The organism is Aromatoleum evansii (genome assembly GCF_045689615.1).
Taxonomy (GTDB): domain Bacteria; phylum Pseudomonadota; class Gammaproteobacteria; order Burkholderiales; family Rhodocyclaceae; genus Aromatoleum; species Aromatoleum evansii.
The window spans coordinates 1,197,057-1,252,759 of sequence record NZ_CP141259.1 but is presented as its reverse complement, the minus strand read 5'-3'; the positions used below and the strand labels follow the sequence as shown (position 1 = coordinate 1,252,759).

Sequence of the window (55,703 nt, the reverse complement as noted above, 5' to 3'; positions counted from 1 at the left end):
GCGTCGAATAGCCCTGGAAATTCCGGTGCAGGCGCCCCTGGCGCTGCGCGATCGTCAGCTCGTCGTCCGGCTTCGCGAAGTGATCCATGCCGATATAGACATAGCCCGCCTCGGTCAGGCGGCGGATCGCCAGCTGCAGGATCTGCAGCTTGGTGTCGGACGTCGGCATGTCGTTGATCGCGATGCGCCGCTGCGGCTTGAACAGACCCGGCAGGTGGGCGTAGCTGTACAGCGAGATGCGATCGGGCGACAGCTCCAGCACCTGCTCGAGCGTGCGGTTGAAGCTGATGATGTTCTGGCGCGGCAGGCCGTAGATCAGGTCCATGCTGATCGACTTGAAGCCGGTGGCACGGGCGGCATCGATCACGAGCTTGGTTTCGTCGTAGCTCTGGATGCGGTTGACCGCCTCCTGCACGTCCTCGTTGAAGTCCTGCACACCGACGCTCATGCGGTTGAAGCCAAGGTCGGCGAGCAGTTTGACCGTGTCGAAATCGACCTTGCGCGGATCGACTTCGATCGAGTATTCGCCGTTCGGCACCAGCGTGAAGCGCTTGCGCACCGAGTCCATGAGCTGGCGCAGCTCGTCGTGCGACAGGAAGGTCGGCGTGCCGCCGCCCAGGTGCAGCTGCGTGACCTGATGGCTTCCGCCCAGCGCGGCTGCCTGCATCTCGATTTCCTTATCGAGATATTTCAGGTACTTGGCCGAGCGCGCATGATCCTTGGTGATGATCTTGTTGCAGGCGCAGTAATAGCAGATCGTGTTACAGAAGGGGATGTGGAAGTATAATGAGAGCGGTTTACTCACGCCGCCCACACCGCGTTGCGCCAGCCAGTCCCGCAATGCACGGGCATCGAACGCTTCGACGAAGCGATCGGCCGTCGGGTAGGACGTGTAACGCGGCCCGTTGATGTCGAACCGACGAATCAACTGCTGGTCGAAAACAAGATCTTTCTGACTGGTCATGGTTGTATCGCTTGAGTGCATTCCGTACGATCTCAAAAAGCCGCAGTTTCGTGGTTGACGTGGATCAACGGTACATTCCGACAGGCGCCTGCCACTTCTCGGTCGATGTAGAAGGAACAATATTATCGTGCAAATGAAGGCGACGGTGCCGATTACAGTTGCGAGTCTGAAGGTCGCATGCTCCCAGTGCAATCTGGTCGAGCTGTGCCTGCCGTTCGGGATGTCGGAATCGGAAATCGACCGTCTCGACGAACTCGTCGGCGCACGTCGCAAGATCAAGCGCCAGCAGCACCTGTATCGCGCGGGCGATCCCTTCGAGGCAATCTACGCGATCCGCGCCGGCTCATTCAAGACCGACGTGCTGCTTGAGGACGGGCGCGAACAGGTCACCGGCTTCCAGATGACCGGGGAGATGCTCGGACTCGACGGCATCAGCACCGAAGCCCATTCCTGCAACGCGATCGCGCTGGAAGACAGCGAGGTGTGCGTCATCGCATACAGCAAGCTCGAGGAGCTTTCGCGCGTGGTCGAGGGGCTGCAGCTGCAGTTCCACAAGGTGATGAGCCGCGAAATCGTGCGCGACCATGGCGTGATGACCCTCCTCGGCTCGATGCGTGCGGAAGAGCGCCTGGCGGCCTTCCTGCTCAACATGTCCCAGCGTTTCACGGCGCGCGGCTTTTCTCCGGCGGAGTTCCACCTGCGCATGACCCGCGAGGAGATCGGCTCCTATCTCGGCCTAAAGCTGGAGACTGTGTCGCGCGCCTTTTCGAAGTTCCAGGACGAAGGGCTGATCGCAGTTCAGCAGAAACACATCCGCATTCTGGACATCGTCGGCCTGAAGCGGCTGATCCAGCACCCCACGCCGCGCCCCTGAAGGGGCTTTCCCTCTTCATACGCCCGTCGCCCTCGGCCGTTATTGACGCCGTCGCGCAGTCATCGTGCCGGACAGGGCGGCGATGTCTTCTTCGGACAGCAGATTGCGCGCAATTGGCAACAGCTCGCCCTCCTCGCGCTGAATGTGGCGGCGATAGGCATCCGCGAACGCGTCGACGTCCGCCGGTGTGAGATCGGTCGCTTCCCCGGCGGCAATGCGCTCAAGACGCGTGCGCATCCGCGCCCAGCCGGCAAAGAGCTTCTGGTGATCCGCCAGGATCCAGTCGATGAGCGTGCCGAGTTCGGCACGCCGGGCCTCATCGGCACGCGCGCGCAGGACGGGGAAAAGGTCGTCCTCCTCGTCCTGATGATGCTTGACGGCAGCGACGTCGAAGTAACGCATCACGTTGGCGGCAGCCTGCTGCGCCTGCTTGTCCGGACCATGCTCCGGCAGCCATGCGGCGAGCCGTGCCAGGGTCGCAAGCTGCGCCTGCAGGCGCTCATGGCAGGCCTCGAGCATCTCGAGAGGCGTCTCGAAACCGGGCGAGGAAGGGATCAGCGAATCGGTCATTGGAACACTCCGGCATACGCGAGGAATCCTGCCGGGTGCTTGCTCAGTGCCACCGACACGATCCATGAAAAAACAAGCAGGGCCGCCAGCAGCGCCATTACCCGGACGCGCATGGTGCGTCCCCAGCGCAGCGCGGTCGCGCCAAGAAGAATATAGACGACAAGCGCGACGACCTTGGCGGTGACCCACGGCGCGACGAAGGGGTAATGGCCGCTCATCGTCGCCAGCGTGATCGCGCTGCCGAGAAACACCGTGTCGATCACATGCGGCAGAGTGCGCGTGACGCGGTGATCCACCAGGGGGCTGCGCAGCAGCATCCACATGCCCTGCAGCAGGAAGCCGCTGATGCTCAGGATCGCACACAGGATGTGCAGGTGCTTGATCGCCGGGTACATGCGCTCAACCCGGACGCCCGTCGCTGCGCGGGCGCCAGTAGATCGGCAGATAGCGCGTTGCCCAGGCGCCGAACACGCCCAGCCAACCGAGCACAGCCAGCAGCATGACGAGCGCCGACCAGCCTGCGGGGACGAGCTCAGCCGTGATCCGCACGACGACGACGAGTTCGAGACCGAGGAAAAGTCCCCAAGTCAGGCGATCTGCTGCGAGCTTGCGACCCGAATGCCCGAGGGTGACCCGCGACACCATCGCCATCAGGACGGACCCGAAGAATCCGACACCCAGCGCATGCAGCGGGGCCATGCCCAGCATGTTGTACCCGAGCAGCGAGGCCGCGCTCTGGATCGCGAAGAGGGTCAGCGCGATTCCCAGCCACAGAAAGCCGATGTGGAGCATCCCCAGCAGGGGCACCTTCATCGCCGGCACCGGCCGCCACTGCCGCGACAGCCACAGGGCCGCGACCGCGGCGGGTGCATCCGCGATCCAGCGCAGCGACAACCATCCCGCGACGTCGAACACGGCATGCATGACGCTGCCCCCGACGACCAGCACCAGAACCCACAGCGGACGCACCATGACGTAGGACGGGATCACGCCGCTGGAAAAGAAGGGCACCATGCGATGGCACACACTGAAGAACACCGGCAACAGCGAGCAGAACACCGCAAGCTCGATCGCAATACGCGCCCAGACCGGATCGCCGCTCAGCGCAAAACCGAGCCAGGCAAGTACGGCAACCATTCCGGCGATCATCGCGTAGCACACCACGCGAGCATGCAGGGCCTCCAGATCGCCATGATGCGCGACCTGCCACAGGATGCGCTGCATCCCGCCCCATCCGGCAAGCACGAGCACCAAGCCCGCCATGGCAACGCCCGGCGCGATCATCCCCACCGTAACGAGGGCCCACCCGGCAGCGAGCAGGCGCCACGACCAGAGCCAGCGCCCCGCCGCAATCTCGTCGTATCCCTGCCAGCGTGGCATGGCGGTGAGGAGAAATCCGAACATGAACAGGGGGAAGACGCCGCCCGTCACGAGCAGGGCGTGCATCCACCCCGGGGGGAACACCCAGCCGATCGCAGGCAGCAGCCCCGCGCGGGCGCCGAGCTCGATGGCCCACAGCGCAAAGCTCACGAGAAGCATCACGGCGCCGGAAAGGAACAGTGTCCTGTGCGGCGCGACAAACAGCATCAAGGAGCCCGAAGCCGGCTTTGCTCGAGCCTGCGCCTTGTCCGTTGTCGCGCCCAACGGAGACAGTCGCCGAGGCACAGGATCGCGGCCCGTATTGGGTTGCGGGTTAGAATGCACGAGTTTCCCCACGGAGTCCGAAATGCCCAACCGTCCAGTCGATATCCCCGCCGCTCTGCGCCAGGTTTCTTTCTTCGGCGAACTGACCGCAGAGGAGATCGACCGTGTCGCCCGCTTCACCCGCGAACGCCATCTCGAGAAGGGCGAAATCCTGTTCCAGCGCGGCGATCCCGTGCACGGCTTCTACTACGTCGTTTCGGGTCAGATGAAGCTCGCCGTGTCGTCCGCGCAGGGCAACGAAAAAGTTGTCGAAATCATCAGCCCCATGCACACCTTCGGCGAGGCCGTGATGTTCCTCAACCGCCCGTACCCGGTGTTCGCCGAAGCCCTCACCACGACGCAGCTGCTGCACATCGGCCAGGCGGTGGTATCGGAACTGATCGACCAGGATCCGGGATTCGCACGCAAACTCCTCGCCGGCATGGCGATCCGCCTGCACGGCATGATCCAGGACGTCGAGACCTACTCCCTGCGCTCGAGCATGCAGCGGGTGATCGGCTACCTGCTGCAGCAGGTCGACGGCGAAAGCGACGGCGCCTGCGACATCGCCCTGCCGACAAGCAAGCAGGTCATCGCCTCGCGGCTCAATCTGACGCCCGAAACGCTGTCGCGGATTTTTCACGACCTGTCCGAAGCCGGACTCATCACGGTACACGGTAAACACATCTCCCTGCTGGACCCCGCCCGCCTGGCCCGCCATCAGGGCTGACCGGCACCGTCTGGCGGGGCTTTCGGGGGATTCTCTGTGCGCAGGCCGCGGGGCACCTTGACAGGGGTCAATCGGGGGTAGCGCCCCCGGCTCAGCCGTCGAGCCGGGATCGGATCAGCGCTCGAGCACGTATTGCCCCGGAGCCCGGGCAATCTCGGGAAAGGCCGCGGACGCGGCAGGGCGGGCGTCGACAAGCTCGCCGCAGCGCGGCTTGAGCCAGGCGACCCAGTCGTTCCACCAGCTGCCCTCATGCTCCTCGGCGTGCTTGCGCCAGTCGTCCGCCTTGTCCGTGCGTCGGGCCGCCGCGACCCAGTACTTGCGCCTGGGCGGATTCACCGGCGGGTTGACGATGCCAAGGATGTGGCCCGAGCTCGACAGCACGAAACGCCGCGGCCCGGTGACGATATTATTGACGCGATACGCCTGCGCCCACGGCGCGATGTGGTCGTCCTCGGCTCCCACGGCATACAGCGGCTGGACGATGCGGGACAGATCGATCGGCTGCCCCGAGATCGTCAGGCCATCCACCTCGATAAGGCGATTCTCGAGATAGAGCTCGCGCAGGTACCACGCATGCATTGCATAGGGCATGCGTGTGGCATCCATGTTCCAGTACAGCACATCGAAGGGCGCGGGCGCCTCGCCGTACAGCCAGCCGTGCACGACGTAGTGCCAGATCAGGCTGTTGGAACGGAGCAGGCGGAAGGCGGACGCCATTTCCTTGCCTTCGAGGAAGCCCTTGCGCGCCATGTTCTCGGAAAGGTAGCGGACGCTCGCCTCATCGATGAATACCTCGATATCCCCGGGCCGATGGAAGTCGACCAGCGTCGTGAACAGCGTCCAGTCGGCCACCGGCACCTCGTTCGGGGGGAAGCGGCGATTCGCCCACGCCATGTACATCGCCAGCGCCGTGCCGCCGATACAGTAGCCGACAGCATGCACCTTGGCTGCGCCGGTGAAGCTGCGCGCCGTTTCGACGATCGCCTGGACGCCCTCCTCCAGATAGGCATCGAAGGTGACGTCGCGCATCGACTGATCGGGGTTCTTCCAGCTCGTGATGAACACGTCCAGGCCCTGATCCAGCAGATAGCGGACCATGCTCTTCTTCGGCGTCAGATCGAGAATGTAGAACTTGTTGATCCATGGCGTGACGATCACGACTGGCTCGGCATGCACCTTCGGCTGCGTCGGCGCGTAGTGGATCACCTCCAGCAGCTGATTGCGGAACACGACCGTTCCCGCGGTCGTGCCCAGCGTGACCCCCACCTTGAAATCGCCCGGGCTGCTCAGGCGGATTTCGCCCGCCTCGAGGTCCGCGAGCATGTTGCGTACGCCTTCGGCGAGGCTCTCGCCCTTCGTCTCCATGGCCTTGCGGATGGCGACCGGATTGGTCCAGAAGAAATTGGTCGGCGCAACCGCGTTCAACCACTTCCGCCACCAGAACGCGGCCCGACGGCGCTCCTTGCTCGAGAGCCCCGGCGTGTCGAAGAGCATGTCCTGCATGTGGTGCGTGAACGCGAGGTACCACTCCTTGGTCAGATCCCAAGTTGCGGAATCGGTCCACACCGGATCGGCAAACCGCTCATCGTCAGCATTGGGAACGACAGGATCCTTGCTGGCCAGCCCCATCGCACGGCAGGCGGAATGCCATTGCAGGCGCCACAGGTCGCTCGAGAGCTCGACCATCCGTTCGGCAAGTTCCTGGGGGTGAGCAAGCCAGGCAAGCTGTGCATGCATGATCGGGGCAGCCATCCCGAGCGGATCGAGGGTCCCTTCGACGCTGTCGTGGATATCGCGAAGTGCGCGCCGCACGGCTCGCTGAGGATCTCCCGCACCACGCTTCCTGTTCGCAGTTCCGTTCTTCATGGCCCGACGCTCCCGCACGTCGCGATGACGCTCAAGTCAGACTATAACAGTGCCCCGCGGCCGGAACCGTGACATGCGGCCAGCCGAACCGCTCATCCACTGCATCCGCCAGCGCAGTTGCCGCCTGCAGCTCGCCATGCACGACAAACGTATGGCGTGGCGGCTGGACGAAATTCGCCAGCCATTCCAGCAACGCCGGCTGGTCGGCGTGGGCCGACAGCCCCCCTATGGTATGGACTGCGGCCCGCACCGGGATCCGCTCGCCGAACAGGGTGACCGCGCGGGCACCGTCAACCAGGCGCCTGCCCAGCGTGCCTGCCGCCTGGAAACCGCAGATCACGATGCTGCACTCGCTGCGGTCGATGTTGTAGCGCAGGTGATGCTTGATCCGCCCCGCCTCGCACATCCCGCTTGCCGAAATGATCACAAGCCCGGACCGTTCGTCATTCAGCGCCTTCGACTCTTCCACATCCTGAACGAACCTCAGGCGCATACGCTCGCCGTGGGCACGGATCCAGCCAAGCAGCTCGCGCGTTTCGTCGTCCCACAGCTCGTCGTAACGCAGCGTGAGCTCTGTCACTGCCGCCGCCATCGGCGAATCGACGACCACATCCAGCCCGTCCAGTTTGCCCTGACGCACCAGCCCCGCCAGCACGAACAGCATTTCCTGCGTGCGCCCTACAGCAAACGCCGGGATGATGACATTGCCCTTCCGGCGCTCGAGCGTGTCCTTGAGTATGGATACAAGCTCCCGTTCGGTTTCCGCCATCGCGCGGTGAGCGCGATTGCCGTATGTAGACTCCACAACAAGGAAGTCCGCCTCCGGAATCGGCGTAGGGTCGCGCAACACCGGCCTCGTCGGCTGCCCGAGGTCACCGCTGAAAACCACCTTGCGCACAGCGCTGCCGGATTCGATGTCGAGCTCGATCACCGCTGATCCCAGGATGTGGCCCGCGTCATGAAAGCGGCAACGGACCCCCGGGTGCGGCGTAAACTCTTCGCCGTATGCGACCTTGCGCAGGCTCGCCAGGCTCGCTCGTGCCTGATTGACGGTATACAGCGGAGCCGCCTCGTAGCCGCGGCGCAGATTGCGCTCGCGCTTGCCACGGTTGATCCACTCCGCCTCCTTTTCCATGATGTGCGCAGAATCGAGCAACATCACGCCGAGCAGGTCGACGGTGGCAGCCGTGGCGTAGATCTTTCCCCGGTAACCGAGCGACACCAGCCGCGGAATGAGGCCCGAATGATCGAGGTGGGCATGCGTCAGGAGTACGAAATCGATCCCGCGCAGATCGAAATCGAGGGCCCGCAGGTTCTTGCGGTCCGCGTCCCGTCCTCCCTGGAACAGGCCGCAGTCCACAAGGAAGGTGCCGCCGTCGTAGCGCAGGCGTGCGCAAGAGCCGGTCACTTCCCCGGCGGCGCCGAAAAATGTCAGTTCCATGCTGCCTCCCACGTGACATTGAATATCGGGAGCGACAGCGACGAAGATTGACGGGAATCAACCACCCGCAAGCGTTATCGTCGCTTTCACACGAGCGGGGTCGCTATAATCGATCTGTCCTCGCAAAACCTTGGGAGATGCACGATGTTCAAGCACATACTGGTCCCCACCGACGGCTCCCCGCTGTCCGAGAGCACCATCGCCCGCGCCGTTTCCTTCGCCAAGGACGCCGGGGCTCGCATCACGTTCTTCTATGCGCAACCCGACTTCCCGATGCCGATTTACGGTGAGGGGGCGTTGATCGATCCCACCACCCCGGAACAGTTCGGCAAGGCGGCAGCCGACGAGGCAAAACGCATCCTCGACGCAGCGAAGAGCGCAGCGGACGGAGCCGGCGTCACCGCGGACACCGACACCATCGTCAATGAAGTCCCCTATGAAGCGATCATCGACGCGGCCGAGCGTCACGGCTGCGACCTGATCTTCATGGCGTCGCACGGGCGCCGCGGCATCGCCGGCCTGCTTCTGGGCAGCGAGACGCAAAAAGTTCTCACCCACAGCAAGACCCCCGTCCTCGTTTACCGCTGACCTGCAGCTGGTCACTTGCGCCACGCGCATCGGGCGGCGCTGCTTCGCCGCCCGATGCCGATCTTACGCCTTACGGTTAAGCTCCGCGGCACCACGCTGAAAGAACAGCGTCAGCAGGCTGGACGCCGCGCCGACCAGCCAGAAACCGAAGAATCCGATCGAGTATGTGGCCGTCAGCGAGTAGTGCACCGGTTCGCCGAAGAGATAGAGCTCCTGCGGATCGATCACCGTGAAAAAGACGGCTTCGGCAAGCCCCGCCACCAGAAACGACGGCCACAACACCTGTATCCATTTAAGCATCGCGTTCCCCTGGGCGGCGGCAATCAGGACTTCGCCGGAACGATGCGGATCACGGACTCGGCGGGAATGTTCACCGACCCGTTCATGCGCCAGTTGCGCGACTCGTCCTCCACCTGCAGCAGCCACCGTCCCGCCGACAGCGGAGACAGCGGCGCCGCAAACACGCCGCCGTCTCGGCGCTTGAGCAAGACCACCTGATCCATCCCGCCGCGCGTCGGGTGGGAAATGGTCAGCACCACCGTAGGGGGCAACGGGACGTTGGCGGAGCTCGTGAGATCGAGCGTCACCTCCTCGGCGCGCAGGCGGACATCGGCCAGCAGCCCCAGTTCGGCCGCCTTGAGCGAACGCGCAATCGTTTTTTCGATCGCCTTGCCCTCCTGGTAATAGTCGTCGACGACGAGACCATCCCAGGTGCTGACGGCAAGCCACAGCGTGATCATTCCCGCAATCACGGCGATCGCAGGAATGGCGATCAGGAACCAGGGCCAGCCCTGCCGATACCAGGGCTCGAGTGTCTTGTGCATGTTTGCACTGCGCATGCGTGTACTCCTGATTAGCGCGGAAGGAGGAAAGTGGTGCGTTCCCGGACGGCAACTGCGGAGTCGCCGGGAACACCGAACTCGAAAACGATCTCGTGGCTGCCGGGCGCCGCAGCCTCGGGCGGCACCTGGACCTGCACGGTCACCGACTCGGTCATCGCCGGCTTGATCTCGAACTGCTGCGGACCTTCCAGCCGGATTCCCTCGAGCCCCGAGACACGCACGACGACCGGACGCGTGATCTCCTGCATGTTCATGATGCGCAGCTGATACACGTTCTCGATCAGCCCGCCCGCGACTTCGCGTGCCAGTGTTGCGCGGTCGCGGATCACGTCAACGCGCAGATCCGACCGCGTCGCAAGACTCCACATCGTCGCCAGCAGAATCAGAACGAGAACACCGCCGTAGATCAGCGTGCGGGGACGCATCACGTGCCGCAGGATCTCGCTCCGCCCCCAATGACGCCGCACGGCATTCTCGGTCGAATAGCGGATCAGGCCGCGCGGATACCCCATCTTGTCCATCACCTGATCGCAGCCGTCGATACAGGCGCCGCATCCGATGCACTCGTACTGGAGCCCCTGGCGGATATCGATACCTGTGGGGCACACCTGAACACAGATGCCGCAGTCGATACAGTCGCCAACACCGGCACTGCGGGGCTCCACCCCTTTGCGACGGCTTCCGCGCGGCTCACCCCGCTCCTCGTCATAGGTCACGACGAGCGTATCCGGATCGAACATCACGCTCTGGAAACGGGCATAGGGGCACATGTACTTGCACACCTGCTCGCGCAATACGCCCGCGAACAGGTAGGTGAAGCCGCCGTAGAACAGGATCCAGAAGATTTCCCACGGACCGAAGCCGAAGGTCGCGGCAGACTGCAACAACTCGTCTACCGGAGTGAAATAGGCGACGAGCGTGAACCCGGTCCACAGCGAGAACAGCCCCCAGACGGAAAATTTCGCCGCGCGCAGACCGATCTTCCGCGCGTCCATCGGAGCCGCCTCGAGCTTGCGGCGTTTGTTGTGGTCGCCTTCGATCTTCTCCTCGATCCACATGAAGATTTCCGTGTAGACCGTCTGCGGACAGGCGTATCCGCACCACAGGCGTCCCGCGATCGCGGTGAAGAAGAACAGGGCGTAGGCCGAGATGATGAGCAGGATCGCCAGATAGAACACGTCCTGCGGCCAGAAGACCCAGCCGAAGATGTAGAACTTGCGTTCGGTGAGATGAAACAGGACCGCCTGGCGGTCATTCCAGGTCAGCCACGGCAGTCCGTAATAGATGATCTGGGTCAGCCAGACGAGGGCCCAACGCCAGTTCGCGAAGACGCCCTTCACCGACCGGACGTGAATTTTCTGCCTGGCCGCATACAGATCGTCGCCTTGCTCGTCCCGAAGCTGCGATTTCGGGACCACGCGCACCCGTACCGGATCGCTCATTATCGCTATATCCGTATTTTCTGATTTACTGATTAGAATTTTCCCCGGGGCGAACCCCGGGGACTCGAGCAGCGGTGCAGCTAATTCAGGACTTCGACTTACTTAGCGGCAGCTTGGTTCGAGAGGCCATACACATACGAGGCCAGCAGGTGGACCTTGGCCTCGCCGAGGAACTCGCCGAATCCGGGCATGCGGTTGGTGCGACCGTTTTGCACGGTTTCCGTCATGACGGCCTCGGTCGAACCATACAGCCAGTCACCGTCGGTCAGGTTCGGAGCCCCCATCGCCTGGGTACCCTTCCCCTCGGGGCCGTGGCAGGCAACGCAGTTCTGCTGGAACAGCTCCGCCCCGCGCTGGGCGCGCAGCGAATCATGCGCCAGCCCCGACAACGAACGCACGTAGCTCACCACGTCCTTGACCCCTTCGGCGCCCAGCACGGGCCCGAACGGCGGCATCATGCCCATGCGCCCGCCGGTGATCGTGGTCTTGATCGTCTCGGCCTCGCCCCCCCAGTTCCATGCCTTGTCCGTTAGGTTCGGGAAACCCTTCGCACCGCGGGCGTCCGCGCCGTGACACTGCGCACAGTAGGTCACGAACAGGCGCTTGCCCGCGCCGCGCGCCTCCTCGTCGGCAGCGACCGCCGCCACGTCCATGCCCTGGTACTTGGCAAAGATCGGGGCGTAACGCTCCTCGGCCTGGCGCATCTCGGTCTCGTACTGACCGACCGCGCTCCAGCCGAGCACGCCCTTGGTATTGCCGAAGCCCGGATACATCGCCAGATAAGCCACGGCAAAGATCAGGGTGATCCAGAAAAGGTACAACCACCAACGCGGCAGCGGGTTGTTGTACTCGGCGAGGTTTTCGTCCCAAACGTGACCGTGCAGTTCGACCGGCCCGGTTTCCCGCTTGTTGTTCGACATGAGCACGAACAGGCAGAACAGCAGGCTCAGGCCCACTAGGCCCATCACATACGCGTTCCAGAAGCCGCTAATAAAGTCAGCCATTTTTATCCTTCCTTGCTGTGCCGGCCCCCCGGGAGGGCCGGCGCATCGTCATCGGTGAAGGGAAGTCGCGCCGCCTCCTCGAAGCCAGCCCGTGCGCTCCTGCTGTATGCCCATACGCAGATGGCGACGAAACACGCCAGGCCGAGCACGGTGACCAGTGACCGGAGATCGTTGATATCCACGGCGCTTCTCCTTTTCCTTACTTGAAGTTCGACAGTGCGATGCCCAGCCCCTGGAGGTAGGCAACGATGGCGTCCATTTCCGACTTGCCCTCGAGCGCGGCGCGCGCACCGGCGATTTGCTCGGCGGTGTAGGGGTGTCCCAGCGTCTGCAGCGCGCGCATCTTGTCCTCGATGTCGTCTGCCTTGACCGGACGCTGCAGCCACGGGAATGCGGGCATGTTCGACTCCGGCACGACATCGCGCGGATTGATCAGGTGCACCCGATGCCATTCATCCGAATAACGGCCGCCGACACGCGCGAGATCCGGACCGGTGCGCTTGGAGCCCCACTGGAACGGACGGTCGTAGATGTATTCGCCCGCGACCGAGTAGTGGCCGTAACGTTCAGTTTCCGCGCGGAAGGGGCGGATCATCTGCGAATGGCAGTTGTAGCAGCCTTCGCGCACGTAGATGTCGCGTCCCACCAGGCGCAGCGGTTCGTAGGGCTTCACGTCGAGCGGCTTGCCGGTACGGTCGATCGCCGTCGTCGTGGTCTTCTGGAAGAACAGCGGAACGATCTCGACGAGACCGCCGACGCTGACCGTCAGAAGGGTCAGCACGATCAGCCAGCCGACGCTGCGCTCGATGAATTCATGTTTCGATTGAGCCATGTTCTGTCTCTCCGATTAAGCGTGAGCGGCAGCGGGGGCGACCACGGGCGCCTCGTACGCCTTCTCGCCTGCCATCGTCTTGACCATGTTGTAGAACATGATGAGCATGCCGGTCAGGAACATCACCCCGCCTGCAAGGCGGATCGCCCAGAAGGGATAGCTCGCCTTCACGCTCTCGACAAAGGAATAGGTCAGCGTGCCGTCCGGGTTCGTCGCGCGCCACATCAGCCCCTGCATCACGCCGGCGATCCACATCGAGGCGATGTAGAGAACGATGCCGATCGTCGCGATCCAGAAGTGCGTGTTGATCAGCCCGACCGAGTACATCTGGGTCTTGCCGTACATGCGCGGGATCAGGTAGTACATCGAACCGATAGAGATCATCGCGACCCAGCCGAGCGCGCCCGAATGCACGTGACCGACGGTCCAGTCGGTGTAGTGCGACAGGGCATTGACCGTCTTGATCGACATCATCGGACCTTCGAAGGTCGACATGCCGTAGAAGGACAGCGCGGTGATCAGGAACTTGAGGATCGGATCGGTACGCAGCTTGTGCCATGCACCCGAAAGCGTCATCACGCCGTTGATCATGCCACCCCACGACGGCGCCAGCAGGATCAGCGAGAAGATCATGCCCACCGACTGGGTCCAGTCGGGCAGCGCCGTGTAGTGCAGGTGGTGCGGACCCGCCCACATGTAGGTGAAGATCAGCGCCCAGAAGTGCACCACCGACAGGCGATAGGAATACACCGGACGCTCGGCCTGCTTCGGCACGAAGTAGTACATCATGCCGAGGAAGCCCGCAGTCAGGAAGAAGCCCACTGCGTTGTGGCCGTACCACCACTGGATCATCGCGTCCTGCACGCCGGCGTAGGCCGAGTAGGACTTCGTCAGACTGACCGGCAGCGCGGCGCTATTGACGATGTGCAGCAGCGCGACCGTGAGGATGAAGCCGCCGAAGAACCAGTTCGCGACGTAGATGTGGCTGGTCTTGCGCTTGGCGATCGTGCCGAAGAACACGATTGCATACGACACCCACACCACTGCGATCAGGATGTCGATCGGCCATTCGAGCTCGGCATATTCCTTGCCGGACGTGAAGCCCAGCGGCAGGGAGATCGCCGCCAGCACGATCACCAGCTGCCAGCCCCAGAAGGTGAAGCTTGCGAGCCACGGTGCGAACAGCGGCGTATGACAGGTCCGCTGGACCACGAAATACGAGGTCGCGAACAGCGCACAACCGCCAAATGCAAAGATCACGGCGTTCGTATGGAGCGGACGCAGCCTGCCGAAATGCAGCCACTCGCCCAGATTGAGCTCGGGCCAGACAAGCTGCGCTGCGACGATCACCCCCACCAGCATGCCCACCACGCCCCACACCACTGTCATGATGGAGAACTGGCGGACGACGTTGTAGTTATAAGTCGCCTGCGATTGCATGGAACTCCCCTTGAGATGAAGAAAACTTCAGCACCAGTCCGGGAGAGCATGTGCAACGGCTCGCCACGGGCTCGTGACAACGGCCGACATTCTATTGCACTGCAGTAGTGGGTGAAAATACCCAATTACAAAAAAAACCTGTTGCCAGCATGGTTTTAATTACTGCATCATAGCCCATGCTTTCGGGCAAAAAAAAAGGGTGCGCATCAAGCGCACCCCCAACCCCAACAGAGAGACAAAAATTCCTAACGTGATTGGCGCGATCGAATCGCGACGCGCCAATCTCGAAAACCGTAGGAAAAGTATGCCAATCCTCCTTCTCCGGGGCGTTGACGTAGGTCAACAAACCCCGCTCGATGAGCGGAGGACGTGTTTCCCCACCATGGGGATCACTGTTTTCCGACCTGCGCGGGAGGGTCATCGGACTGTTCCGGTTTACGGCCTTCGGGCTGGTCGCGGTCGTCCATGAGCATGCGATAGGCGGGGCCTTCCATGTCATCGTACTGACCCGAGCGCAACGACCACCAGAAGATTACGCCGATCACGAACACCAGCACCACCGAAAGCGGCACGAGGATGTAAAGACTTTCCATATACGTTCAATTTACCCGGCGTTGATTCTGCAGGCGCAGGGCATTTAGCACGACAAGCAGCGAACTTCCCGCCATGCCTATACCGGCCATCCAGGGCGTGACCAGGCCCGCCATCGCGAGCGGGACCGAAGTGAAATTGTAGGCAAACGACCACCACAGGTTCTGCCGGATGACTTTCAGGGTGCGCCGGGCCAGATCCACGCCACGCCCCAGCCCCGCAAGGTTCTCGCTGAGCAGCACGATGTCGCCCTGGTTGCGGGCGAGTTCGGTCCCTCCGCCCATCGCCACCGAAACATGTGCCTGCGCGAGGACCGGCGCATCATTCACGCCGTCGCCGACCATGGCGACAATGGCTGACGGATCGGCCTGCAGTCCTGCGATGAAGTCCCGCTTACCCTGAGGCGTCATCCCTCCGTGCGCTTCATCCAGCCCCAGGCGTGCGGCGACCGCGGTCGCAACGGTTTGTGTGTCGCCGCTCAGCACGGTAGTGCGGACGCCTTCCGCGGCCAGCTTCGCGCACAGCTCGCCGGCCTCCGGACGCGGAGTGTCGGCCAGACGGAAAAGCCCCAGCCAGCCCCCCCGCCCGCCGAGCGCGACGACGGAACCGCCGCGACCCGACATCGCATCGAGACTCGGAGGCAGATCGCCGCCGAGATGCGCCGCCACGTAGTCGGGACGCCCCAGCCAGAAGCGCTCGCCCTCCACCGTTCCGGTGACCCCCTGTCCCGTCTCGGAAACGAGATCCCGGGCAACGGGGAGATCCGCGTCATCGACGGGACCGCGCAACGCCCGCGCAACCGGATGCTCGGAAGATTGCTCCAGCGCCGCGGCTATGGCCAGCAGCCGCCGGGCGTCGAGCTCGGCGAGCGGCAGCGTCTCCTCAAGCGTCAGCAGGCCCAGCGTCAGGGTGCCGGTCTTATCGAAGACGAAATGATTTGCGTTGGCAAGCGTCTCGATCGCATGGCCGCGGGTCACGAGCACCCCCATCCGCGCCAGCGCATCGGTCGCAACGGTGAGCGCAACGGGCGTTGCGAGCGACAGTGCGCACGGACATGCCACCACCAGCACCGACACGAACACCCACAGGGCACGTGACGGATCGACGAAATACCACACCACGCCGGTAATGCACGCGAGCACCAGCAAGGCGACGATGAACACGACGGCAACCCTGTCGGACTGCTGCGCGATCGCCGGCTTCTCGCTCGCAGCACGCTCCATCAGTCGCTGGATGGCCGCGAGACGGGTTGAATCGCCGGTCTGCTCCACCCGGATGGCCAGCGGGCTGGAGATGTTGATGCTCCCCCCCGTCACCTCGCTGCCGACCGACTTGGGCACCGGCAGGCTCTCCCCGGTGAGGAGCGCCTCGTTCGCATCGCTGCGGCCGTCGATCACGAAACCGTCGGCAGGTACAACCTCGCCGGGACGAACGCGCAAGACGTCGCCCACCGCGAGTTGCGACACGGGAACGCGCTCGCCGGTCAGAGACGGCCAGCCGGGAAGGCGCTCGGCGAAGGCAGGCAGCACCTTCCCCAGCTCCTCCACGCCGCGCACGGCCCGCTGCCGCGCAATCATTTCGAGATAGCGCCCGCACAGCAGGAAGAACACGAACATCGTCACCGAGTCGAAATAGACTTCGCCCCCGCTGGTCAGGGTTGCCCAGACACTCGCGATGAACGCGCTGCCCACCCCCAGCGCCACCGGGACGTCCATGCCCAAACGACGCAACCTGATATCACGCAGTGCACGCCGGAAGAACGGCGCAGCCGAGTACAGGACCACAGGCAGGGTCAGCACCAGGCTCGCCCAGCGCATCAGCAATTCGATGTCGGGCGTCAGGTCGCCTTCACCGGCGATGTACGCCGGGAAGGCATACATCATCACCTGCATCATGCCAAAGCCTGCAACGAACAGGCGCCACAGCATCGAGCGGCGTTCGCGTTGCGCGATCTGCTCGGAACGCTCCGCATCATAGGGATAGGCTCGGTAACCGATCGCCTGGATCGCCGCGAGGATGTCCGACAGCCGCGTCCGGCGCTCGTCCCAGCGCACTCGCGCACGCCGCGTCGCGTAATTGATATCGACCAGCGACACACCCGGCTGACGCGACACATGCTGCTCGTTCAGCCAGACGCAGGCTGCGCAGGTGATCCCCTCGAGGATCAGCGACGCCTCACGCTCGTGCTCGCCGACGGGCTCGACGAAGCTCTTCTGGAAGTCCGGATGGTCGAACAGCCCGAGCTCCTGCAATTCCGCCGGCAGGGCCTCCTTCTGCGGCTCCGGCATCGCGTCGCGGTGCCGATAGTAGTCGGTGAGCCCGTTATCGACGATCGATCGTGCGACCGCTTCGCAGCCCACGCAGCACATCCTCCGCTCGACGCCGTCGATCGCGACGTAGTGGCTGGATTGCGAGGGGACGGGCAGGCCGCAGTGGTAGCACTCCTCGACAGGAGATGCAGCAGGGAGAGCGTTTTCGGACGAAGTCATCGGGACGGGCGGAAGGGAGCCGGACAGGCAGCCGCTGCAGCGCAGCATGAAGCCGGGAGGATCGCACTTTTAGCACACTTCCCCGATCCCGACCAAGACCATCCCCGTGGGCCGCAAAAGCGCGGGGGGCGGCCGCAAACGGCTCGCCCCCCGGCTCCGGTCGCGAGGCCGGAACGTAAAATTACTTCGCTGTCATCCGGATCGCGCCGTCCAGGCGGATCGTCTCGCCGTTCAGGTAGGCGTTCTCGACGATGTGGCGTACGAGCGCCGCATACTCCGACGGACGTCCCATGCGCGACGGGAACGGCACGGTCTTGCCGAGCGAGTCCTGCACTTCCTGCGGCATGCCCATCAGCATCGGCGTCTCCATGATGCCCGGCGCGATCGTCATCACCCGGATGCCGTAGCGGGCGAGCTCGCGCGCGACCGGCAGCGTCAGTCCCACGACGCCGGCCTTGGACGCCGCATAGGCCGCCTGGCCGATCTGGCCGTCGTAGGCCGCAACGGACGCGGTGCTGACAATCACGCCACGCTCGCCCTCTTCGTTCGGAGCCGCCTTGCTCATCACGTCCGCAGCCAACCGCATCATGTTGAAGCTGCCGATCAGGTTGACGTTGATCGTACGGGCGAAGGTCTCGAGGCGGTGCGGGGCGTCGCGTCCGACCACCTTCTCTGCAGGGGCGATGCCGGCGCAATTCACAAGTCCGTGCAGCCTGCCGAACTCACCTACCGCGCGCTCGATCGCCGCCTTGGCGCTCTCCTCGCTGGTCACGTCGGTCTGCGCAAACACCACGTTTGCGCCGAGTTCCTTCGCGAGCGCTTCCCCTCCCTCGCGGTTGACGTCGGCAAGAACCACCTTGCCGCCTGCCGCCACGAGCATGCGCGCCGTTGCCGCGCCAAGACCGGAACCGCCGCCGGTCACCACGAATACGCTGTTTTCGATCTTCATGCCGAACTCCTCTCCATCGCCGTCCACATGCGGCGACACGGAGGCGCAAAATAATTGCAGTTGACGTCAACGTCAACTACCGCCGCCGGTCGCCCTACTCCCTCTCGCCCAGAAATCTGTACAGGGATACGAGGATTCCTGCCGTCGCACCCCAGATGAAGTACTCGCCATAGGGCATCGCGTAATACTCGCGCATCCTTCCCTGGTACTCCGCCCTGTGCTTCTGATGCCTGGCCGGATCGAGAAAATGTGCGAGGGGCACCTCGAACGCCTCGGCAACCTCGAAACTATCGAGCCTCAGATCAAAGGGCGGATGCACCAACCCGACCACCGGCGTGATGCGGAACCCCGTGCCGGTGCGGTATTCCGGGAGCTCCCCGAGCAACTCGACACAATCGGGGTCCAGACCGATCTCCTCCTCCGTCTCGCGTAGCGCCGTCATCACCGCCGAAACGTCGGTCTCCTCCACCCTTCCGCCGGGAAAACTGATCTGCCCGGGATGATGGTGCAGGTGATCCGTGCGGCGCGTCAGCAGCACTGTCAGGGCCTCCGCGCGCGCGACGACCGGCACGAGCACCGCCGCCGGCCTCAGGTTCGTTACCGGCGGGCTGCCATCCTCGTGCACCGGTTCGATCGGCCGCGCCTCGGTGAATTGCCGACGCAACCACTCCGCATCCCGGAATTCACCCGAACGCACGCCTTCCCTCTCTGTCACGCCCACCTCTCAGAACCGTTTGCGCAGCGTCAGGCGATCGCCTTCGCGCTGCATGTCCATGCGACTGAGGAAACTCATCCCGAGCAGCACGAACGGAAGGTCGTTCTCGTGAATCAGCCCGTCGACGCCGTGCAAGGTGACGTCGCCGACGCGCACGGTATCCAGCCTCACCTTCCACACGCGCGCCGGGCCGCTGGCCGTCTGGCTCACACCTCCCGTACCCTTGCGATAGTCGATTCCGGCACGACGCGCGTCCGATGCGCCCATCGAAACCATGCTCGCGCCCGTATCCACGAGGAAGCGGACCGATGCACCGTTGATGCTGCCGCTGGAAAAATGGTGTCCACGCGCATCCGCAACGAGACTGACCGCCGCCGCACCGCTCTGGTCGCCGGCACCGCTGCGGACCGGGCCGGCGCCCAGCGCCACCCTCTGCCTCTTTCCTCCGATCTCGACGACCGCCGCACCCTCGGCCACCTCGATCAGCCGCAGTCCGTCGCGGGTCTGCTCGCCTACCGCCAGCGTACGGGGAGCACCACTGTCCACGACCAGCACCGCCTTCCTGCCGAAAAGGCCGACCAGCTCCACATCCGCCGCCAGCGCCACGTGCGACGCCACAATGGCGACGACCATGAACGACATCCGAAACAACATGACCAGTCCGACCATCTTCCACCTACCGGATTTGACCCCCACCCGTGCGCCCTATTGCGCGCACGCCTCGACCGATCAGCCTACCTTTTCGCCTCCCGACTGCCAAATCGCGAAGCCTCACGCCACCTGAGCGACTGCGCGCGCGCCCCGCAACGGCACGCACACCTTGACGACGAACAGGTTGTCGCGAGCGGAGATATGCAGCGTTCCCTCCGCATCGAAATACAGCCCGAGTCGCTCCTCGATATTCGCCAGCGCAATCCTGTTTCCCGAAGGCACCGGCGACTCGCCGCCACAGGTCGAGTTGGTGACCTCGATGACCAACTCGCTCACCCCCGCGCGGATCGATACGTGCACATCGCCACCGGCGGAAAATGGCTCGACCCCGTAACGCACAGCGTTCTCGAGCAGGGGTTGCAGGACCAGGATCGGGACATTCACCGACACTGGCGCACCCTCGCGATCCCAATGCACCCGCAAGCGCTCCCCAAGACGCAACTGCTCGATCTGCAGATACGCCTCGGCAAGGCGGATCTCGTCGGCGAGCGGAACGAGGGAGCGACTGTCTTTGAGCAGGGCACGGAAGAGGTCCGACATGTCGAGCAGCACCTGTTCGGCCAGACGCGGATCCTGCCTCACCAGCGAAACCGCCGTATTCAGGCTGTTGAACAGGAAATGCGGCCGGATGCGCGACTGCAGCGCGATCAGGCGCGCCTTCGCGAGCGCTGGCGATAGCACCCGCTGACGCCAGTTGAAGTAGCCCAGGATCACCCCCGCGAGAAGACCGGCGATCGCGGCAGACTTCAGCACCGCCCCCCAGGGAACCACGCTCACCCAGGCATGGAAGGCGAGATCCAGCCCGCCGGCGACGATCGCAGCGACGGCCACGACAGCGCCCACGCCACGCCGGTAGGGAATTCGTGCGAGAAGGGGCGAAAACAGGAACAACAACAGCACGATCGCCAGCAGAGCCAGCTCGAACGGCAGTGCCGCCCCCCCGATCCCCTTCAGGGCCTCGATCACATCCGGGGAGTGGGCCGCAAGCGCTACGAGATTTGCGGCCTCGGCGATGACGAGGATGCGCAACAGCACGCCCAGATTGCGAAAATCCGGAAGGGTCACGACGTCGTGCGATGGTGGGCTGTCCAACGAAATCAAGCTCCGCAAGAAAGAAACCAGCTGCCGCCGCGTCGGCCACGCTGCCGAGTTATCGTGCCCGCGCGCTTCTCGCTACCGCCGCAAGCGATGCCTGGGGACGCTACGTCGCCACTCATACGCAGAAAACAGACGCTCATCGGACGCTGCTTCTGCTTTGACCTGACTTTGACTAGCCTCTACCCAGGATGCAGTTCCGACCATACCATCCACGTACCCCTTAATGCCATGGACCTGATCGTGAACGCGAAACAACCCGCACACCAGCCGATGCGCAACGGCTTCACGCTGATCGAAGTGATGATCGTAGTCGCGATCATCGGCATTCTCGCCGCCGTTGCCTATCCCGCCTACACGTCCTACCTCGTGAGAGCGAATCGCAGCGTCACCACGGCGTACCTTCTCGACATTGCGACGCGGCAGCAGCAATACCGCCTCGACGCACGCACATTCGGCTCGCTGAGCGATATCGGCATGAGCACACCTCCGTCCGAAGTCAGCAAGCACTATGCGATCAGCCTGGACGGAGCCCCGACCGCGACCGCTTTCACCGTTCAAGCGGTACCGACGGGCGCCCAACTTGCACAGGACGCAAAATGCGGCACCCTGAGCATCAACCAAGCCGGAAACAAGGGGATTTCCGGTTCCGGTAGCGCAGCGGACTGCTGGGGCGGTCGGTAATCATGAACACGACGACTGTAAGCGGCCACCTGAAGGCGCCGGCCCGCGCGACGGGTTTCTCGCTCATCGAACTGATGGTCGTCGTGGCGATACTGGGAATTGTCGCCGCGATCGGTTACCCATCGTTCCAGGAGCTGCTCGCGTCACAGCGCGTTCGCGCGGCATCGTCGGCGCTCTACGACTCGATGCTCGTCGCCCGAAGCGAAGCACTGAAGAGCAACGCGACTGCCAGTTTCGCGCTAACCGGGAGCGATCTTGCAAAGGGCTGGACGATCCAGGTCGGCGGTCAGGCCGTACATTCGCAATCGGCGCTCGCGGGGCTGAGTTTCAGTCCGGCAAACCCCACGATCGTCTTCGGCGCTACCGGCCGACTGACGAGCGGCGCAAATACCGCGATTACCGTGTCAACCAGCGGAACGAACGTAAAGCGCTGCATCCGCCTCGATACCACCGGCAGACCGCGACTGACCGAGGGAGCATGTTCATGAACCGTAGCCATCCCTACAACGGGCGGGGACATCCGCAGAAAGGTTTCAGCCTGCTCGAAGTGCTCGTTTCGATCGTAATCCTGGCAATCGGGCTTCTCGGACTCGCAGGCCTGCAGACCAAGGCGAACGAAGTCGAAATGGAGGCCTATCAGCGCTCGGTGGCGCTGATGCTGGTGCAGGACATGGCGGACCGTGTTTCCGCAGGACGCAAATACGTGGATACGTTCAAGACGCAAAGTCTGGTCACCTACGGCGTTGGCGACGGCCAGCCCACCGCGTGCGCGGACACTGCCGACGTCAGCGCGCAGCTCTGCGAATGGAGCAATGCGATGAAGGGCGCGGCAGAAGCGACAGCGAAAGGGAACATCGGAGCTCCCATCGGCATGCGTGGCTGCCTGATCTCGGTCCCGCCCACGGACGATGCACTCGGCGAATTTTTCGTTGTCGGCGTCTGGCAAGGGCTGATGCCCACGGCCTCACCACCGGCCAATACGCCTGGAGCTCAGTGCGCCGCAGACGTCGAATTCGGCGCCGGCCTGCGGCGGGCAGTCGTCACGCGTGTCCTCATTCCCAAACAAGTTGCCGGGTAAGCCATCATGCACGCACCTGGATTTCTCGCACTACCCCGCATCCGAGTTTTCCGATCGCGCGAGAGAGGCATCTCGCTCATCGAAATGATGATCGCCATGACCTTAGGGTTACTGGTGATCGGTGCGATGACGACCATCTTCATCAACAACAGCCAGGCCCGGCGCGAACTGGACAAAGCCGCCCAGCAGCTTGAGAACGGCCGCTACGCAATCCAGCTCCTGCGCGACGAGATCTCGATGGGGGGATTTTACGACGCCATCGCCAGCCTTCCGGGCACACCGGCATCCACGACTGCCAACCCATGCTCGACCGATGTGGATGTCTGGAAAGGGTCGATGGATATCGCTGTGCAAGGTTTTACCCCGGAGACTTTCCCATGCCCGATTTCGGTAAAGAGCGGAACCGGGTTGCTGTTTGTGCAGCGTGCATCCACCGCGATTACTGCACCCGACGCGCTCAACCCGGACAACGGCTATCTGCAAGTATCGCTGTGCGGCGACGAGTATGTCAGTGCAGTGACCGACAAACCGTTCCGGGTCAAGAACGGGTCAGGCACTTTCGATCTCATGCAGATCGACTGCAAGACGACAAATCGGGCTCCGATTCGCCAGTACTTGCGCAGGGCGTTCTTCATCGCCAGCAACAACGTTGCGGGTGACAGCATCCCCACCCTGAAACGGGCCGATTTCCGTGCCGTGGCGCTCGGAAGCACCAATCCCGACGTCCAGGCCATGGTCGAAGGCATCGAGGACATCCACTTCGAATACGCGATCGATACCAGCGGCGACGGTTCACCTGACCTCTTCAGCGACAATCCAACGGCGGTTCAGCTCCCCCACATCGTCGGCGTTCGCCTGTGGCTGCTAGCTCGCGCGCTCGAGCCGTCTCCCGGTTACGACGCCAGCACCAAGACCTTCACGCTGGGACCCAAGGGCCCCGTCCAGTTTGCCGACAACTACAAACGGCACGTCTTCAGCACTTATGTCGAACTGATCCATCCCGTGGCGCGGAGAACGAAATGAGGCATCCACGAGCGCGCGCACCGCAGCGGGGCGCGGTACTTTTCGTTGGCCTGATCATGCTCATCCTGATCACCCTGCTGGCCGTATCGGCAATCCGCCTTGCGAACACGAACCTCCTCGTCGTGGGGAATGAGCAGTTCCAGAAGGAGGCGGAAGACGCCGCGAATTACCACCTCGACGTGGCCCTCAACTCGAATGAATTCACGGCGCGGAATGTTTCCCGCGACGTGCAGCTCCCCGCTTTTGATGGTGCGGCCGTTACACCCGAAACCAGCTACAGAGTTACCGTTCCGCCACCGACGTGCAAGCGCTACCGGTACATCAAGCAAGGTGAACTGATTGCGAAGCGGACGGTGATCATCGATGGAGAAGAGAAGGAAGAACAATATGTTCCGCCTGACAACGTCGCCTGCTTTGGCGGCAAACCGACCGACATCTTGATTATCGATCCGACAACCAACATCTCGGGCAATTCGCTGTGCGCGACATCGCTTTGGGAAATGACCGCGAACGTCGATCTTCCAGGGACCGGCGCCAAGGCGCAGGTCATTCAGGGGGTGGAGATGAGGATCGACTATGCGGAAGCCAAGGACGCCTGCGAATAACCCGCTGCCGAATAGAGAAGTGAACGGAGCATTAAGATGAACAGGAAACTCTCCCTCTCGATTGCGCTGGCCTGCATAGGCATCAACAGCGCCATGCCGGTTTTTGGCGAGGATATCGACATCTATACGATGCCGCCAACTCCCCAGGCCGCCCCGAATGTCCTCTTGCTGCTCGACAATTCCTCGAACTGGTCGGCAGCCGACCAAGCCTGGGACAGGGAAGAGGTCAAGGCAAAATGCAATGCCAATAAGGACTGCGAGCGCTACGTCGGACTCGTCTTCGGCGACAACCTCAAGCTCGTTCAAGGTCAGGTCGAGGTCAGGGCGCTGAGGGTGGTTCTGAACGATCTCGCGTGCACGGTTACCACCGGTTATCGGCCGACGAACGTCGGTCTCATGTTGTTCAACGACGCCGGCACCGCCGACAGCACAAGCGGCGTAGCGGGATACATTCGTCAACGCATTCAGCTGCTTGCCCCCTCCTCCTACGGATGTACGGATCCCAAGGGAGTAATCTCAGATCTCGCGACGATCGATAGCGAACTGAGAAGCCCTGACTACAAGGTGCCCTCGTCCATCGATTACGGAAGTGCTTACTACGAGGCGTTCAAGTATTTCGGCGGCTACGCGAACACCAATGGCACTGAAGCAACCAAAATGGGGTCTCCCCCAGGGGCCACGGGCTTCGGCCCAAAGCCGTATTCGAAGCGAACCACGCTTGAAGACATTACGGCCTTCACGTCGACAGACAAGACCGAATACGCGAGCCCGATTCCTTTGGAATCCTGCGCAAACAACTACATCGTGCTGGTGGGCAACCAGTTCCCGAATCTCGAACCGAATACGGACACGAGAACCAGCCCGCCGACGCATCTAATGATGACCCGCCTCGGTTTACGCCCGAAGCAACTATCAAGCGCAGCGACCTCAGGAAGGGAGATGCGCTTCGCCGATGAATGGGCGCAATTCCTCGCGCGCACCGACGTAAGCGCAGTCGCAGGTCATCAACCGGTGAAGACCTTCACGATCAATGTATTCAACCGAAAGGGCGAGGATCCCGCGCAGACCGCGCTGCTCAACAGCATGGCCACGAACGGCGGCTCGGGCGTTGGCGGCGCCTTCAAGGTTAATGGCGATCTCATGGCGCTGGTCGAAGGGCTGAAGACCATCTTTCTACAGATCAATGCTGTCAATAGTTCCTTCGCATCCGCGTCCCTCCCGATCAGCGTCAATACGCAAGGGACGTATTTGAACCAGGTGTTCATCGGCATGTTCCGGCCCGACGTGGGGTCGCGACCGCGGTGGGCCGGCAACCTCAAGCAGTACCAATTCGCGCTGCAGCAGGTCCCCGTCGGAGAGGTCATCAAGCGTTCGCTGTTCCTCGCCGACGCAAATGGCGACCCAGCCATTGACAACGCAAACACGGGCTTCCTCCAGGCCTGCGCACGCAGTTTCTGGACGAGCGATTCAAGCAATTACTGGGAACCCATCACCGAACCGAAATCGGACACTCCGAATTTCGGCATTCCGGAAGGTAGTTGTACCAATTTCGAGGCCAACGACAGTCCTGACGGAAGAGTCGTCGAGCGCGGCGGCGCAGGACAAAAGATCCGGAAGATCTCCCCAGCAACTAGCCGACAGATTGCGACCTGCGCAGCAGCACCCAGCAATTGCACGACCAGCACCAGCTTCGCCGTATCCACCGACATGGAAAAGTGGATCCGTGGTGACAATGTCGGTGATGGGTATAACACCAAGACCGAGACTTTCTATACGAAGTATGACCCCTTCGCCGGAGCGATCAGACCAACGGTCCACGGCGGGGTGGTTCATTCCAGGCCTCTCGCCATCAATTACGGCAGCAGCGATAGCGACGACGTTGTTGTCTTCTACGGCGCAGACGACGGTCTGTTCCGAGCTATCGACGGCAGCAAGAACGAGGCGGATAGTGTCAGTGGAACGGAGCTCTGGGCATTCCTGGCACCCGAGTTCGAGGAAAGATTGACGCGCGCGCGGGACAATTACCCGTTCGTCACTTTCAAGGATGATCCGACGTCGCCAAAGGATTTCTTCTTCGACGGATCGATCGGCGCCTATATCGGCCCCAAGAACGCGGATGGCACAGGCGTACGGGTGACCTATATCCTCCCCTCGATGCGTCGGGGGGGGAAGATGATCTACGCTTTCGACGCCACGGATCACCCTGCAAAACAGGCACCGAAGCCGCTGTGGCGTTTCGGTTGCGACCAGTCCGGAAACTGCTTTGGCGGCGACAGCGCCAGGCTCGGGCAGACATGGTCAACGCCCCGAGTCGTGCGCGTCAAGAACCAGACCGCACTGTACGCAGTGTTCGGCGCCGGCTACGACGCTTGCGAAGATAGCGAACCGAGGGATTGCAGCGCGTCCACGACTGGCCGCGGCATCTTCGTCCTGGACGCCACGACCGGCGAAAGACTGCGCTATATCTCCTTCGGTGAGGCAGCCGGGCGGATTGTGGCCGACGTGGTTCCCGTGGATACCAACGATGACGGTTTCTCGGACGTCCTGTATGCCGCCGACACCTCCGGAAATCTGTGGCGCGTCAACCTGTCGAATCCCACGAAGGTGGGCACGCAATCGCCTGCCGACTGGACGGTCACCCGGGTTGCGACCATTGGTGATTGGTCCAGCGCCAATAACCGTAATCGCAAGTTCCTTTATGCACCCGATGTTGTGCGCTTCGGCATCTACAACATCATCCTGATCGGATCCGGAAATCGTGAAAAACCGCTCTATGACCCTCTTGTCGATTCGTCGAAGACATATATCGCCGCCAAGACACTGAACAGGTTCTACGGATTCTGGGACGAGTTCGCCCGCACCAGTGACTTTGTGATCATCAACGACCAGAATGATTGTGATGCCTCCGGAGACACCGCGCTAAGTACGCCGTCGTGCCAATTGATGAATACGACCGATACTACAAAAGACTACATGCCGGTGTTCCAGTCGATTGTTACTCGGCCGCGGGGATGGGTCATTGATCTCACGGATACGACAACAGCCGGCCCGAACGAACAGGTCGTGACGACACCGGCGACTGTCGGTGGGCTGGTGAATTTCAGTACATTTCAGGCAAAAAACAAGAGCAAATGCTCGTCGCTCGGAACAGCACGGGGTTACGCCGCATGCTTCCTGCATGGCGGAGCATCATGCGACACGCCGTCACCCGAAGGCACGATACGATCCGAGGAATTCGTCGGGGGTGGCCTGCCACCGTCGCCTGTGACAGGCACGGTCCTCGTTGACGGCAAGATTGTTCCCTTCATCATAGGAGGGAAGCCCGACGCCGGTGGCGGTTCCGCACTCGAAGTGAAATTGCCGCCCATCCCGATTCGCAAAGATCGCACCAAGGTGTATCGATACAAAAAGATCGACTGATCACTCGCGATGACACTTGGCGCGGGCCGTGACGATGCGGGCCGCGCCTTTCTTTTCCTGCGGGTGGCGCCGCACAACGCGCCCCCTGTACTGGCCCTTCTCAACACGTCGCACGCGCCATGCGTGGCCGGCCAACACTGTTGATGATGATCTTGCGCGCGATACCTTCGCCGCACACAGTCAGTGTGCCAGCCTGCCAGGCGCTCGTAGCGAGTTGCTGCGAGCGTCCGGTTGCAACATAGGACACGTAGCGACCGACGCTGCCATCGCCGGTGATCCTGATTTTTCTTTGCCGCACCTCCCCGATACGCAGCAGGGCTTCGTCGGCCTCGCGCCGGCCGTTGTCGTTCGCGTCCTCGAACATGATCCATCCACGATCCCAACCTGCGACATCGGCGCAATCTTGCGCATCTTCGCTCGGACATAGGATCACCCGATGACGCCGCTTGAGCGCCTCCGAGCGGGTCTGAATCACCGCGGAGAACAAATCGCTCGATGCATCGCCCACGCTCGTGTCCGTCAGGAGTCGCGCAAACGAGGGCACCGCGATCGCGGACAGAATTCCAAGGATGGCCACGACCACCGCCAGTTCTACGAGCGTATATCCCCTCGATGCCCCCCGACGGCGAACCCTGAAGTCTTGCTGCACCTCCTGCCGCGTGCCCCGGGCAACGCTCATCCCCGCTTCGAAACCCATTGCGCTTCTCCCGAATTGGAATCGGCCACAATTCTATTGTCATTTTCTGAAGAAATGACAATAGAATTTACATGAATGCATTTGTCTTTCAGGACAGGCTCGACGACTCGAGCAGAGAAGGAGGAGCGCAGAGGCAGGAATACGCCCCACGACTGCACGGCAGGATGCGCTGCGCGGTTGGCGCGCTACGCCAGCCAATCGTGCCCTTGGACAGGCTCGGGGCAAACGGACGCGTGCGATGCTCGATTCAAAAATTCGGGAGGAGGTGCGCAGCGTGAAGGGGTCGCAAATTCGGGCATCCGAATTTGCCCGGCCGCCACGTGACGAGCACGGCGGCCATCAACCGGGCCCGAACACGCTCAGACGAATACGTCTATGGTGCCGCCGATGACCGCCCCCGGCGTCGGGCCGGAGGGAGGAGGAAGGGCCAGCAGGAGCTGCGCCGCATTCAGCTCCTGCAGCTCCATTGCCTTCTTGAGGACAAGCACCGAGGCCTCGGCCTTGAGGGAGGTCGATGCGTTGGCGGAGGCGATCGAAGCGACGGTCGAGATGTCCACGTCGCCTCTGACCGGCATCAATCGCGGAAGTTGCCGAACTGCAGCGGAAAGTCGGTGATGTCCTTCTTCACCAGCGCAATGGCGTCCTGCAGCACGTCGCGCTTGGCGCCTGAAACGCGAACCACGTCCCCCTGGATCGCTGCCTGGACCTTCATCTTGCTGTCCTTGAGGAGCTTGACGACCTTCTTGGCCAGATCCTGGTCGACACCGACGCGAACCTTCACTTCCTGCTTGACCTTGTTGCCCGAGATCTTCTGCACGTCACCGTAATCGAGGCAGCGCACGTCGACCTTCTTCTTGGTCATCTCGGGCAGCAGGATGGTCTTCATCTGGTCGAGCTGGAAGTCTGTGTCGCCGAACATCGTGATCAGCTTGTCGCCGAGCTCGAGCTTCGCGCTAGTGCCCTTGAAGTCGTGGCGCCCGGCGATCTTGGTGTTGGCGACGTCGACCGCATTCCTCAGCGAGGGCTGGTCGACCTCGGACATGATGTCGAAAGACGGCATGTTCGGCTCCCTGCGCGACGATCAGCCGAAGTGGCAGATGTAGTGATAGGGCTCGCCGGTCACTTCGATATCGAAGCTCGAATTGCCGGGAACGTCGAACGACTGGCCGGCACCCCAGGTCTTCCATTCCGTCTCGCCTTTAAGGCGGACACGGCAGGTGCCGCCGACGCCTTCCATGATCTCGGGCGCGCCGGTATTGAAGGTCAGCGCCGCCGGCATGATGACGCCCACCGACTTGCGGGTGCCGTCAGCAAAAGTGATGGTGTGCGAGACGCATTTGCCGTCGAAGTAGACGTTGGCCTTGGTCGTGACGGCGACGCCGTCGATTTTCTCGGTCGTGCTCATGAAACGAGGCTTCCTTATTCGATACCCATGAATTTCTGGATGAAGCTCTTGGCGATGAAGCCGATGAAACCGAGGCCGAGCGCGACAAATAGCCAGATCGTTCCGTAGCGCCCTGCCTTCGATTGCTTCGCGAGGTTGCCGATGATGAACAGCATGTACACGATTAGCGCGGAAACGAGGATCTTGAGCGACCAGTCCTCGAATTCCGCCACCGTCAGCCCGAATATGATCGGGTCACCCTCCATCCAGACTGCTCCTTAACCGCGCTTGTTGCGCGCGTTGGCGGCGATGCGCATGCGCAGGGCGTTGAGGCGGATGAAGCCGTGCGCATCCTTCTGGTTGTACGCACCCTGGTCGTCCTCGAAGGTCGCGATCGTCGGGTCGAACAGCGAATCGGTCTTCGAGTCGCGGCCGGTGACGATGACGTTGCCCTTGTAGAGCTTGAGCCGGACCCAGCCGTTGACGGTCTGCTGGGTATGGTCGATGAGCGCCTGCATGGCCTGGCGCTCCGGGCTCCACCAGTAGCCGTTGTAGATCAGGCTGGCGTAACGGGCGAGGAGATCGTCCTTGAGATGGGCGACTTCGCGGTCGAGCGTCACGGATTCGATCGCACGATGCGCACGCAGCAGGATCGTACCCCCCGGGGTTTCGTAGCAGCCGCGCGACTTCATGCCGACGTAGCGGTTCTCGACGAGGTCGAGGCGACCGATGCCGTGCTTGCCGCCGAGCTTGTTCAGTTCGCCGAGCAGTTCATGCGCCTTCATGCGCTTGCCGTTGATGGCGACGAGGTCACCCTTCTCGAACTCGAGGTCGATGTACTCGGCGGCATCCGGTGCAGCCTCCGGCGACACGGTCCAGCGCCACATCGACTCCTCGGCTTCGGCAGCGGGGTTCTCGAGATGGCGACCTTCGAAGGAGATGTGCAGCAGGTTGGCATCCATCGAATACGGGGAACCGCCCTGCTTGTGCTTCATCTCGATGGGAATGCCGTGCTTCTCGGCGTAGGCGAGGAGCTTCTCGCGCGACAGCAGGTCCCATTCGCGCCACGGGGCGATGACCTTCACGCCGGGCATGAGCGCGTAGTAGCCGAGCTCGAAACGGACCTGGTCGTTGCCCTTGCCGGTCGCACCGTGCGACACGGCGTCGGCGCCGGTGGCGCGCGCGATTTCGATCTGGCGCTTGGCGATCAGCGGGCGCGCGATCGAGGTGCCGAGCAGGTACTCGCCTTCGTAGATGGTGTTGCAGCGGAACATCGGGAAGACGAAGTCGCGCACGAACTCTTCGCGCAGGTCGTCGATGAAGATGTTTTCCGGCTTGATGCCGAACTTCAGTGCCTTCTGGCGCGCGGGTTCAAGTTCCTCGCCCTGGCCGAGATCGGCCGTGAAGGTGACCACTTCGCACTTGTAGGTGTCCTGCAGCCACTTGAGGATGACTGAGGTATCGAGTCCGCCCGAATAGGCGAGGACAACTTTCTTGACGTCGCTCATGTGGATTTCCGCTCTTTTCTTGCCGCTTGACTGAAGGCCGTGTCGCCACGACCGCCTTTCGCTCCGTGGCCGGCGAAGCTTTCCGTCCGGCCAATCGCTGTTTGTCCTGCCGCCCTGCTCACGCGTGCGCAGGGCGATTCCGTTAGCTCTCGACCTTGCCGAGCACCAGATACTCCATCAAAGCCTTCTGCACGTGCAGGCGGTTCTCGGCCTCGTCCCACACCACGGACTGGGGGCCGTCGATCACTTCTGCCGTGACCTCCTCGCCGCGGTGCGCGGGCAGGCAGTGCATGAACAGGGCGCCGGGACCGGCCGCCGCCATCATGTCCGCATCGACACACCAGTCGGCAAAGGCCTTCATGCGCGCCTCGTTCTCGGCCTCGTAGCCCATCGACGTCCATACGTCGGTGGTAACGAGGTCGGCGCCGCGGCAGGCCTCCATCGGGTCGTCGAACACTTCGAAGTGCCCGCCGCCGGCAAGACCCGCTCGCGCGGGGTCGATCGCGTAGCCCGGCGGCGTCGACACGCGGACCTTGAAGTCGAGAACCTCGGCCGCCTGCAGCCAGGTGTAGGACATGTTGTTGGCATCCCCCACCCAGGCGACGGTCCTGCCCTGGATCGAGCCGCGATGCTCGATGAAGGTGAAGATGTCGGCCAAGATCTGGCAGGGGTGATATTCGTTGGTCAGCCCGTTGATCACCGGCACGCGCGAATTCGCCGCGAAACGGTCGATGATGTCCTGCTCGAAGGTGCGGATCATCACGACGTCGCTCATGCGCGAGATCACCTGCGCCGCATCCTCGACGGGTTCGCCACGACCGAGCTGGGAGTCGCGCGTGTTCAGGTAGATCGCCGAGCCGCCGAGCTGCTGCATGCCGGCCTCGAAGGACAGGCGCGTGCGGGTGCTGGCCTTCTCGAAGATCATGACCAGCGTACGGTCGAACAGCGGGTGGTAAGGTTCGTAGCGCTTGAACTTGTCCTTGATCCAGCGCACACGACCGAACAGATAGTCGTATTCCTCGCGCGTGAAGTCCTTGAACTGCAGATAGTGCCGCGGCGTGTTCATCGCGTGCCTCCTTATTGCCCGAGGAACTTGCGCACCAGTGGCGCGAGCGCCGAGACGAGGGCGCCGGCGTCCTGCTCGGTGAACACGAGCGCAGGCAGCAACCGGATGACGCGATCGGCCGTGACGTTGATCAACAGGCCCGCCTCGAGCGCCTGGCGCACGAGATCCCCGCAGGGGCGATCGAGTTCGATTCCGATCATGAGCCCGCGGCCGCGGATATCGACCACGCCGCTCACCCCGGCCAGCGCCTCGCGCATGCCATTGCGGATCGCTTCGCCGACACGCACGGCATTGTCGCGCAGCGCCTTGTCCTCGATCTCGGCGATCGTCGCAAGGCCCGCGGCGCACGCGAGCGGATTGCCGCCGAAGGTCGAGCCGTGGTTGCCCGGCCCGAACAGGCCGGCCGCACGGCCCGCCGTGACGCACGCGCCGATCGGCACGCCCGAGCCGAGGCCTTTTGCCAGCGTCATGATGTCCGGCTTGATCCCCGATTGCTGGAAACCGAACCAGGGGCCGGTGCGCCCGATGCCGCACTGCACTTCATCGCAGATCAGCAGCCAGCCGCGCTCGTCGCAAATGGCGCGCAGCTCGCGCTGGAAGTCGTCGTCGGCGATGTTGATGCCGCCTTCGCCCTGGACCATCTCGAGCATGACGGCCACGACGTTGTGGTTATGCTCGCCCACCGCGCGGATCGCGGAGATGTCCTTGTACGGGACGCGCACGAAGCCCGTCACCAGCGGTTCGAAGCCAGCCTGGGTCTTGCGGTTGCCGGTGGCGGAGAGGGTCGCGAGCGTGCGTCCATGGAAAGCGTTCTCCATGACGATGATCTCGGGATGATCGATGTGCTTCTTGTGCCCATAGAAGCGCGCGAGCTTGATCGCCGCCTCGTTGGCTTCGCATCCGGAATTGCAGAAGAACACTTCGTCCATGCCGGACAGGGCGGCGATGCGGTCGCCCAGCTCCTCCTGGCGGGGAATGCGGTACAGATTGGAGGTATGCAGCACGCTCGCGGCCTGCTCGGAAATGGCGCGCACGAGCCGCGGGTGGTTGTGACCGAGCGTGGACACGGCAATGCCCGAGAGCGCGTCAAGATAGCGCTTGCCGGTCTCATCGAAGAGCCAGACGCCCTCCCCATGCGTGAAAGCAACGGGCAATCTGGCGTAGGTGTTCATGAGATGCGACATGGGGGACCCCGTTCAGGATGTAGCAGAAACGCACACGGCGGCACATGCCGCCGTGAAAAGGTTGAAGGACGATGTTAAGCGAAAACCGCGGGCCTTGTACAGGTTCGGGATCGGACACGCCAGCCCGCCCGGCGGGGTCCGCATCCCGGGATGATCCGTCGCATCGCGGGATAATGCCGGGGTTTTTCTGCTAGAATCCGCCCCGTCTTTCGCGGTGCCAGCAGTCCCGGCCACCAGCCGGCGCACCGTCCTCCGGAAATTCCCGCAGCCGCCGAATCTCACCCTATGAGCCAATCGATCGAAAGCTTCGTCATCATCGGTGTCACGCGCGAAGGGAAGACCTTCCGCCCGAGCGACTGGGCTGATCGGTTGTGCGGAATCATGTCGGCCTTCGGCGCCGACAACCGGATGATGTATTCGCCCTACGTTCGACCGGGGTGCACGCTCAAGGGCCACAAGGCCGTGCTGGTGGATGCCCGGCTTTACGACATCGAGCCGCTGGCCTACAAATTCCTGATCAATTTTGCCAAGGACAATGATCTGGTGGTCGACAACATCGACGACGAACACATGAAGATCTGAGCAACGCGCCGAAGCGCAGCTTCGCAACGGCGGCAACAGAAATGAAAACGGCGACCGAGGTCGCCGTTTTCATTATCCCGCGAACGCGAGGATCAGGCGGCCATCGCCTTGATCGCTGCGGACAGCCGGCTCTTGTGGCGGGCAGCCTTGTTCTTGTGGATGATCTTCTTGTCGGCGATGCTGTCGATGGTGCTCATCGAGGTGCGGAACACCGCCTGGGCAGCAGTCTTGTCGCCACCGACGACGGCCTTTTGCACAGCCTTGATCGCGGTACGCAGACGAGAACGGAGGCTGCCATTGTGAGCGCGGGCCACGACCGCCTGACGGGCGCGCTTGCGGGCTTGTGCCGAGTTGGCCATATCTATGTTCTTCCGTTGAGTGGTTCTTGAAAACGCGCGAGTTTAACCGTTCGACAGGCAAGGTGCAAGTGCACCGCCGGGCAACAGCGGCTATCATCGCGTCTTTTGCCACGGCGACCACCGATGAACCTGTTGCGCGCCCTTGCCACCGTCAGCAGCATGACCCTGTTGTCGCGGATCCTCGGCTTCGTCCGGGACTTCGTGATCGCGCGCACCTTCGGCGCCGGCATGGCGACCGACGCTTTCTTCGTCGCGTTCCGGCTGCCCAACCTGCTGCGGCGCATGTTTGCGGAGGGTGCATTCTCGCAGGCCTTCGTTCCCATTCTCGCCGAATACAAGAACCGCCAGGGACCTGAGGAGACGCACAAGCTGGTGGGCCGCGTGGCCACGGCCCTCGCGCTGGCGGTGACCGTGGTGACCGCCATCGGCATCGTCGCCGCACCGCTGATCATCTGGGCATCCGCGCCGGGTTTCGCTGACGAACCGGACAAGTTCGCCCTCACCGTCGAACTGACCCGCATCACCTTCCCTTACATCCTGTTCATGGCACTGGTGGCGCTTGCCGGCGGCATCCTCAACACCTGGAGCCGCTTCGCCATTCCGGCGTTCACGCCGGTACTGCTGAACCTCTCCTTCATCGGCATGGCGCTGTTCGCCGCCCCCTGGTTCGATCCGCCCGTCCTCGCGCTGGCGTGGGCGGTATTCATCGGCGGCATCCTGCAACTGGCGCTGCAATTGCGCCCGCTCGCGCGCATCGGCTTGCTGCCGCGCTTCGATCTGAACCTGTCCGATCCCGGCGTGCGACGCATCGCAAAACTGATGCTGCCCGCGATGCTGGGGGTGTCGGTGAGCCAGGTGTCGCTGATCATCAACACCATCTTCGCGTCCTTCCTCGAGAGCGGCAGCGTGTCGTGGCTGTATTACGCCGATCGGCTGATGGAGTTCCCGGCAGGCCTGCTCGGCGCCGCGTTGGGGACGATCCTGCTGCCCAGCTTGTCGAAACTGCACGCGGACGAGCAGCCGGAAGCCTTCTCGTCGCTGCTCGACTGGGGGCTGCGCCTGACGCTGATGCTCACGCTGCCGGCCGCGCTCGCGCTGGCGCTGCTGGCCGTGCCGCTGCTGTCGACGCTGTTCCAGCACGGAGCCTTCACGGCGACGGACGTGCAGCAGACACGCCTCGCCCTGGTCGCCTACAGCGTCGGGCTGAGCGGCCTGATCCTGGTGAAGATCCTCGCGCCCGGGTTCTATGCGCGACAGGACATCCGCACGCCGGTCAAGATCGCCCTGATCACGCTGGTCGCGACGCAACTGATGAACCTCGCGTTCATCGTGCCGCTCAAGCATGCCGGCCTCGCGCTGTCGATCGGGCTCGCCTCGCTGCTGAATGCGGCGCTGCTGTTTCGCGGCTTGCGCCGGCGCGGGGTCTATCGGCCGCAACCGCGCTGGGGCATTTTTTCGCTGCGCCTGCTGGCCGCACTGGGAGTACTGGGGGTCGCACTTTGGTTCGGCATGGGCGACGAGCAGTGGTGGTACGCGCAGGATGCAGTAACGCGTGTCCTGCGCCTGTCCGCGGTCGTACTGGGCGGAATCGGTGCATATTTCCTCACCCTGTTCGCCCTGGGAGTCCGCCCGCGGGATTTCCGCCGGCGCGCGGCATGACCGGCCGGCGCGGGCGCCCCGCGCCGCAGTGCAGCGTTACGGAAGGATTCGACGGCACTAGAATGGGACGAATGATTATCCCGATCGACATGTAAGGAGTTCCCTGGCATGAGACTCAGCAGCCAAAGCTTCGCCGACGGCGCGCGCATCCCCGGCGAATTCTCGTTCTGCATTCCGGCCGCTGAAGGCCACGTCTGCCTCGGCAGCAATCGCAACCCGCACCTGGCCTGGAGTGGGGTGCCGACGGAAACGCGCTCCTTCGTGCTGATCTGCCACGACCCGGATGTACCGAGCAGCGGTGACGACGTCAACCAGGAAGGTCGCGTTGTGCCGGCGAGCCTGCCGCGCGTGGATTTCTTCCACTGGGTCGTCATCGACCTGCCTGCGGACCTGCGGGAAATCGCGGCCGGCAGCTTCTCGGACGGCGTGACGCCGGGCGGAAAGAACGGCCCGGAAGGTCCGCTCGGCTCGCGCCAGGGCATCAACGATTACACCGCCTGGTTTGCCGGTGACGAAGCCATGCGCGGGAATTACCACGGCTACGACGGTCCCTGCCCGCCGTGGAACGACGAGCTGGTGCACCGCTACGTGTTCACGCTGTATGCGCTGGACAAGGAATGCTGCAACGTCGACGGGAGCTTCGGCGGAGCCCAGGTGCGCAACGCGATCGCGGGTCACGTGCTGGCCGAGGCGAAGCTCACCGGCACGTACACCCTGAATCCGTCACTGTCCGACTGAGCTTTCAGCAGAATCCGGAGCGCCCAGGCCGGTTCGCGCGACTCAGAATCCGGCGGCAGTGCCTTCGCGGCGCGGGTCGGCAGCGCCGACCCATTCCCTGCCCCGCCTGACGACCACACCCAGCCCGCTGGTCAGGTCGCGCACTACGGTTTCGTGACCGAAGGCGGCAAGACCGTCGGCCAGCGGTCGCACGTCGCCGCGATCCTCGATCTCGGTGGGGCCATTGCGGCTGCCGACATGAGGACGGGCGAGCAAGGCGTCGGGCGGCATGTTCCAGTCGAGCAGGCCGACGAGGCTTTCGGCGACATAGTTGATGATCTGGCTGCCACCCGGCGAGCCCGTCACGGCGTGGAGTTTTCCACCCGCGTCGAACACCAGGGTCGGCGACATCGAACTGCGCGGACGCTTGCCGGGGCCGACACGGTTCGGGTGGGGACCGCGCTCGTCGGCCGGGGCAAAGGAGAAGTCGGTCAACTGGTTGTTGAGCAGGAAGCCCCGCGCCACGCGCCGGCTGCCGAAGGCATCCTCGATCGAGGCGGTCATGGAGACGGCATTGCCGGCCGGATCGACAATCGACACGTGGGAGGTCGCGGGCTGCTCGACGTTCACCGCCCGCGGCGCTGGCGCAGCGCCGGGAGTGCCGGGCCGAGCACGATCAAGACTGTCGTCGAGCCGGATCAGTTGCGCGCGCGCGCCGAGGTAGTCCCTCGCAAGCAGCCTTGAGGGCGCGAGCGGCATCGCGACGGGATCGCCATACCATGCGTCGCGATCGGCGAACGCGAGCCGCCCCGCTTCGCTGAACAGGTGGGCGGCAAACGCCGAGTCGGGCGCGATGTCGGCAAGGCGGAAACGTTCGAGGATGCCGAGCATCGCCAGCACGGTGGCCGCGCCCGAGCTGGGCGGAGGCATGCCGCAGACACGGTAGGTGCGGTAGCGTCCGCACAAGGGGGCGCGCTCGACCGCACGGTAGCCGGACAGATCCTCGAGCGAGAGCGCACCCGGGTTTGGACCGGCAGCGACCGCAGCAACGATGGCGCGCGCGATAGGCCCTGCATAGAACGCGTCAGCGCCCTGCTCCGCCACCGCAGCCAGCACCTCGGCCAGTTCGGGATTGCGCAGCGTCGCCCCCTCCGCCAACGGCCGCCCGTCGGCATCGAAGAAGAGCTGGCGCGCGGCTGGATCACGACTCAGGAAGCGGTCCTGCGCGATCAGTTTGTGCAGGCGCGGCGACACCGGAAAACCCTCGGTGGCGAGGCGGATCGCGGGCTGGAACAGGCTCGGCCAGGGCAGCCGCCCGTAACGCGCATGGACAGCGGCAAACATGCGCAGCAGCCCCGGCACTCCGACCGAGCGCCCGCCCACGACGGCGTCGTGGAAGGCCATCTTGTCGCCTTGCGGAGTGAGAAAGAGACGCTCATCCACGCCTCCCGGCGCAGTCTCGCGCCCATCCCAGGCGCTCGTCCTGCCCATTTGCGCGTCGTGATGGACGAGGAATCCACCTCCGCCAATGCCGGAGGACTGCGGTTCGACGACGTTGAGCACCAGCGCGGCGGCGATGGCGGCATCGACCGCGCTACCGCCTGCGTGCAACACCCCCACGGCTGCATCGGTCGCGTGCGGGTTGGCGGTGACGACCATCGCCCGCGATGCAACGACGGCCGGCTTCCTGCCGAAGCCTGTCGCCGCTTCAGGCTGACCGGGCGCTTGGCCAAAAGCTGGCCGGGCTGCGGGTAGCGCCGCCAGCCCGAGGATCACGATTGCGGCGAGCAGGGTCCGCGATGCATTCATATCCCCTCCCGAAGTTCACCTGCCGGCAGATTGATGTGCGGAAACGATACGCGGGCCCGCGGCATGCCGGGTCGCGCGCAGTGTATCGCAACGTTTCAGGGGACGTAGGCAGCGAGTCGACGCGCAACGGAAGCAAAGCTCGGCCGACGGTAGTCCGGGACGCCCCCGGCGTATGCGGGATATACCTCGCCTTCGATGAGCGGACGAAGGTAGCGCTTCGCCGCGTCGGTGACGTGCAGGCCGTCACCACGGATGAACCCGGCGGGCACCCGGCGCTCGAGGTTGGCGATCGCAGCCACGTCCTGGAGCACGACATCCCAGCGGTAGGGGGCGTCGGCGAGTCGCCGGATCGCCGGCATGACGCAGTCGCGCCCGGCGATGGCGGCTGCGACCGCGGCGCGACCGACGGCGCAGGCCTGGGCATGATCGACGGCCGACACGAGGTGGCCGGCAGCGCGCTGCAGGTAATCGGGAATGGCCCAGTGGTGCTTGTGACCGAGCCGCGCGTGGATCAGCCGCGCGAGGCACTGGCCCGCGCCACCGAGCTGCACGTGCCCCTTGCGATCGTGATCCTGCTCCATGACGAGCGTGCCGTCGGCACGACGGATCCCCTCCGACACCGTCACGGCGCAATAACCGAGTCGCTTCACCGTGGCGTCGACGGCGCCCAGGAAGGCCTCTTCGTCGAAAGGCACCTCGGGCATCAGGATGATGTGCGGCGGTTCATCCTCCGTGCGCGCCGCGAGCGCGCTCGCCGCGGCGATCCAGCCGGCGTTGCGCCCCATCACCTCGAGCACGAAGACGCGCCCGGCGCTGCTGGCCATCGACGCGATGTCGAGGCCGGCTTCCAGCATGGCCACCGCTGCATACTTGGCAGCAGAACCGAAGCCGGGCGAACAGTCGGTGCCTTCGAGGTCGTTGTCGACCGTCTTCGGCACGCCCACGCATACCAGCGGGTAGCCGCGCACACGGGCGGCGGCCGAGATCTTGGCAACGGTATCCATCGAACCGTTGCCGCCGTTGTAGAGGAAATAACCGACGCCGTGCGCAGCGAAGACCGCGAACAGGCGGTCGTACTGGGCGGGATTCCGCTCGGGGGGATCGAGATCGAAGCGACAGGAGCCGAAGGCACCGCCCGGCAGGTGTGAGAGCGCCTCGAGATCGCCCGCGCCAAGCGTCGACGTGTCGATCAGATCCTCGCCGAGGGCGCCGAGAATGCCGTGGCGGGCGGCAAGCACGGTGCCGATGGCGTCGCTGCATTCGCGCGACGCGGCGATGACCGCCGCCGCGGTGGCGTTGATGACCGCGGTAACGCCGCCCGACTGCGCATACAGGAGATTCGTCTTGTTCATCGCGCTCTCGTAGCGTGCTTTCAAGGCGGCAGCCCTATACCGCCGTTCCTATCGCAAGACATGGGCAGGGCTTCGCCAGGCTCAGCCCGAACGGGCATGTCGTTGCCGGCTTACCAATGCAAACGCGGCGAGAAACGGGATGGCTCCCGCCGCTCGCCGCGCCTGTGCCGGAGACGTCCGCTTACTTCAGCGCTTCGAACGCGCTCGCGGTGATCGCCTCGACCGCGCCGAGACCGGAGATCTTGCGGACCTTCGGGGCGGCAGCCGCACCGGAAGCGGCCCACTGGGAATAGTACTCGACCAGCGGCTTGGTCTGGGCGTGATAGACCTCGAGGCGCTTCTTCACGGTTTCCTCGCGATCGTCGTCGCGCTGGATGAGATCCTCGCCGGTCACGTCGTCCTTGCCCGCAACCTTGGGCGGGTTGAACTTGACGTGGTAGGTGCGGCCCGAGGCAACGTGCACACGCCGCCCGCTCATGCGCTCGACGATCTCGCTGTCGGGAACGTCGATCTCGAGGACGAAGTCGATCGGCACGCCGGCTTCCTTCATCGCGTCAGCCTGCGGAATCGTGCGCGGGAAGCCGTCGAACATGTAGCCGGCCTTGCAGTCGTCCTGCTGCAGGCGGTCCTTCACCAGGCCGATGATGATGTCGTCGGAGACGAGGCCGCCCGCATCCATCACCTTCTTGGCCTCGATACCCAGCGGAGTGCCCGCCTTGACCGCGGCGCGCAGCATGTCGCCGGTGGAAATCTGCGGAATGCCGAACTTCTCCTTGATGAAGTTCGCCTGCGTGCCCTTGCCTGCGCCCGGGGGTCCCAACAGAATCAAACGCATGAATCCTCTCCTCCCTGTCATGCGGCGCCAGTCCGGCCGCATGGTTCCCAAAAAATGAAGCCCGAAACTTACTCGACTCGACCTGCGCGGTCAAACGCGGCCCGGACGCGCTCAAGGTCTTCGGGCGTATCGACGCCCGCCGCCGGCGCGCGTTCGACGGACAGTACCCGAATGCGGTAACCGTGCCACAGCGCCCGGAGCTGCTCGAGCGCCTCCCAGTTTTCCAGCGGCGACGCTGACAGCCCTGCGTAGCGGCGCAGGAAGTCGACACGATAAGCGTAGATGCCCACGTGGCGCTGCACCGGAAGGCCCGCGGGGATCGCCTCGCGGGATTTGGCGAAATCGTCGCGCGCCCAGGGAATCGGGGCACGTGAGAAATACAGCGCACGATCGTTCGCGTCGCACACGACCTTGACAACGTTCGGATTGAAGAATTCGGCGGCGTCGTGCAGCGTGTGCGCGGCCGTCGCGATGGCGGCGTCAGGCGCATCGGCCAGGGCGCGCGCGACATCGGCAATCAGGGCGGGGTCGATCAGCGGTTCGTCCCCCTGCACATTCACGACGATCTGGTCATCGCTCCAGCCACGGGCGGCGACGACCTCGGCGAGGCGGTCGGTGCCGCTGGGATGATCGGCGCGTGTCATCAGCACGTCGCCGCCGGCCGACTGCACGGCTTCGACGACGCGTGCATCGTCGGTCGCGACCCACGCGGACAGCGGCCCGGCCTTGCGTGCCTGCTCGAGCACGCGCACCACCATCGGCTTGCCGCCGATGTCAGCGAGCGGCTTGCCCGGCAGGCGCGTCGAGGCGTAGCGCGCCGGAATGACGACGTGGAAGCCGGCCATGCTCAGCGGCGCAGGGCGTCGACTTCTTCGGCCGGCAGCTGGCGCGCCTCTTCCTCGAGCATCACCGGAATGCCGTCTCGGATCGGGAACGCGAGGCGGTCGGCCTTGCAGACGAGCTCCTGCTTGTCCTTGACGAAGTCGAGAGGACCCTTGCAGACGGGGCACACGAGGATTTCAAGCAGTCTGGCGTCCATGCGACAGTTTCTCCAGGATATGTTCGGCGGCGCCCGCCGGGATCTGTGCCCTGACCGGGAATTCCCAAGTGTCGGCAGACGCGAAAGCCGAGCATTTTACCGCATCCTTGCTGGTCAGGACTTTCGCCTCGCCGGGCGCGAACGCCAGGTCGGCGGCGGTGAATGGGTGATGGTCCGGAAAGGGATGGGGCACGACGTCGAGCCCCATCGCGCGCAATTGATCGAAGAAACGCTCCGGGCGACCTATGCCGGCGACCGCGTGCACACGACGCCCCATGAATGTATCGGGCCGGCATCGATGCGCCGCATCCTGGAGGGAGATGAAATCATCCCCCTCGAGTCGCATCGGGAATACCGGGGTGTCGCCGATCGCCCGCCTGACCACGGCCGAAAGGGGACCGTGGGCAATCACCATGTCGACTTCGCGCAGCCGGGTCAGCGGTTCGCGCAGAGGACCCGCGGGCAGCAGCCAGCGGTTGCCGAGCGTGCGCTCGTCCACAACCGCGAGTTCGACGTCGCGTGCGAGGCGGTAATGCTGCAAGCCGTCGTCGGAAACAATTACGTCGCACTCGGGATGCCGGGCCAGAAGCGCTCTTGCCGCGGCCGGACGGTCCGCACCGACGGCGACGGGACAACCGGTCAGACGCGCGAGGAGCACGGGTTCGTCGCCGTAAAGGGACGTATCGCCGTCGGCAGGAACCAGGGCGACGCCGCTGACATGGCCACCATATCCGCGACTGACGACGCCGGGAGTCCAGCCCGCCGCGCGCAACTCGCGCACGAGCCAATCCACGACCGGGGTCTTGCCGCTGCCGCCGACAGCGATGTTGCCGACGATGATGACCGGGACGGGGAGGCGCTCGACGCGCCGCGGGTCACTGCGATAACGGCGACGACGCGTCGCGGCGAGGGCGCCGAACAGCGCCGACAAGGGGCGCAGCAGGTGCGCGAGGAGAGAGCGGCGCCGCCACCACTCCGGACTGCTGCGCGCCATGGATCAGGTGCACGGCATCGGCGACAGGGTCGCCGATGCCGCCCCGGCGGCAAGACCGCTCACGGGGCGGACTGGGTGGCGAAGGTGATGTGCGGCAGGCCCGCACGCTGCGCCGCCTGCATCACGTCGATGACGCTCTGGTGCGCGGCCTTGGCGTCCGCCGTGATGACCACGACCGGATCCTTGCCCCCGGCAGGAACGGCGCGACCGAGCGCCGCGGCGATCGCATTGATGCTCTTGTCGCCGACCGGCTGGCGATTGACGAGAACGTCTCCGGCGGCATTCACCGCGACAACGATCTCGTTGGGCGTGACCTCGGCGGCCTTGGTGTCGGCCATCGGGAGGTTGATCTCGAGTCCCGATACCTTGGAGTAGGTCGTCGTGAGGACGAGGAAGATGATCAGGACCAGCAGGACATCGATCAGCGGGATCAGGTTGATGTCCGGTGCTTCGTGCTTGCGTCCGCGCTGGAAGTTCATGCGCTGCATTCCCGCTCAGGGGCGACGGTCGCCGTGCACGACCTCGACCAGCTTGATCGCCTGCTGCTCCATGTCGACGACGAAGCCATCGACGACCGCGCGGTAATGGCGCCAGAAGATGATCGAAGGAATCGCGATCATCAGGCCCAGGCCCGTCGCGTAGAGCGCGGTGGAGATACCCTGCGCGAGCTGCTGCGGGTTGGTCGTGGCTGCCCCCTGGGCGGCGAAGATGTCGATCATGCCGACGATGGTGCCGAACAGGCCCATCAGCGGGGCGATCGACGCGATGGTGCCGAGCGTGTTGAGGAAGCGCTCGAGTTCGTGCGCGACGGCGCGGCCGGTTTCCTCGATCGCCTCCTTCATGACCTCGCGCGAGCTGCTGACGTTGCGCAGGCCCGCGGCAAGGACGCGACCGAGCGGCGAATGGGCGGCGACGCGGTTGGCCATCTCGGACGTGGCGCCTTTCTGGCGCAGGTCGGAAAGCACCTTGTCGAGCAGGCCGTCGGGCACGATGCGCGAGCGACGCAGGGTGACGCCGCGTTCGATGATGAGGGCGACGGCAACGATGGATACCAGCAGGAGGGGCCAGACGGGCCAGCCCGCGGACTGGATGAGCGCGAACACGCAGGAACTCCGGAAACTCGAAAAAAGAAGAACTGTAAACCCCAGCCGCGAACACGGCAAGGGCGCACCCTTTTGTCATGGACGCAGGAAGAATCCACAAATCCTGTGGATAAGTTTGTGGATTCTTCGAGAATTAGTCGGCAAATAGCTGTCGCGACAAGCGTTTTCTTACTGCGCTGAAAAATTAAGCAACAATTTTATTGTTTAAAAACAGTAGCTTGCAAATATCCTTAAATACTTCGCGGATTCGTAGATTCACCATTGACAGAACGGGAGCCTTGTGGATTCCGTTACAATCGCAGCCATGCAAAACACCTTGATCCCTCCCTTCGGCGGCCCTGGCGACACGAATGGCGCGGGCCGGGTTCTCAGCGTTTCAGCGCTCAACCGCATGGCCCGCGAGACGCTCGAAGCCCGCTTTCCCCTGATGTGGGTGAGCGGCGAGATCTCCAATCTCACCCGGGCGCCCTCGGGCCACTTGTATTTCACGCTGAAGGACGCCGAGGCGCAGGTTCGCTGCACGATGTGGCGCAATCGCGCCCAGCTGCTGCCCTTCCGCCCGGAGAACGGGATGCGGGTGGATGCCCGCTCGCTCGTAACCCTGTACGAGGCGCGCGGCGACTTCCAGCTCAATGTCGAGGCACTGCGGCAGACCGGACAGGGGAACCTGTTCGAGGCCTTCCTGCGCCTCAAGGAAAAGCTCGCGTCAGAAGGCCTGTTCGACCCGGCCGCGAAACGGGAGCTTCCACATTACCCGCGGCGCATCGGCGTCGTGACGTCACCGGCGGCCGCCGCATGGAGGGATGTGCTGGCCGCGTTGCAGCGGCGTGCCCCGCATCTCGAGGTGGTCCTCTACCCGTCGCCGGTGCAGGGCGCTGACGCCGGCGCAAGGCTCGCCGAAGCGGTACGGACGGCGGACGCGCGCCGTGCGGAAGATGCCATCGACCTGCTCCTGGTGGTGCGCGGCGGCGGCAGCATCGAGGATCTGTGGGCCTTCAACGACGAGGCGCTGGCACGCGCGATCCGCGGGTGCCGGGTGCCGGTGGTGAGCGGCGTGGGTCACGAGACCGACTTTACGATCGCGGATTTCGCAGCCGACGTGCGCGCGGCGACGCCGACCGGTGCCGCCGAACTGGCGAGCGCGGGCTACCACGCCGCGCGGGCGCGCGTGAGCGACTTGGGACGTTTCCTTTCCGCCGGCATGGAGCGGCGTCTGCACGGGCTGGCACAAAGGCTCGACCGGGCTGCACTGCGGCTCGTGCATCCGCGCGAACGGCTCGGGCTCGCACGAGAGCGCAGCGAACGGCTCGCCACACGCCTGGGCGCGGCGATGGCGCGCCGCCTGGAACGCATGGAAGGGACACGCCGCGTCCTGGAATTGCGCCTCGTCGCCCGCAAGCCCGACCTGCGCCGGGAGATGGAGCGCTGTGCCCGCGCGGCGCAAAGGCTCGGCGCAGCAGGTGGACAGCTCATGCAGCGCCGTGCGGAACGACTCTCCGCGCTGGCGACCCACTTGCAGCATCTGGCGCCGCAGGCGGTGCTCGCGCGCGGCTACAGCATCACGCGCGACGCCGAGGGGCGAATCCTGAGGGACGCCGACGAGACGACGGCAGGCGAGAAAATCTCGGTGGAACTCGCAAACGGGCGCCTGCGTGCTATCGTGAATAGCACGGAAGCATGACGAGCGCGCCACCGCGCGTTGCAGGATCCTCCCGCGGACAGGCTGCACGGCCCGCAGGATTGCCAGCGGGGTTCAATCCCGACTAGAATAGTCAGGCTTTGACCCCGACAACCCTGAAACCAAACAGGAAGGAGAACAAATGGAACATACCCTGCCCCCCCTGCCCTACGCGAAGGACGCCCTGGCTCCGCACATTTCGGCCGAGACCATGGAGTTCCACTACGGCAAGCACCACCAGGCCTATGTGACCAACCTGAACAACCTGATCAAGGGCACCGAGTACGAGAACCTCGACCTCGAGGCGATCGTCAAGAAGGCTCCCGCCGGCGGCGTGTATAACAACGCCGCCCAGGTGTGGAACCACACCTTCTTCTGGAACGGCATGAAGCCGAACGGCGGCGGCGAGCCGACGGGCGCGCTGGCCGAAGCGATCAAGGCCAAGTGGGGCAGCTTCGAGGACTTCAAGAAGGCCTTCACGACCTCGGCCGTGGGCAACTTCGGTTCGGGCTGGACCTGGCTGGTGAAGAAGGCCGACGGCAGCGTCGACATCGTCAACATGGGCGCAGCCGGCACCCCGCTGACGACCGCCGACAAGGCCCTGCTCTGTATCGACGTGTGGGAACACGCCTACTACATCGACTACCGCAACCGTCGCCCGGACTTCGTCGCGACCTTCCTGAACAGCCTCGCCAACTGGGACTTCGCCGCGAAGAACTTCGCCTGATCCCCCTGCGGACCTTGCCGGCCCCCGCGTGAGGCCGGCCGCGTGGCCTCCCCTGTCGTGCAGGCGGAGGCCACGCCATTTCTGAATATACTTTTCTGATTTTCTTCGTTCAGGTTATAAGCGCGCGACGTTAGATTTTCTCCATCGAATTCCCTTCCACGGAGAAAATCATCATGACGGTCAACATCCTCCGGCGCAGCCTGCTGGCCCTGGCACTCACCGCAAGCCTGGTCGGCACCGCACAGGCGCAGACGACGCTGCTCAACGTTTCCTACGATCCGACGCGCGAGCTGTACCAGGCGTTCAACCCCGAATTCGTGAAGTACTGGAAGGCGAAGACCGGCCAGGACGTGACGATCAAGCAGTCGCACGGAGGCTCCGGCAAGCAGGCGCGGGCGGTGATCGACGGCCTCGAGGCGGACGTGGTGACGCTGGCGCTGGCCTATGACATCGACGTCATCGCGGCGAAGACGAACAAGTTCCCCGCCGACTGGCAGAAGCGCCTGCTGCACAACAGCTCGCCCTACACGTCGACGATCGTCTTCCTCGTGCGCAAGGGCAATCCGAAGGAGATCAAGGACTGGGGCGACCTGGTGAAGCCGGGCGTCCAGGTGATCACGCCGAATCCGAAGACTTCGGGCGGCGCGCGCTGGAATTACCTTGCGGCGTGGGGCTATGCGCTGCAGCAGCCGGGCGGCAGCGAGGCGAAGGCGAAGGAGTTCGTGACCGAGCTGTTCAAGCATGTGCCGGTGCTCGATTCGGGCGCGCGCGGTGCGACCAATACCTTCGTGCAGCGCGGCATCGGCGATGTGCTGCTGGCGTGGGAGAACGAGGCCTTCCTGTCGGTGAACGAGCTGGGCCCGGACAAGTTCGAGATCGTGGTGCCGTCGGTGTCGATCCTGGCCGAACCGCCGGTGACGGTGGTCGACGGGGTCGCGGCGAAGCGGGGGACGACCGAGGTCGCAAAGGCTTACGTGGAATATCTGTACTCGCCCGCCGGGCAGAAGATCGCCGCGCAGCATTACTACCGCCCGGCGAAGCCGGAGCTGGCCGACCCGAAGGACGTGGCGCGTTTCCCGAAACTGAAGACCTTCACGATCGACGGCCTGTTCGGCGGCTGGGCGAAGACGCAGAAGGCGCACTTCGACGACGGCGGCGTGTTCGACCAGATCTTCACGCGCTGAACCGCGCGTCACGACACACGGAGCGCCGCGCATGCGACACACGAGTTTGATCGTGCCGGGCTTCCACGGCAGCGGGCCGGAGCACTGGCAGACCTGGCTGGAACAGCGCCTGCCGGACGCGCGGCGGGTGCGCGGGATCGACTGGGAGGCGCCCGTGCTGGCGCGCTGGGCGGCGGCGGTGCGGCGCGAGATCGACGAGTCGCCGCACGCGGTGTGGCTCGTGGCGCACAGTTTCGGCTGCCTGGCGAGCGTGGTCGCTGCGGCCGACCGGCCCGAACGGGTGGCGGGGGCGCTGTTCGTCGCGCCGGCCGATCCGGCACGCTTCGGTCCGCTCGGTCTGCTGGAGGAGGCGCCGGCGCCCGCCGACGACCTCGGCCCCTGGCTGCCCCAGCGACAGCTCGGCTTTCCCTGCGCGGTGATCGCCAGCACCAATGACCCGTGGGTACGGCTGACGGTCGCGGCCTATTGGGCGGACCGCTGGGGTGCGCGCTTCATCAACATCGGCGCGGCGGGCCACATCAACGTCGACGCCGGCTTCGGCGCGTGGCCCTTCTGCCACGACCTGCTCGACGGCATGCAGCAGGCGCACGAGGACGTGCCGCTGGGGGCGATCTCCGGCCGGCAGGAATCGCACAAGGGGCGGCGCAGTACGCTGGCACGCCTGCGCCATCACACCCGCAGCTCGCTCGAATTGCGGACCGGCGCTCCGGATCCGTCCCCGCGCAAGGCTTAGCTGCAGCCCCTGACGGGCACGGACTGCGGTCCGGCCGTGCACGACGGGCGCCCCCGCCCCTGACGTCCTTAGCAGGAAATCGAATAACCAGCCCGCTTTTTATTATTTAACGGGCACAAGCAGCACGCATAGACTTGAATCATGAAATGCATTGGGAACGCCAAGATATGAGCGCCAGCCGGACCTTCCGGGTGCTGCCGGGCTTCCGCCTGACGCTCGGCTACACCCTCGCCTATCTGTCGTTGATCGTGCTGCTGCCGCTCGCGGCGGTCTTCCTCAAGACGGCCAGCCTGAGCATCGCGGAATTCTGGAACGTGATCAGCGCACCGCGCGTCGTTGCAAGCTACAAGCTGTCCTTCGGCATGTCGCTCGCGGCCGCCGCCATCAACGCCATGTTCGGCCTGCTGCTGGCGTGGTCGCTCGTGCGCTACAGCTTTCCGGGCAAGCGCGTCATCGACGCACTCGTGGACCTGCCCTTCGCGCTGCCCACCGCAGTCGCCGGCATCGCGCTGACCGCGCTGTACGCGAAGAACGGCTGGATCGGACAGTACCTCGATCCGCTGGGGATCCAGGTTGCGTTCAAGCCCCTTGGCGTGCTCGTCGCGCTGGTCTTCATCGGCCTGCCCTTCGTCGTGCGGACCGTGCAGCCCATCCTCGAGGACCTCGACACCGAGTTGGAGGAAGCCGCCGCGAGCCTGGGGGCCCGGCGCTGGCAGATCTTCCGCCACGTGATCCTGCCGGTGCTGCTGCCGGCACTGCTGACGGGCTTTGCGCTGGCCTTCGCGCGCGCCGTGGGCGAATACGGCTCGGTGATCTTCATCGCCGGCAACATCCCGATGGTGTCGGAGATCACGCCGCTGATGATCATCACCAAACTCGAACAATACGATTACGCCGGCGCCACCGCGATCGCGGTGGTGATGCTGGTGGTGTCGTTCGCGCTGCTGCTGCTGATCAACGGCCTGCAGGCGTGGACGGCCAGCAGAACCGGGAGGGAGCGCTGATGGCCGGCGCGACGACACTCAACTGGGCCGGCGCCATGCAGGCCGATGCCGCGGTCCGCTTCGAGTCCCGCGAGGCCACACGCGAAGCCCCATGGGTCAAATGGACCATACTCGGAATTTCGCTCACCTTCTTCGCGGTTTTCCTGCTGTTGCCTCTGGTGGCCGTCTTCATCGAAGCGCTGCGCAAGGGCTGGGGAACCTACGGGAGCGCGCTCGTCCATGAGGATGCGCTGTGGGCAATCAAGCTCACGCTCACCGCCGCGGTGATCGCGGTGCCGCTCAACCTGGTGTTCGGCGTTTGCGCCGCGTGGGCGATCGCGAAGTTCGAGTTCCGCGGCAAGCACTTCCTCATCACGCTGATCGACCTGCCGTTCTCGGTGTCGCCCGTGATCGCCGGCCTGATCTACGTGCTGATCTTCGGCGCGCAGGGCTGGCTCGGGCCATGGCTCGCGGATCACGACATCAGGATCATCTTCGCCGTTCCCGGCATCGTGCTGGCGACGGTGTTCGTGACCTTCCCCTTCGTCGCGCGCGAGCTCATTCCGCTGATGCAGGCGCAGGGCCGGGAGGAGGAGGAAGCCGCGATCGTGCTCGGCGCCAACGGCTGGCAGACCTTCTGGTACGTGACGCTGCCGAACATCAAGTGGGGACTGCTGTATGGCGTGATCCTGTGCAATGCCCGCGCGATGGGCGAGTTCGGTGCGGTGTCGGTCGTCTCCGGCCACATCCGCGGGCAGACCAACACCCTGCCGTTGCACGTCGAGATCCTCTACAACGAGTACCAGTTCGCCGCCGCCTTCGCGGTGGCCTCGCTGCTGGCACTGCTGGCGCTCGTGACCCTGGCGATAAAGACCTGGGTCGAGCACCGCGCCGGCGGCGGGAATCGATCACGAGATGCCCATCAGGACGCCGCATCATGAGCATTCAGGTCAGAAACATCCGCAAGACGTTCGGCGACTTCGTCGCGCTCGACGACGTCTCGCTCGACTTCCCGACCGGCGAGCTGGTGGCGCTGCTGGGCCCGTCCGGCTGCGGCAAGACCACGCTCCTGCGCATCATCGCCGGTCTTGAGCAGGCCGAATCCGGACAGGTGCTGCTGGACGGGGACGACGCCTCGGGCACCCACGTGCGCGAGCGCCAGGTCGGTTTCGTGTTCCAGCATTACGCACTGTTCCGCCACATGAGCGTGTTCGACAACGTCGCCTTCGGCAAGCGCATGAAACCGCGCGGGCAACGTCCGTCGGAACGGCAGATCCGCGACAAGGTGCATGAACTCCTCGACCTCGTGCAGCTCGACTGGCTCGCCGACCGCTTCCCGGCGCAACTGTCCGGCGGCCAGCGCCAGCGCATTGCGCTCGCCCGTGCACTCGCGGTGGAGCCGCGTGTGTTGCTGCTCGACGAGCCTTTCGGGGCGCTCGACGCCAAGGTGCGCAAGGAGCTGCGCCGCTGGCTGCGCAAGCTGCACGACGAACTGCATATCACCTCGATCTTTGTCACCCACGACCAGGAGGAGGCGCTCGAGGTCGCCGATCGCGTCGTGCTGATGGACCGCGGCCATGTCGAGCAGATCGGCACGCCCGAAGAGGTCTACCGCCAGCCCGCGACGCCCTTCGTGTATGGTTTCCTCGGCTCGGTGAACTTCTTCCACGGCCGAGTGGAAGACAACGCGCTGCGCGTCGGCGACGACGTGCTGCCGAGCGCGCAGCAGGAATTCGATGCAGGATCGGAAGTGATCGCGTTCGCGCGTCCGCACGAACTGGACCTGCTTGCAGACGCTCACGCCAACACTGGCGTCGCGGCACGCGTCACCCGCATCCTCGCTTTCGGCGTCACCGCCCGCATCGAGCTCGACGGGCTGAACGGCGCCAGCGGCCAGCATTTCGAGGTCGAGCTGACGCAGCAACGCGTCGCCGAGCTGAATCTCGCCGAAGGCCAGGCCGTGCGCCTGCTACCCTCGCACCTCAAGGTCTTCGAGCGCAACGGCATCACTGGAGCAACTGCATGAATTTCCAGCAGCTACGCATCATCCGCGAGACGGTGCGCCGCAACTTCAATCTCACGGAGGTCGCCAACGCGCTGTTTACGTCGCAATCTGGCGTCTCCAAGCACATCAAGGACCTCGAGGACGAACTCGGCGTCGAGCTCTTCGTGCGCAAGGGCAAGCGTCTGCTGGGCCTCACCGACCCCGGCAAGGAACTGGTCGTGATGGTCGAGCGCATGCTCCTCGACGCGGGCAACATCAAGCGTCTCGCCGAGCAGTACAGCAACCGCGACGAAGGCCGCCTGACCGTCGTCACCACGCACACGCAGGCACGCTACGCCCTTCCCCGCGTCGTGACGGAGTTCAAGAAGGTCTATCCGAAGGTGTATCTCAAGCTGCACCAGGGCAGCCCCGAGGAGATCGTGTCCATGCTGCTGGACGGCCAGGCGGATATTGGCATCGCGACCGAAGCGCTCGCCGGGGTCGCCGAGCTCGCGTCATTCCCCTATTACTCCTGGCACCACTCGGTGATCGTGCCGGCCGGCCATCCGCTGGAGGCGGCCCGGCCGCTGACGCTCGAGGCGATCGCCGAATACCCGCTGATCACCTACCACGAAGGCTTCACCGGGCGCTCCCTGATCGACCGCGCGTTCGCCGCGGCGGGACTCTCGCCGGACGTCGCGATGTCGGCGATGGACGCGGACGTCATCAAGACCTACGTCGAACTGGGGCTGGGCGTCGGCATCGTCGCGTCGATGGCCTTCCAGCCCGGGCGCGAGGGCGAACTGCGCCTGCTCGACACCAGCCACCTCTTTCCGGCGAACACGACGCGCATCGCAGTGCGGCGTGGGCATTACCTGCGCGGATTCGCCTACCGCTTCATCGAAATGTGCTCGCCGACGCTCGGCGAAGCGACGGTGCGCCACAGCGTCACCCCCGCCGGCAACGGCCACGCCGAAGAATGAAGCAGCGCGCCGCGCGCCGGCGCCTGCTATTCTCCGATTTCCGCACCATGGAGCCCACAAATGTCGAATTGGTACGCTGACAACGCCGAATCCATCGGCAAGACCCCGCTGATCAAACTGAATCGCATCACCGATGGCGCCCCCGCGATCGTGCTGGGCAAGATCGAAGGCCGCAACCCAGCCTATTCGGTGAAGTGCCGCATCGGCGCGGCGATGATCTGGGACGCCGAAAAGCGCGGCCTGCTCGGCCCGGGCAAGGAGATCGTCGAGCCCACGAGCGGCAACACCGGCATCGCGCTGGCCTTCGTCGCCGCCGCACGCGGCATTCCCATCACCCTGACGATGCCCGACACGATGAGCGTCGAACGGCGCAAACTGCTGGTCGCCTACGGCGCCAAGCTGGTGCTCACCGAAGGCGCGAAAGGCATGAACGGCGCGATCGCGAAGGCGGAGGAGATCGCCGCCTCCGACCCGAACAAGTACGTGCTGCTGCAACAGTTCAAAAACCCGGCGAACCCGGCGATCCACGAGGCGACGACCGGCCCCGAGATCTGGAACGACACCGACGGCAAGATCGACATCCTCGTCTCGGGCGTCGGCACCGGCGGCACGATCACCGGCGTGTCGCGCTACATCAAGCAGACGCAGGGCAAGGCGATCCTGTCGGTGGCCGTCGAACCGGCCGCGAGCCCGGTGCTGACGCAGACCCGCGCGGGCGAACCGCTGAAACCGTCCCCGCACAAGATCCAGGGCATCGGTGCCGGCTTCGTGCCGCAGGTGCTGGACATGTCGCTGATCGACGCCGTGGAAACCGTCAGCAACGAAGACGCGATCCTTTACGCCCGTCGCCTCGCGCGCGAGGAAGGCATCCTGTCGGGCATCTCGTGCGGCGCAGCGGCGGCCGTCGCGGCACGTCTCGCGCAGCGGCCGGAGAACGCGGGAAAGACCATCGTCGCCATCCTGCCGGATTCGGGCGAGCGCTACCTCAGCTCCATCCTGTTCGAAGGTCTGTTCGACGCGACCGGCGCGGCGCTTTGAGCGGCGCCCTTGCGGCCACGAGCGCAGGGGCTAGCGCCCCCGCGGTACAGCCAACGGAAACCCTGCCCATCCTGCACCGCGACGACTTCCTCGTCGCGGTGCACAAGCCCTCCGGGCTGCTGGTCCATCGCTCCGTCCTCGACGTGCACGAGGAACGCTTCGCGGTGCAGATCCTGCGCGACCAGCTCGGCCGCCACGTGCATCCCGTGCATCGCCTCGACAAGGGCACCTCGGGCGTGCTGCTGTTCGCGCTCGACCGCGAGACGGCCGCCCTGGTGTCGTCGGCATTCGAACGGCAGGCCGTGCGCAAGACCTATCTCGCCGTCGTGCGCGGCCATCCGCCCGCGGAGGGCGTCATCGACCACCCGCTGACGCGCCGCTTCGACGACGCCGAGCGCCGCCCCGAAACCGCTGCGGAGGCCTCTGCGCAGGACGCCGTGACGCACTTCCGACGCCTTGCCATCACCGAACTACCGTATCAGGTCGACCGCTACCCGACGAGCCGCTACGCGCTGGTCGAACTCAGCCCGGACACCGGCCGCCGCCACCAGATCCGGCGCCACCTGAAACACATATCCCATCCCATCATCGGCGACGCGACCTTCGGCAAGGGACGACACAATCGGCTGTTCGGCGAGCTCTTCGGCGTCTCGCGCCTGCTCCTCGCCTGCACCCGCATGCAGCTCGCGCATCCACACACCGGCGCAGCGCTCGACCTGGGCACGCCCCTCGCGGAAGACTTCGCCCACGTGCTCGACGCGCTGGGCTGGACCGATGCCGCGAAGGCGGCCTGAGCGGCGACGGACACGCCCGGCAACACCCTCGCGCACGCGGAGTCTTCTTGTCCTCACCGATTCGTTGCACAATGAATCTCCACGACTACAAACCTGACACCGGCTCCAGCTCATGAATCCCCTGCTCCAGGTCCGCGCCCAGGGCCAGCAAGTCTGGCTCGACAACCTCTCCCGCACCCTCCTCAACGAAGGTCAGCTCGCAAAGATGATCGCCGAGGACGGCGTTGACGGCGTCACGACGAACCCGGCCATCTTCCACAAGGCCATCGCGGGCGGGCGCTATTACGAGGACGACCTCGCTGCCCTGAAGCAGCAAGCGCTCGATGCCGAGGCACGCTATGAAGGGCTGGTGATCCCTGACGTGCAGCGCGCCTGCGATCTGTTGCGCCCGACCTGGGAGCGCAGCGGCGGCAACGCCGGCTATGTGAGCCTCGAGGTGTCGCCCGCCCTCGCCCACGACGCGGCCGGCACGCTTGCCGCAGGCCTGCGCCTGAAGCAGGCCGTGGCACGCGACAACCTGCTGATCAAGGTGCCCGCAACCACTGCGGGTCTGGATGCGATCGAACTGCTGATCGGACGCGGCGTGAGCGTCAACGTCACGCTGATGTTCTCGCTCGCCCACGTCGATGCCGTCGCCGACGCCTACATCCAGGGCCTGCAGCGCCTGCGCCAGGCCGGCGGCGACGTGCGCAAGGTGATGTCGGTCGCGAGCCTGTTCCTTTCGCGCGTCGACACCCTCATCGACAAGCAGCTCGAAGAGCTCGGCGGCGATGCGCTCGCCCTGCGCGGCAAGGCGGCGGTGGCGATAGCGAAGCTCGCCTACCAACGCTACCAGGAACGCTTCCACGGCGCGGCCTTCGCCGACCTGCGCGCCGCGGGCGCCCGCCCGCAGTACATGCTGTGGGCGAGCACCGGCACCAAGAACCCCGCCTACAGCGACCTGCTCTACGCCGAGCCGCTGATCGGTCCGGAAACCGTGAATACGCTACCCGACGCCACGCTCGCAGCGTTGCGCGACCACGGCAAGGTCGCTGCGACGCTCGCCGAGGATGTCAGCGCCGCGCGCGCGACCTTCGACGCACTGAACGACCTGGGCATCGACATGACGGCTGCAGGCGAACGCCTGCAGCGAGAAGGGCTGGCGCAATTCGAGGACGCCTTCGCGCAGCTGCTGCAGCTCACGGCCTGACGCGCGCACGCCCCGAACAAGACAAAGCCCGGCGGAGGCTGTCCCTCCCGCCGGGCTTTTCGTTTCCTGCGTCCTCCGCTGATCAGGCGGTCGCGACCTGCTTGGCCATCATCGTCATGCGACTCAGCCAGCGCTGGTCGCCGGCGCTGCCGAGCAACTCCTTCATGTCGAGGATCAGCACGATCTGGCCGTTCGACAGGGTCGTCACCCCGGCAACGCCCTTCGGGCGGAAGTCGTCGAGCGACTTGATCACCGCGTCCTCGCGGCCCGCGAAAGTGTCGATGCCGAGGATGAAGGACATCTCCGCCGTCTGCATCAGCACGCCGTAGCACGGCGCGTGCTCCAGCGGCCAGCCCAGCAGCCCCGCCAGCGGCAGGATCGGCAGAACCTCGCCACGCACGACCATCGTCGCACGCCCGCCGACTTCCTGCACCTCCTTCGCCTCGATCGGCAGGATCTCGCGCACCATCGACAGCGGCACCGCGA

The 55,703-nt window shown here is 64.4% G+C and carries 61 protein-coding genes (2 of these 61 cut by a window edge); 23 read left to right on the top strand and 38 right to left on the bottom strand.

Annotation, left to right across the window (positions count from 1 at the left end; genetic code table 11):
- Positions 1-964 carry the 5' portion of an oxygen-independent coproporphyrinogen III oxidase gene (hemN, locus tag U5817_RS05675; protein ID WP_169125076.1) on the bottom strand. The gene continues 428 nt to the left of window position 1, outside the view, so only the first 964 of its 1,392 coding nucleotides appear in the window; it begins with the start codon at positions 962-964; its stop codon lies off the left edge, out of view.
- 133 nt (positions 965-1,097) lie between these two features.
- On the opposite strand from hemN, the gene fnr reads away from it, so the two are divergent.
- Positions 1,098-1,838: a fumarate/nitrate reduction transcriptional regulator Fnr gene (gene fnr, locus U5817_RS05670; RefSeq protein WP_169125191.1), complete on the top strand. Its 741-nt coding sequence runs from the start codon at positions 1,098-1,100 to the stop codon at positions 1,836-1,838.
- A 39-nt stretch (positions 1,839-1,877) separates the two neighbouring features.
- Here the strand turns inward: fnr and U5817_RS05665 are convergent, their stop codons facing one another.
- From U5817_RS05665 to U5817_RS05655, 3 genes are read right to left on the bottom strand one after another with little or no spacing between them, the layout of a single operon-like run.
- Positions 1,878-2,408 carry a hemerythrin domain-containing protein gene (locus tag U5817_RS05665; protein ID WP_407279988.1) on the bottom strand — a complete coding sequence of 177 codons (531 nt, stop codon included), beginning with the start codon at positions 2,406-2,408 and terminating at the stop codon, positions 1,878-1,880.
- Positions 2,405-2,803, bottom strand: coding sequence for a SirB2 family protein (locus U5817_RS05660; protein WP_407279987.1), 399 nt, complete (start codon positions 2,801-2,803; stop codon positions 2,405-2,407). The genes U5817_RS05665 and U5817_RS05660 overlap by 4 nt, the downstream gene beginning before the upstream one ends.
- A 4-nt stretch (positions 2,804-2,807) precedes the next feature.
- Positions 2,808-3,947: an NnrS family protein gene (locus tag U5817_RS05655; RefSeq protein WP_407279986.1), complete on the bottom strand. Its 1,140-nt coding sequence runs from the start codon at positions 3,945-3,947 to the stop codon at positions 2,808-2,810.
- A gap of 187 nt (positions 3,948-4,134) precedes the next feature.
- On the opposite strand from U5817_RS05655, the gene U5817_RS05650 reads away from it, so the two are divergent.
- Positions 4,135-4,821 carry a Crp/Fnr family transcriptional regulator gene (locus U5817_RS05650; RefSeq protein WP_169125073.1) on the top strand — a complete coding sequence of 229 codons (687 nt, stop codon included), beginning with the start codon at positions 4,135-4,137 and terminating at the stop codon, positions 4,819-4,821.
- Positions 4,822-4,935: 114 nt separating this feature from the next.
- Here the strand turns inward: U5817_RS05650 and U5817_RS05645 are convergent, their stop codons facing one another.
- Positions 4,936-6,573, bottom strand: a complete 1,638-nt coding sequence (locus tag U5817_RS05645) for a PHA/PHB synthase family protein (RefSeq protein WP_407281025.1) — start codon at positions 6,571-6,573, stop codon at positions 4,936-4,938.
- Between the two features lie 145 nt (positions 6,574-6,718).
- Positions 6,719-8,128: an MBL fold metallo-hydrolase RNA specificity domain-containing protein gene (locus U5817_RS05640; RefSeq protein ID WP_407279985.1), complete on the bottom strand. Its 1,410-nt coding sequence runs from the start codon at positions 8,126-8,128 to the stop codon at positions 6,719-6,721.
- A gap of 144 nt (positions 8,129-8,272) precedes the next feature.
- Here U5817_RS05640 and U5817_RS05635 point away from each other — a divergent pair, with 144 nt between their 5' ends.
- Positions 8,273-8,716: a universal stress protein gene (locus U5817_RS05635; protein ID WP_169125070.1), complete on the top strand. Its 444-nt coding sequence runs from the start codon at positions 8,273-8,275 to the stop codon at positions 8,714-8,716.
- Positions 8,717-8,779: 63 nt separating this feature from the next.
- Here the strand turns inward: U5817_RS05635 and U5817_RS05630 are convergent, their stop codons facing one another.
- The 14 genes from U5817_RS05630 to U5817_RS05565 form a co-directional block, all read right to left on the bottom strand.
- A complete protein-coding gene (locus tag U5817_RS05630) occupies positions 8,780-9,016 on the bottom strand; it encodes a hypothetical protein (protein WP_169125069.1) in 237 nt (78 codons plus the stop codon).
- A gap of 23 nt (positions 9,017-9,039) precedes the next feature.
- Positions 9,040-9,555 carry a FixH family protein gene (locus tag U5817_RS05625; RefSeq protein ID WP_407279984.1) on the bottom strand — a complete coding sequence of 172 codons (516 nt, stop codon included), beginning with the start codon at positions 9,553-9,555 and terminating at the stop codon, positions 9,040-9,042.
- A gap of 14 nt (positions 9,556-9,569) precedes the next feature.
- A complete protein-coding gene (ccoG, locus tag U5817_RS05620) occupies positions 9,570-11,000 on the bottom strand; it encodes a cytochrome c oxidase accessory protein CcoG (RefSeq protein WP_407279983.1) in 1,431 nt (476 codons plus the stop codon).
- Positions 11,001-11,098: 98 nt separating this feature from the next.
- Positions 11,099-12,004, bottom strand: coding sequence for a cytochrome-c oxidase, cbb3-type subunit III (gene ccoP, locus U5817_RS05615; protein WP_407279982.1), 906 nt, complete (start codon positions 12,002-12,004; stop codon positions 11,099-11,101).
- Positions 12,005-12,006: 2 nt separating this feature from the next.
- On the bottom strand, positions 12,007-12,186 hold the full coding sequence (locus U5817_RS05610; protein ID WP_169125065.1) for a cbb3-type cytochrome c oxidase subunit 3: 180 nt from the start codon (positions 12,184-12,186) through the stop codon (positions 12,007-12,009).
- 17 nt (positions 12,187-12,203) lie between these two features.
- Entirely contained in the window at positions 12,204-12,836 is a 633-nt protein-coding gene (ccoO, locus tag U5817_RS05605) for a cytochrome-c oxidase, cbb3-type subunit II (protein ID WP_169125064.1), read from the bottom strand.
- 15 nt (positions 12,837-12,851) lie between these two features.
- The gene (gene ccoN, locus U5817_RS05600; protein WP_169125063.1) at positions 12,852-14,276 is read right to left on the bottom strand and encodes a cytochrome-c oxidase, cbb3-type subunit I; all 1,425 of its coding nucleotides are present in this window, start codon (positions 14,274-14,276) and stop codon (positions 12,852-12,854) included.
- Positions 14,277-14,367: 91 nt separating this feature from the next.
- The gene (locus tag U5817_RS05595) at positions 14,368-14,619 is read right to left on the bottom strand and encodes a hypothetical protein (protein WP_407279981.1); all 252 of its coding nucleotides are present in this window, start codon (positions 14,617-14,619) and stop codon (positions 14,368-14,370) included.
- A 46-nt stretch (positions 14,620-14,665) separates the two neighbouring features.
- The gene (gene ccoS, locus U5817_RS05590; protein ID WP_169125061.1) at positions 14,666-14,869 is read right to left on the bottom strand and encodes a cbb3-type cytochrome oxidase assembly protein CcoS; all 204 of its coding nucleotides are present in this window, start codon (positions 14,867-14,869) and stop codon (positions 14,666-14,668) included.
- 6 nt (positions 14,870-14,875) lie between these two features.
- Complete coding sequence (locus tag U5817_RS05585) at positions 14,876-17,356, bottom strand: heavy metal translocating P-type ATPase (protein ID WP_407279980.1); 2,481 nt, start codon at positions 17,354-17,356, stop codon at positions 14,876-14,878.
- A 181-nt stretch (positions 17,357-17,537) separates the two neighbouring features.
- Complete coding sequence (locus tag U5817_RS05580; protein WP_407279979.1) at positions 17,538-18,305, bottom strand: 3-hydroxyacyl-CoA dehydrogenase; 768 nt, start codon at positions 18,303-18,305, stop codon at positions 17,538-17,540.
- Between the two features lie 94 nt (positions 18,306-18,399).
- Positions 18,400-18,939 carry a CoA pyrophosphatase gene (locus U5817_RS05575; protein WP_339380015.1) on the bottom strand — a complete coding sequence of 180 codons (540 nt, stop codon included), beginning with the start codon at positions 18,937-18,939 and terminating at the stop codon, positions 18,400-18,402.
- 90 nt (positions 18,940-19,029) lie between these two features.
- Positions 19,030-19,689 carry a TIGR02281 family clan AA aspartic protease gene (locus U5817_RS05570; protein WP_407279978.1) on the bottom strand — a complete coding sequence of 220 codons (660 nt, stop codon included), beginning with the start codon at positions 19,687-19,689 and terminating at the stop codon, positions 19,030-19,032.
- 102 nt (positions 19,690-19,791) lie between these two features.
- Positions 19,792-20,823, bottom strand: coding sequence for a sensor histidine kinase (locus tag U5817_RS05565; RefSeq protein WP_407279977.1), 1,032 nt, complete (start codon positions 20,821-20,823; stop codon positions 19,792-19,794).
- Positions 20,824-21,057: 234 nt separating this feature from the next.
- On the opposite strand from U5817_RS05565, the gene U5817_RS05560 reads away from it, so the two are divergent.
- The 6 genes from U5817_RS05560 to U5817_RS05535 all read left to right on the top strand — a co-directional run bounded on the left by U5817_RS05560 (position 21,058) and on the right by U5817_RS05535 (position 27,636).
- Entirely contained in the window at positions 21,058-21,510 is a 453-nt protein-coding gene (locus U5817_RS05560; RefSeq protein WP_407279976.1) for a type IV pilin protein, read from the top strand.
- A gap of 2 nt (positions 21,511-21,512) precedes the next feature.
- Complete coding sequence (locus tag U5817_RS05555; RefSeq protein WP_407279975.1) at positions 21,513-21,998, top strand: GspH/FimT family pseudopilin; 486 nt, start codon at positions 21,513-21,515, stop codon at positions 21,996-21,998.
- Positions 21,995-22,588, top strand: a complete 594-nt coding sequence (gene pilV / locus U5817_RS05550; protein WP_407279974.1) for a type IV pilus modification protein PilV — start codon at positions 21,995-21,997, stop codon at positions 22,586-22,588. The genes U5817_RS05555 and pilV overlap by 4 nt, the downstream gene beginning before the upstream one ends.
- An 84-nt stretch (positions 22,589-22,672) precedes the next feature.
- The gene (locus U5817_RS05545) at positions 22,673-23,611 is read left to right on the top strand and encodes a PilW family protein (protein WP_407279973.1); all 939 of its coding nucleotides are present in this window, start codon (positions 22,673-22,675) and stop codon (positions 23,609-23,611) included.
- Positions 23,612-23,667: 56 nt separating this feature from the next.
- Entirely contained in the window at positions 23,668-24,216 is a 549-nt protein-coding gene (locus U5817_RS05540) for a hypothetical protein (RefSeq protein WP_407279972.1), read from the top strand.
- 36 nt (positions 24,217-24,252) lie between these two features.
- Positions 24,253-27,636, top strand: a complete 3,384-nt coding sequence (locus U5817_RS05535; RefSeq protein ID WP_407279971.1) for a pilus assembly protein — start codon at positions 24,253-24,255, stop codon at positions 27,634-27,636.
- A gap of 100 nt (positions 27,637-27,736) precedes the next feature.
- Here the strand turns inward: U5817_RS05535 and U5817_RS05530 are convergent, their stop codons facing one another.
- The 8 genes from U5817_RS05530 to U5817_RS05495 form a co-directional block, all read right to left on the bottom strand.
- Positions 27,737-28,333, bottom strand: a complete 597-nt coding sequence (locus U5817_RS05530) for a GspH/FimT family pseudopilin (protein WP_407279970.1) — start codon at positions 28,331-28,333, stop codon at positions 27,737-27,739.
- Positions 28,334-28,692: 359 nt separating this feature from the next.
- Complete coding sequence (locus tag U5817_RS05525) at positions 28,693-28,890, bottom strand: YjfB family protein (protein WP_169125051.1); 198 nt, start codon at positions 28,888-28,890, stop codon at positions 28,693-28,695.
- Between the two features lie 17 nt (positions 28,891-28,907).
- Positions 28,908-29,393, bottom strand: coding sequence for a YajQ family cyclic di-GMP-binding protein (locus tag U5817_RS05520; protein ID WP_407279969.1), 486 nt, complete (start codon positions 29,391-29,393; stop codon positions 28,908-28,910).
- 21 nt (positions 29,394-29,414) lie between these two features.
- A complete protein-coding gene (locus U5817_RS05515) occupies positions 29,415-29,738 on the bottom strand; it encodes a pyrimidine/purine nucleoside phosphorylase (RefSeq protein WP_407279968.1) in 324 nt (107 codons plus the stop codon).
- A 14-nt stretch (positions 29,739-29,752) separates the two neighbouring features.
- Entirely contained in the window at positions 29,753-29,983 is a 231-nt protein-coding gene (locus U5817_RS05510; RefSeq protein WP_050416734.1) for a DUF2788 domain-containing protein, read from the bottom strand.
- Positions 29,984-29,995: 12 nt separating this feature from the next.
- A complete protein-coding gene (locus U5817_RS05505; RefSeq protein ID WP_407279967.1) occupies positions 29,996-31,225 on the bottom strand; it encodes an argininosuccinate synthase in 1,230 nt (409 codons plus the stop codon).
- 142 nt (positions 31,226-31,367) lie between these two features.
- Positions 31,368-32,291, bottom strand: coding sequence for an ornithine carbamoyltransferase (gene argF, locus U5817_RS05500; protein ID WP_407279966.1), 924 nt, complete (start codon positions 32,289-32,291; stop codon positions 31,368-31,370).
- Between the two features lie 11 nt (positions 32,292-32,302).
- Positions 32,303-33,475 carry an aspartate aminotransferase family protein gene (locus tag U5817_RS05495; RefSeq protein WP_169125046.1) on the bottom strand — a complete coding sequence of 391 codons (1,173 nt, stop codon included), beginning with the start codon at positions 33,473-33,475 and terminating at the stop codon, positions 32,303-32,305.
- Positions 33,476-33,760: 285 nt separating this feature from the next.
- On the opposite strand from U5817_RS05495, the gene U5817_RS05490 reads away from it, so the two are divergent.
- Entirely contained in the window at positions 33,761-34,057 is a 297-nt protein-coding gene (locus U5817_RS05490) for a DUF3579 domain-containing protein (protein ID WP_169125045.1), read from the top strand.
- Positions 34,058-34,149: 92 nt separating this feature from the next.
- Here U5817_RS05490 and rpsT read toward each other — a convergent pair whose 3' ends face one another.
- On the bottom strand, positions 34,150-34,416 hold the full coding sequence (rpsT, locus tag U5817_RS05485) for a 30S ribosomal protein S20 (protein WP_407279965.1): 267 nt from the start codon (positions 34,414-34,416) through the stop codon (positions 34,150-34,152).
- Positions 34,417-34,539: 123 nt separating this feature from the next.
- Here rpsT and murJ point away from each other — a divergent pair, with 123 nt between their 5' ends.
- A complete protein-coding gene (murJ, locus tag U5817_RS05480; protein ID WP_407279964.1) occupies positions 34,540-36,075 on the top strand; it encodes a murein biosynthesis integral membrane protein MurJ in 1,536 nt (511 codons plus the stop codon).
- Between the two features lie 108 nt (positions 36,076-36,183).
- Positions 36,184-36,813: a YbhB/YbcL family Raf kinase inhibitor-like protein gene (locus tag U5817_RS05475; protein ID WP_169125043.1), complete on the top strand. Its 630-nt coding sequence runs from the start codon at positions 36,184-36,186 to the stop codon at positions 36,811-36,813.
- 42 nt (positions 36,814-36,855) lie between these two features.
- Here the strand turns inward: U5817_RS05475 and ggt are convergent, their stop codons facing one another.
- The 8 genes from ggt to U5817_RS05435 all read right to left on the bottom strand — a co-directional run bounded on the left by ggt (position 36,856) and on the right by U5817_RS05435 (position 43,924).
- On the bottom strand, positions 36,856-38,601 hold the full coding sequence (ggt, locus tag U5817_RS05470; RefSeq protein ID WP_407279963.1) for a gamma-glutamyltransferase: 1,746 nt from the start codon (positions 38,599-38,601) through the stop codon (positions 36,856-36,858).
- Positions 38,602-38,696: 95 nt separating this feature from the next.
- The gene (locus tag U5817_RS05465) at positions 38,697-39,953 is read right to left on the bottom strand and encodes a 6-phosphofructokinase (protein WP_407279962.1); all 1,257 of its coding nucleotides are present in this window, start codon (positions 39,951-39,953) and stop codon (positions 38,697-38,699) included.
- 181 nt (positions 39,954-40,134) lie between these two features.
- Positions 40,135-40,788: an adenylate kinase gene (gene adk / locus U5817_RS05460; RefSeq protein ID WP_407279961.1), complete on the bottom strand. Its 654-nt coding sequence runs from the start codon at positions 40,786-40,788 to the stop codon at positions 40,135-40,137.
- Positions 40,789-40,856: 68 nt separating this feature from the next.
- Positions 40,857-41,633 carry a 3-deoxy-manno-octulosonate cytidylyltransferase gene (kdsB, locus tag U5817_RS05455; protein ID WP_407279960.1) on the bottom strand — a complete coding sequence of 259 codons (777 nt, stop codon included), beginning with the start codon at positions 41,631-41,633 and terminating at the stop codon, positions 40,857-40,859.
- Positions 41,634-41,635: 2 nt separating this feature from the next.
- Entirely contained in the window at positions 41,636-41,827 is a 192-nt protein-coding gene (locus U5817_RS05450; RefSeq protein ID WP_018991185.1) for a Trm112 family protein, read from the bottom strand.
- A complete protein-coding gene (gene lpxK, locus U5817_RS05445) occupies positions 41,808-42,821 on the bottom strand; it encodes a tetraacyldisaccharide 4'-kinase (protein ID WP_407279959.1) in 1,014 nt (337 codons plus the stop codon). The genes U5817_RS05450 and lpxK overlap by 20 nt, the downstream gene beginning before the upstream one ends.
- A gap of 59 nt (positions 42,822-42,880) precedes the next feature.
- On the bottom strand, positions 42,881-43,300 hold the full coding sequence (locus U5817_RS05440) for an ExbD/TolR family protein (RefSeq protein WP_407279958.1): 420 nt from the start codon (positions 43,298-43,300) through the stop codon (positions 42,881-42,883).
- Positions 43,301-43,315: 15 nt separating this feature from the next.
- Positions 43,316-43,924 (bottom strand): MotA/TolQ/ExbB proton channel family protein, encoded by a 609-nt coding sequence (locus tag U5817_RS05435; protein ID WP_169125035.1) that lies wholly within the window; start codon positions 43,922-43,924, stop codon positions 43,316-43,318.
- A gap of 304 nt (positions 43,925-44,228) precedes the next feature.
- On the opposite strand from U5817_RS05435, the gene xseA reads away from it, so the two are divergent.
- The 11 genes from xseA to tal all read left to right on the top strand — a co-directional run bounded on the left by xseA (position 44,229) and on the right by tal (position 55,217).
- Positions 44,229-45,605 carry an exodeoxyribonuclease VII large subunit gene (gene xseA, locus U5817_RS05430; protein WP_407279957.1) on the top strand — a complete coding sequence of 459 codons (1,377 nt, stop codon included), beginning with the start codon at positions 44,229-44,231 and terminating at the stop codon, positions 45,603-45,605.
- Between the two features lie 139 nt (positions 45,606-45,744).
- Complete coding sequence (locus U5817_RS05425; protein ID WP_169125033.1) at positions 45,745-46,329, top strand: superoxide dismutase; 585 nt, start codon at positions 45,745-45,747, stop codon at positions 46,327-46,329.
- 173 nt (positions 46,330-46,502) lie between these two features.
- Entirely contained in the window at positions 46,503-47,513 is a 1,011-nt protein-coding gene (locus U5817_RS05420) for a sulfate ABC transporter substrate-binding protein (protein WP_407279956.1), read from the top strand.
- 31 nt (positions 47,514-47,544) lie between these two features.
- Positions 47,545-48,246, top strand: coding sequence for an RBBP9/YdeN family alpha/beta hydrolase (locus tag U5817_RS05415; protein ID WP_407279955.1), 702 nt, complete (start codon positions 47,545-47,547; stop codon positions 48,244-48,246).
- A 167-nt stretch (positions 48,247-48,413) separates the two neighbouring features.
- Complete coding sequence (gene cysT, locus U5817_RS05410; protein WP_407279954.1) at positions 48,414-49,250, top strand: sulfate ABC transporter permease subunit CysT; 837 nt, start codon at positions 48,414-48,416, stop codon at positions 49,248-49,250.
- Entirely contained in the window at positions 49,250-50,170 is a 921-nt protein-coding gene (gene cysW / locus U5817_RS05405) for a sulfate ABC transporter permease subunit CysW (protein ID WP_407279953.1), read from the top strand. The genes cysT and cysW overlap by 1 nt, the downstream gene beginning before the upstream one ends.
- Positions 50,167-51,255 carry a sulfate/molybdate ABC transporter ATP-binding protein gene (locus tag U5817_RS05400; protein ID WP_407279952.1) on the top strand — a complete coding sequence of 363 codons (1,089 nt, stop codon included), beginning with the start codon at positions 50,167-50,169 and terminating at the stop codon, positions 51,253-51,255. The genes cysW and U5817_RS05400 overlap by 4 nt, the downstream gene beginning before the upstream one ends.
- Positions 51,252-52,196: a CysB family HTH-type transcriptional regulator gene (locus U5817_RS05395; RefSeq protein ID WP_169125027.1), complete on the top strand. Its 945-nt coding sequence runs from the start codon at positions 51,252-51,254 to the stop codon at positions 52,194-52,196. The genes U5817_RS05400 and U5817_RS05395 overlap by 4 nt, the downstream gene beginning before the upstream one ends.
- A 60-nt stretch (positions 52,197-52,256) precedes the next feature.
- Complete coding sequence (gene cysK / locus U5817_RS05390) at positions 52,257-53,234, top strand: cysteine synthase A (protein ID WP_407279951.1); 978 nt, start codon at positions 52,257-52,259, stop codon at positions 53,232-53,234.
- Positions 53,231-54,028, top strand: a complete 798-nt coding sequence (locus U5817_RS05385) for a pseudouridine synthase (RefSeq protein WP_407279949.1) — start codon at positions 53,231-53,233, stop codon at positions 54,026-54,028. The genes cysK and U5817_RS05385 overlap by 4 nt, the downstream gene beginning before the upstream one ends.
- Before the next feature lie 112 nt (positions 54,029-54,140).
- The gene (tal, locus tag U5817_RS05380) at positions 54,141-55,217 is read left to right on the top strand and encodes a transaldolase (protein ID WP_407279948.1); all 1,077 of its coding nucleotides are present in this window, start codon (positions 54,141-54,143) and stop codon (positions 55,215-55,217) included.
- 82 nt (positions 55,218-55,299) lie between these two features.
- On the opposite strand, the gene U5817_RS05375 is transcribed toward tal, so the two are convergent.
- Positions 55,300-55,703, bottom strand: partial view of a chemotaxis protein CheA gene (locus U5817_RS05375; RefSeq protein WP_407279947.1) — the final stretch only. 1,480 nt of this gene lie beyond the right edge of the window; the window shows 404 of its 1,884 coding nt (coding positions 1,481-1,884); its start codon lies beyond the right edge, outside the window; the stop codon is at positions 55,300-55,302.

Bases quoted from the DNA above. Each gene is read 5' to 3' on its own strand.
- fnr (WP_169125191.1), top strand. From the start codon at position 1,098: ATGAAGGCGACGGTGCCGATTACAGTTGCGAGTCTGAAGGTCGCATGC.
- U5817_RS05665 (WP_407279988.1), bottom strand. From the start codon at position 2,408: ATGACCGATTCGCTGATCCCTTCCTCGCCCGGTTTCGAGACGCCTCTC.
- U5817_RS05660 (WP_407279987.1), bottom strand. From the start codon at position 2,803: ATGTACCCGGCGATCAAGCACCTGCACATCCTGTGTGCGATCCTGAGC.
- U5817_RS05655 (WP_407279986.1), bottom strand. From the start codon at position 3,947: ATGCTTCTCGTGAGCTTTGCGCTGTGGGCCATCGAGCTCGGCGCCCGC.
- U5817_RS05650 (WP_169125073.1), top strand. From the start codon at position 4,135: ATGCCCAACCGTCCAGTCGATATCCCCGCCGCTCTGCGCCAGGTTTCT.
- U5817_RS05645 (WP_407281025.1), bottom strand. From the start codon at position 6,573: ATGGCTGCCCCGATCATGCATGCACAGCTTGCCTGGCTTGCTCACCCC.
- U5817_RS05640 (WP_407279985.1), bottom strand. From the start codon at position 8,128: ATGGAACTGACATTTTTCGGCGCCGCCGGGGAAGTGACCGGCTCTTGC.
- U5817_RS05635 (WP_169125070.1), top strand. From the start codon at position 8,273: ATGTTCAAGCACATACTGGTCCCCACCGACGGCTCCCCGCTGTCCGAG.
- U5817_RS05630 (WP_169125069.1), bottom strand. From the start codon at position 9,016: ATGCTTAAATGGATACAGGTGTTGTGGCCGTCGTTTCTGGTGGCGGGG.
- U5817_RS05625 (WP_407279984.1), bottom strand. From the start codon at position 9,555: ATGCGCAGTGCAAACATGCACAAGACACTCGAGCCCTGGTATCGGCAG.
- ccoG (WP_407279983.1), bottom strand. From the start codon at position 11,000: ATGAGCGATCCGGTACGGGTGCGCGTGGTCCCGAAATCGCAGCTTCGG.
- ccoP (WP_407279982.1), bottom strand. From the start codon at position 12,004: ATGGCTGACTTTATTAGCGGCTTCTGGAACGCGTATGTGATGGGCCTA.
- ccoO (WP_169125064.1), bottom strand. From the start codon at position 12,836: ATGGCTCAATCGAAACATGAATTCATCGAGCGCAGCGTCGGCTGGCTG.
- ccoN (WP_169125063.1), bottom strand. From the start codon at position 14,276: ATGCAATCGCAGGCGACTTATAACTACAACGTCGTCCGCCAGTTCTCC.
- ccoS (WP_169125061.1), bottom strand. From the start codon at position 14,869: ATGGAAAGTCTTTACATCCTCGTGCCGCTTTCGGTGGTGCTGGTGTTC.
- U5817_RS05585 (WP_407279980.1), bottom strand. From the start codon at position 17,356: ATGACTTCGTCCGAAAACGCTCTCCCTGCTGCATCTCCTGTCGAGGAG.
- U5817_RS05580 (WP_407279979.1), bottom strand. From the start codon at position 18,305: ATGAAGATCGAAAACAGCGTATTCGTGGTGACCGGCGGCGGTTCCGGT.
- U5817_RS05570 (WP_407279978.1), bottom strand. From the start codon at position 19,689: ATGGTCGGACTGGTCATGTTGTTTCGGATGTCGTTCATGGTCGTCGCC.
- U5817_RS05560 (WP_407279976.1), top strand. From the start codon at position 21,058: ATGGACCTGATCGTGAACGCGAAACAACCCGCACACCAGCCGATGCGC.
- U5817_RS05555 (WP_407279975.1), top strand. From the start codon at position 21,513: ATGAACACGACGACTGTAAGCGGCCACCTGAAGGCGCCGGCCCGCGCG.
- pilV (WP_407279974.1), top strand. From the start codon at position 21,995: ATGAACCGTAGCCATCCCTACAACGGGCGGGGACATCCGCAGAAAGGT.
- U5817_RS05545 (WP_407279973.1), top strand. From the start codon at position 22,673: ATGATGATCGCCATGACCTTAGGGTTACTGGTGATCGGTGCGATGACG.
- U5817_RS05540 (WP_407279972.1), top strand. From the start codon at position 23,668: ATGCTCATCCTGATCACCCTGCTGGCCGTATCGGCAATCCGCCTTGCG.
- U5817_RS05535 (WP_407279971.1), top strand. From the start codon at position 24,253: ATGAACAGGAAACTCTCCCTCTCGATTGCGCTGGCCTGCATAGGCATC.
- U5817_RS05530 (WP_407279970.1), bottom strand. From the start codon at position 28,333: ATGGGTTTCGAAGCGGGGATGAGCGTTGCCCGGGGCACGCGGCAGGAG.
- U5817_RS05520 (WP_407279969.1), bottom strand. From the start codon at position 29,393: ATGCCGTCTTTCGACATCATGTCCGAGGTCGACCAGCCCTCGCTGAGG.
- U5817_RS05515 (WP_407279968.1), bottom strand. From the start codon at position 29,738: ATGAGCACGACCGAGAAAATCGACGGCGTCGCCGTCACGACCAAGGCC.
- U5817_RS05510 (WP_050416734.1), bottom strand. From the start codon at position 29,983: ATGGAGGGTGACCCGATCATATTCGGGCTGACGGTGGCGGAATTCGAG.
- U5817_RS05505 (WP_407279967.1), bottom strand. From the start codon at position 31,225: ATGAGCGACGTCAAGAAAGTTGTCCTCGCCTATTCGGGCGGACTCGAT.
- argF (WP_407279966.1), bottom strand. From the start codon at position 32,291: ATGAACACGCCGCGGCACTATCTGCAGTTCAAGGACTTCACGCGCGAG.
- U5817_RS05495 (WP_169125046.1), bottom strand. From the start codon at position 33,475: ATGTCGCATCTCATGAACACCTACGCCAGATTGCCCGTTGCTTTCACG.
- U5817_RS05490 (WP_169125045.1), top strand. From the start codon at position 33,761: ATGAGCCAATCGATCGAAAGCTTCGTCATCATCGGTGTCACGCGCGAA.
- rpsT (WP_407279965.1), bottom strand. From the start codon at position 34,416: ATGGCCAACTCGGCACAAGCCCGCAAGCGCGCCCGTCAGGCGGTCGTG.
- murJ (WP_407279964.1), top strand. From the start codon at position 34,540: ATGAACCTGTTGCGCGCCCTTGCCACCGTCAGCAGCATGACCCTGTTG.
- U5817_RS05475 (WP_169125043.1), top strand. From the start codon at position 36,184: ATGAGACTCAGCAGCCAAAGCTTCGCCGACGGCGCGCGCATCCCCGGC.
- ggt (WP_407279963.1), bottom strand. From the start codon at position 38,601: ATGAATGCATCGCGGACCCTGCTCGCCGCAATCGTGATCCTCGGGCTG.
- U5817_RS05465 (WP_407279962.1), bottom strand. From the start codon at position 39,953: ATGAACAAGACGAATCTCCTGTATGCGCAGTCGGGCGGCGTTACCGCG.
- adk (WP_407279961.1), bottom strand. From the start codon at position 40,788: ATGCGTTTGATTCTGTTGGGACCCCCGGGCGCAGGCAAGGGCACGCAG.
- kdsB (WP_407279960.1), bottom strand. From the start codon at position 41,633: ATGGCCGGCTTCCACGTCGTCATTCCGGCGCGCTACGCCTCGACGCGC.
- U5817_RS05450 (WP_018991185.1), bottom strand. From the start codon at position 41,827: ATGGACGCCAGACTGCTTGAAATCCTCGTGTGCCCCGTCTGCAAGGGT.
- lpxK (WP_407279959.1), bottom strand. From the start codon at position 42,821: ATGGCGCGCAGCAGTCCGGAGTGGTGGCGGCGCCGCTCTCTCCTCGCG.
- U5817_RS05440 (WP_407279958.1), bottom strand. From the start codon at position 43,300: ATGAACTTCCAGCGCGGACGCAAGCACGAAGCACCGGACATCAACCTG.
- xseA (WP_407279957.1), top strand. From the start codon at position 44,229: ATGCAAAACACCTTGATCCCTCCCTTCGGCGGCCCTGGCGACACGAAT.
- U5817_RS05425 (WP_169125033.1), top strand. From the start codon at position 45,745: ATGGAACATACCCTGCCCCCCCTGCCCTACGCGAAGGACGCCCTGGCT.
- U5817_RS05420 (WP_407279956.1), top strand. From the start codon at position 46,503: ATGACGGTCAACATCCTCCGGCGCAGCCTGCTGGCCCTGGCACTCACC.
- U5817_RS05415 (WP_407279955.1), top strand. From the start codon at position 47,545: ATGCGACACACGAGTTTGATCGTGCCGGGCTTCCACGGCAGCGGGCCG.
- cysT (WP_407279954.1), top strand. From the start codon at position 48,414: ATGAGCGCCAGCCGGACCTTCCGGGTGCTGCCGGGCTTCCGCCTGACG.
- cysW (WP_407279953.1), top strand. From the start codon at position 49,250: ATGGCCGGCGCGACGACACTCAACTGGGCCGGCGCCATGCAGGCCGAT.
- U5817_RS05400 (WP_407279952.1), top strand. From the start codon at position 50,167: ATGAGCATTCAGGTCAGAAACATCCGCAAGACGTTCGGCGACTTCGTC.
- U5817_RS05395 (WP_169125027.1), top strand. From the start codon at position 51,252: ATGAATTTCCAGCAGCTACGCATCATCCGCGAGACGGTGCGCCGCAAC.
- cysK (WP_407279951.1), top strand. From the start codon at position 52,257: ATGTCGAATTGGTACGCTGACAACGCCGAATCCATCGGCAAGACCCCG.
- tal (WP_407279948.1), top strand. From the start codon at position 54,141: ATGAATCCCCTGCTCCAGGTCCGCGCCCAGGGCCAGCAAGTCTGGCTC.